47 protein-coding genes and 2 pseudogenes (1 of these 49 only partly in view) are annotated in these 57,156 nt (G+C 71.7%); 16 read left to right on the top strand and 33 right to left on the bottom strand.

Annotated elements, in window-relative coordinates:
• Positions 1-1,093: the end of a bifunctional [glutamine synthetase] adenylyltransferase/[glutamine synthetase]-adenylyl-L-tyrosine phosphorylase gene (locus ABZZ79_RS13385; RefSeq protein ID WP_356689056.1), read on the top strand. It extends 1,907 nt beyond the left edge of the window; only the last 1,093 of its 3,000 coding nucleotides appear in the window; its start codon lies beyond the left edge, outside the window; it ends in the stop codon at positions 1,091-1,093.
• Between the two features lie 44 nt (positions 1,094-1,137).
• On the opposite strand, the gene ABZZ79_RS13380 is transcribed toward ABZZ79_RS13385, so the two are convergent.
• Both ABZZ79_RS13380 and ABZZ79_RS13375 read right to left on the bottom strand, forming a co-directional pair.
• Entirely contained in the window at positions 1,138-1,995 is an 858-nt protein-coding gene (locus ABZZ79_RS13380) for a phosphatase PAP2 family protein (protein WP_356689055.1), read from the bottom strand.
• Positions 1,996-2,093: 98 nt separating this feature from the next.
• A complete protein-coding gene (locus ABZZ79_RS13375) occupies positions 2,094-3,128 on the bottom strand; it encodes a LacI family DNA-binding transcriptional regulator (RefSeq protein WP_356689054.1) in 1,035 nt (344 codons plus the stop codon).
• Between the two features lie 381 nt (positions 3,129-3,509).
• Between ABZZ79_RS13375 and ABZZ79_RS13370 the strand changes: the two genes are divergently transcribed.
• The 7 genes from ABZZ79_RS13370 to ABZZ79_RS13340 all read left to right on the top strand — a co-directional run bounded on the left by ABZZ79_RS13370 (position 3,510) and on the right by ABZZ79_RS13340 (position 16,250).
• Positions 3,510-4,781, top strand: a complete 1,272-nt coding sequence (locus ABZZ79_RS13370) for an extracellular solute-binding protein (protein ID WP_356689053.1) — start codon at positions 3,510-3,512, stop codon at positions 4,779-4,781.
• A 103-nt stretch (positions 4,782-4,884) separates the two neighbouring features.
• On the top strand, positions 4,885-5,889 hold the full coding sequence (locus ABZZ79_RS13365; RefSeq protein WP_356689052.1) for a sugar ABC transporter permease: 1,005 nt from the start codon (positions 4,885-4,887) through the stop codon (positions 5,887-5,889).
• Positions 5,890-5,902: 13 nt separating this feature from the next.
• Positions 5,903-6,814 (top strand): ABC transporter permease subunit, encoded by a 912-nt coding sequence (locus ABZZ79_RS13360; RefSeq protein ID WP_356689051.1) that lies wholly within the window; start codon positions 5,903-5,905, stop codon positions 6,812-6,814.
• A 202-nt stretch (positions 6,815-7,016) separates the two neighbouring features.
• Positions 7,017-8,750 carry a glycoside hydrolase family 13 protein gene (locus ABZZ79_RS13355; protein WP_356689050.1) on the top strand — a complete coding sequence of 578 codons (1,734 nt, stop codon included), beginning with the start codon at positions 7,017-7,019 and terminating at the stop codon, positions 8,748-8,750.
• A gap of 121 nt (positions 8,751-8,871) precedes the next feature.
• Complete coding sequence (locus ABZZ79_RS13350) at positions 8,872-10,245, top strand: alpha-amylase family protein (RefSeq protein WP_356689049.1); 1,374 nt, start codon at positions 8,872-8,874, stop codon at positions 10,243-10,245.
• Between the two features lie 133 nt (positions 10,246-10,378).
• Positions 10,379-15,796, top strand: coding sequence for a pullulanase-type alpha-1,6-glucosidase (gene pulA / locus ABZZ79_RS13345; RefSeq protein ID WP_356689048.1), 5,418 nt, complete (start codon positions 10,379-10,381; stop codon positions 15,794-15,796).
• 88 nt (positions 15,797-15,884) lie between these two features.
• Positions 15,885-16,250: an isomerase gene (locus tag ABZZ79_RS13340; RefSeq protein ID WP_356689047.1), complete on the top strand. Its 366-nt coding sequence runs from the start codon at positions 15,885-15,887 to the stop codon at positions 16,248-16,250.
• A 6-nt stretch (positions 16,251-16,256) separates the two neighbouring features.
• Here the strand turns inward: ABZZ79_RS13340 and ABZZ79_RS13335 are convergent, their stop codons facing one another.
• From ABZZ79_RS13335 to ABZZ79_RS13315, 5 genes and pseudogenes are all read right to left on the bottom strand, one after another.
• The gene (locus ABZZ79_RS13335) at positions 16,257-16,946 is read right to left on the bottom strand and encodes a TetR/AcrR family transcriptional regulator (protein ID WP_356689046.1); all 690 of its coding nucleotides are present in this window, start codon (positions 16,944-16,946) and stop codon (positions 16,257-16,259) included.
• A 67-nt stretch (positions 16,947-17,013) separates the two neighbouring features.
• A pseudogene (locus tag ABZZ79_RS13330) lies at positions 17,014-17,556 on the bottom strand (iron-sulfur cluster-binding domain-containing protein); the annotation flags it as partial.
• Positions 17,532-17,762: pseudogene (locus ABZZ79_RS13325) on the bottom strand (metal-dependent hydrolase); the annotation flags it as partial. The pseudogenes ABZZ79_RS13330 and ABZZ79_RS13325, both read right to left, overlap by 25 nt.
• 200 nt (positions 17,763-17,962) lie before the next feature.
• Positions 17,963-19,897, bottom strand: coding sequence for a hypothetical protein (locus ABZZ79_RS13320; RefSeq protein ID WP_356689045.1), 1,935 nt, complete (start codon positions 19,895-19,897; stop codon positions 17,963-17,965).
• Between the two features lie 49 nt (positions 19,898-19,946).
• A complete protein-coding gene (locus tag ABZZ79_RS13315; RefSeq protein ID WP_356689044.1) occupies positions 19,947-20,447 on the bottom strand; it encodes a tetratricopeptide repeat protein in 501 nt (166 codons plus the stop codon).
• 109 nt (positions 20,448-20,556) lie between these two features.
• Here ABZZ79_RS13315 and ABZZ79_RS13310 point away from each other — a divergent pair, with 109 nt between their 5' ends.
• On the top strand, positions 20,557-21,027 hold the full coding sequence (locus tag ABZZ79_RS13310) for a hypothetical protein (RefSeq protein ID WP_356689043.1): 471 nt from the start codon (positions 20,557-20,559) through the stop codon (positions 21,025-21,027).
• A gap of 77 nt (positions 21,028-21,104) precedes the next feature.
• On the opposite strand, the gene ABZZ79_RS13305 is transcribed toward ABZZ79_RS13310, so the two are convergent.
• The 6 genes from ABZZ79_RS13305 to ABZZ79_RS13280 form a co-directional block, all read right to left on the bottom strand.
• Positions 21,105-22,619, bottom strand: coding sequence for a DUF1996 domain-containing protein (locus ABZZ79_RS13305; RefSeq protein WP_356689042.1), 1,515 nt, complete (start codon positions 22,617-22,619; stop codon positions 21,105-21,107).
• 538 nt (positions 22,620-23,157) lie between these two features.
• On the bottom strand, positions 23,158-24,177 hold the full coding sequence (locus ABZZ79_RS13300) for an NAD-dependent epimerase/dehydratase family protein (RefSeq protein WP_356689041.1): 1,020 nt from the start codon (positions 24,175-24,177) through the stop codon (positions 23,158-23,160).
• A gap of 90 nt (positions 24,178-24,267) precedes the next feature.
• Positions 24,268-24,828: a winged helix-turn-helix domain-containing protein gene (locus tag ABZZ79_RS13295; protein WP_356689040.1), complete on the bottom strand. Its 561-nt coding sequence runs from the start codon at positions 24,826-24,828 to the stop codon at positions 24,268-24,270.
• 202 nt (positions 24,829-25,030) lie between these two features.
• The gene (locus ABZZ79_RS13290) at positions 25,031-26,080 is read right to left on the bottom strand and encodes a hypothetical protein (RefSeq protein WP_356689039.1); all 1,050 of its coding nucleotides are present in this window, start codon (positions 26,078-26,080) and stop codon (positions 25,031-25,033) included.
• 90 nt (positions 26,081-26,170) lie between these two features.
• On the bottom strand, positions 26,171-27,202 hold the full coding sequence (gene glnII, locus ABZZ79_RS13285; protein WP_356689038.1) for a glutamine synthetase: 1,032 nt from the start codon (positions 27,200-27,202) through the stop codon (positions 26,171-26,173).
• A 362-nt stretch (positions 27,203-27,564) separates the two neighbouring features.
• Positions 27,565-28,038 (bottom strand): helix-turn-helix domain-containing protein, encoded by a 474-nt coding sequence (locus tag ABZZ79_RS13280; protein WP_356689037.1) that lies wholly within the window; start codon positions 28,036-28,038, stop codon positions 27,565-27,567.
• Between the two features lie 73 nt (positions 28,039-28,111).
• On the opposite strand from ABZZ79_RS13280, the gene ABZZ79_RS13275 reads away from it, so the two are divergent.
• The gene (locus ABZZ79_RS13275) at positions 28,112-28,975 is read left to right on the top strand and encodes an alpha/beta hydrolase (protein WP_356689036.1); all 864 of its coding nucleotides are present in this window, start codon (positions 28,112-28,114) and stop codon (positions 28,973-28,975) included.
• A 3-nt stretch (positions 28,976-28,978) separates the two neighbouring features.
• On the opposite strand, the gene ABZZ79_RS13270 is transcribed toward ABZZ79_RS13275, so the two are convergent.
• From ABZZ79_RS13270 to ABZZ79_RS13260, 3 genes are all read right to left on the bottom strand, one after another.
• A complete protein-coding gene (locus ABZZ79_RS13270; RefSeq protein WP_356689035.1) occupies positions 28,979-29,698 on the bottom strand; it encodes a hypothetical protein in 720 nt (239 codons plus the stop codon).
• Positions 29,699-29,822: 124 nt separating this feature from the next.
• Entirely contained in the window at positions 29,823-30,956 is a 1,134-nt protein-coding gene (locus ABZZ79_RS13265; protein WP_356689034.1) for a hypothetical protein, read from the bottom strand.
• Between the two features lie 74 nt (positions 30,957-31,030).
• Positions 31,031-31,393, bottom strand: coding sequence for an arsenate reductase family protein (locus ABZZ79_RS13260; protein ID WP_356689033.1), 363 nt, complete (start codon positions 31,391-31,393; stop codon positions 31,031-31,033).
• Positions 31,394-31,545: 152 nt separating this feature from the next.
• Between ABZZ79_RS13260 and ABZZ79_RS13255 the strand changes: the two genes are divergently transcribed.
• Positions 31,546-31,860 (top strand): hypothetical protein, encoded by a 315-nt coding sequence (locus ABZZ79_RS13255; protein ID WP_356689032.1) that lies wholly within the window; start codon positions 31,546-31,548, stop codon positions 31,858-31,860.
• Between the two features lie 67 nt (positions 31,861-31,927).
• Here the strand turns inward: ABZZ79_RS13255 and ABZZ79_RS13250 are convergent, their stop codons facing one another.
• Positions 31,928-33,112, bottom strand: coding sequence for a winged helix DNA-binding domain-containing protein (locus ABZZ79_RS13250; protein ID WP_356689031.1), 1,185 nt, complete (start codon positions 33,110-33,112; stop codon positions 31,928-31,930).
• Between the two features lie 198 nt (positions 33,113-33,310).
• Between ABZZ79_RS13250 and ABZZ79_RS13245 the strand changes: the two genes are divergently transcribed.
• Entirely contained in the window at positions 33,311-34,651 is a 1,341-nt protein-coding gene (locus ABZZ79_RS13245) for a DUF2252 domain-containing protein (RefSeq protein WP_356689030.1), read from the top strand.
• A 31-nt stretch (positions 34,652-34,682) separates the two neighbouring features.
• On the opposite strand, the gene ABZZ79_RS13240 is transcribed toward ABZZ79_RS13245, so the two are convergent.
• The 5 genes from ABZZ79_RS13240 to glnA all read right to left on the bottom strand — a co-directional run bounded on the left by ABZZ79_RS13240 (position 34,683) and on the right by glnA (position 39,595).
• Complete coding sequence (locus ABZZ79_RS13240) at positions 34,683-35,261, bottom strand: hypothetical protein (RefSeq protein ID WP_356689029.1); 579 nt, start codon at positions 35,259-35,261, stop codon at positions 34,683-34,685.
• A 14-nt stretch (positions 35,262-35,275) separates the two neighbouring features.
• Entirely contained in the window at positions 35,276-36,190 is a 915-nt protein-coding gene (htpX, locus tag ABZZ79_RS13235) for a zinc metalloprotease HtpX (RefSeq protein WP_356689028.1), read from the bottom strand.
• Positions 36,191-36,270: 80 nt separating this feature from the next.
• Positions 36,271-37,692: a hypothetical protein gene (locus ABZZ79_RS13230; RefSeq protein ID WP_356689027.1), complete on the bottom strand. Its 1,422-nt coding sequence runs from the start codon at positions 37,690-37,692 to the stop codon at positions 36,271-36,273.
• Between the two features lie 92 nt (positions 37,693-37,784).
• The gene (locus ABZZ79_RS13225; protein ID WP_356689026.1) at positions 37,785-38,051 is read right to left on the bottom strand and encodes a hypothetical protein; all 267 of its coding nucleotides are present in this window, start codon (positions 38,049-38,051) and stop codon (positions 37,785-37,787) included.
• 134 nt (positions 38,052-38,185) lie between these two features.
• Positions 38,186-39,595 carry a type I glutamate--ammonia ligase gene (gene glnA / locus ABZZ79_RS13220; protein ID WP_356689025.1) on the bottom strand — a complete coding sequence of 470 codons (1,410 nt, stop codon included), beginning with the start codon at positions 39,593-39,595 and terminating at the stop codon, positions 38,186-38,188.
• A 209-nt stretch (positions 39,596-39,804) separates the two neighbouring features.
• Between glnA and ABZZ79_RS13215 the strand changes: the two genes are divergently transcribed.
• Positions 39,805-40,272, top strand: coding sequence for an RDD family protein (locus tag ABZZ79_RS13215; RefSeq protein ID WP_356689024.1), 468 nt, complete (start codon positions 39,805-39,807; stop codon positions 40,270-40,272).
• Positions 40,273-40,359: 87 nt separating this feature from the next.
• On the opposite strand, the gene ABZZ79_RS13210 is transcribed toward ABZZ79_RS13215, so the two are convergent.
• From ABZZ79_RS13210 to lipB, 4 genes are all read right to left on the bottom strand, one after another.
• Positions 40,360-41,061, bottom strand: a complete 702-nt coding sequence (locus tag ABZZ79_RS13210) for a DUF4191 domain-containing protein (RefSeq protein WP_356689023.1) — start codon at positions 41,059-41,061, stop codon at positions 40,360-40,362.
• A gap of 88 nt (positions 41,062-41,149) precedes the next feature.
• Positions 41,150-41,350 carry a hypothetical protein gene (locus ABZZ79_RS13205; protein WP_356689022.1) on the bottom strand — a complete coding sequence of 67 codons (201 nt, stop codon included), beginning with the start codon at positions 41,348-41,350 and terminating at the stop codon, positions 41,150-41,152.
• Between the two features lie 260 nt (positions 41,351-41,610).
• On the bottom strand, positions 41,611-42,576 hold the full coding sequence (lipA, locus tag ABZZ79_RS13200) for a lipoyl synthase (RefSeq protein ID WP_356689021.1): 966 nt from the start codon (positions 42,574-42,576) through the stop codon (positions 41,611-41,613).
• Between the two features lie 122 nt (positions 42,577-42,698).
• Positions 42,699-43,499, bottom strand: a complete 801-nt coding sequence (gene lipB / locus ABZZ79_RS13195; RefSeq protein WP_356689020.1) for a lipoyl(octanoyl) transferase LipB — start codon at positions 43,497-43,499, stop codon at positions 42,699-42,701.
• A 234-nt stretch (positions 43,500-43,733) separates the two neighbouring features.
• Between lipB and ABZZ79_RS13190 the strand changes: the two genes are divergently transcribed.
• Positions 43,734-45,170, top strand: a complete 1,437-nt coding sequence (locus tag ABZZ79_RS13190; protein WP_356689019.1) for a regulator — start codon at positions 43,734-43,736, stop codon at positions 45,168-45,170.
• A 150-nt stretch (positions 45,171-45,320) separates the two neighbouring features.
• On the opposite strand, the gene ABZZ79_RS13185 is transcribed toward ABZZ79_RS13190, so the two are convergent.
• Both ABZZ79_RS13185 and ABZZ79_RS13180 read right to left on the bottom strand, forming a co-directional pair.
• Entirely contained in the window at positions 45,321-46,658 is a 1,338-nt protein-coding gene (locus tag ABZZ79_RS13185) for an NAD(P)/FAD-dependent oxidoreductase (RefSeq protein WP_356689018.1), read from the bottom strand.
• A 223-nt stretch (positions 46,659-46,881) separates the two neighbouring features.
• Complete coding sequence (locus tag ABZZ79_RS13180) at positions 46,882-47,781, bottom strand: TIGR01777 family oxidoreductase (RefSeq protein WP_356689017.1); 900 nt, start codon at positions 47,779-47,781, stop codon at positions 46,882-46,884.
• 72 nt (positions 47,782-47,853) lie between these two features.
• Between ABZZ79_RS13180 and ABZZ79_RS13175 the strand changes: the two genes are divergently transcribed.
• Positions 47,854-48,348, top strand: coding sequence for a GNAT family N-acetyltransferase (locus ABZZ79_RS13175; RefSeq protein WP_356689016.1), 495 nt, complete (start codon positions 47,854-47,856; stop codon positions 48,346-48,348).
• A gap of 35 nt (positions 48,349-48,383) precedes the next feature.
• On the opposite strand, the gene ABZZ79_RS13170 is transcribed toward ABZZ79_RS13175, so the two are convergent.
• Entirely contained in the window at positions 48,384-49,568 is a 1,185-nt protein-coding gene (locus ABZZ79_RS13170; protein WP_356689015.1) for a MarP family serine protease, read from the bottom strand.
• A 162-nt stretch (positions 49,569-49,730) separates the two neighbouring features.
• On the opposite strand from ABZZ79_RS13170, the gene ABZZ79_RS13165 reads away from it, so the two are divergent.
• On the top strand, positions 49,731-50,549 hold the full coding sequence (locus tag ABZZ79_RS13165) for a peptidoglycan recognition protein (protein WP_356689014.1): 819 nt from the start codon (positions 49,731-49,733) through the stop codon (positions 50,547-50,549).
• 87 nt (positions 50,550-50,636) lie between these two features.
• Here ABZZ79_RS13165 and ABZZ79_RS13160 read toward each other — a convergent pair whose 3' ends face one another.
• From ABZZ79_RS13160 to ABZZ79_RS13145, 4 genes are all read right to left on the bottom strand, one after another.
• Entirely contained in the window at positions 50,637-51,155 is a 519-nt protein-coding gene (locus ABZZ79_RS13160) for a DUF4240 domain-containing protein (RefSeq protein ID WP_356689162.1), read from the bottom strand.
• A gap of 795 nt (positions 51,156-51,950) precedes the next feature.
• Complete coding sequence (locus ABZZ79_RS13155) at positions 51,951-52,928, bottom strand: WYL domain-containing protein (RefSeq protein ID WP_356689013.1); 978 nt, start codon at positions 52,926-52,928, stop codon at positions 51,951-51,953.
• 60 nt (positions 52,929-52,988) lie between these two features.
• On the bottom strand, positions 52,989-55,703 hold the full coding sequence (gene aceE, locus ABZZ79_RS13150; RefSeq protein WP_356689012.1) for a pyruvate dehydrogenase (acetyl-transferring), homodimeric type: 2,715 nt from the start codon (positions 55,701-55,703) through the stop codon (positions 52,989-52,991).
• Positions 55,704-56,023: 320 nt separating this feature from the next.
• Complete coding sequence (locus tag ABZZ79_RS13145) at positions 56,024-56,659, bottom strand: GntR family transcriptional regulator (RefSeq protein WP_356689011.1); 636 nt, start codon at positions 56,657-56,659, stop codon at positions 56,024-56,026.
• Positions 56,660-57,156 lie beyond the last annotated feature (497 nt).

Here is a 57,156-nt window from a genome sequence, read left to right as displayed (position 1 = left end):
CGACGCCGAGAGCGGGGTCAGGGCCGCGCGCGGAGTACGCCGCCGTGAGCTGTTCCGCACCTCCGCGGCGGACATCGTCAGCTCCTACGGCACCGAGGCCCAGCCCGCCGAGCCCGACCAGGGAGCGCTGGTGGACCGGGTTGGGGGCGCCGTCTCCGACCTCACCGCCGCCACCCTCGCGGGCACCCTGCGGGCGGTCGTCCGCGCCGGCTGGGGCGAGACCCTGCCCACCCGGTTCGCGATCATCGGCATGGGCCGCTTCGGCGGACACGAGCTGGGCTACGGCTCCGACGCCGATGTCGTCTTCGTGCACGAGCCGCGCGAGGGCGTCTCTGAGCAGGAGGCGGCCACGGCCGCCAACAAGGTCGTCTCCGAGATGCGCCGCCTACTGCAGATCCCCAGCGCCGACCCTCCTCTGCTGATCGACGCCGACCTGCGGCCCGAGGGCAAGTCCGGGCCCCTGGTGCGCACCCTGAAGTCATACGAGGCGTACTACCGCCGCTGGTCCCTCGGCTGGGAGTCGCAGGCACTGCTGCGGGCCGAGCCGGTCGCCGGGGACGAGGACCTGGGGCGGCGCTTCGTCGAGCTCATCGCCCCCCTGCGGTACCCCTCCGGAGGCCTGGACGACGACGCCGTACGGGAGATCCGGCGGCTGAAGGCCCGGATGGAGTCCGAGCGGATGCCGCGCGGCGCCGACCCCAAGCTGCACACCAAGCTGGGGCCCGGAGGCCTGTCGGACGTGGAGTGGACCGTGCAGCTGCTCCAGCTGCGGCACGGGGCGGAGCAGCCCGGACTGCGGACCACCCGCACCCGGGGGGCACTGACCGCGGCGCGGGAGGCGGAGCTGCTGTCCGAGGACCACGCGAGCACCCTCGACGAGGCATGGGTGCTGGCCACACGGGTGCGCAACGCCGTGATGCTGGTGCGCGGGCGGGCCGGGGACACCTTCCCCTCCGACGCCCGGGAGCTGGCCGCGGTGGGCCGCTACCTCGGGTACGGACCCGGGCACGTGGGGGACATGCTGGACGGCTACCGGCGGACCATGCGCCGGGCACGTTCGGTGGTGGACGAGCTGTTCTACGCGGACCGGTAGGACCGGTCATGCGCCCGGACAGGCCCTGAGGCCGCCCGGCCCCCTCAGGGTTTGGCCGGAATCAGCGGTTCGCCCCTGGGCGGCACCAGCCGCGGGAGGGAGTACGGCAGCGCGCCGTACCAGAGGCGGGCCACCGTGTAGCCGAAGGCCAGACACAGGATGCCGCCCACCGCGTCCAGCCAGAAGTGGTTGGCCGTGGCGACGATGACGATCAGGGTGACCGCCGGGTAGAGCAGGCCGAGCATCCTGGCCCAGGGGACCGTGGCCAGCGCGAAGATGGTCAGACCGCACCACAGCGACCAGCCGATGTGCATCGACGGCATCGCGGCGTACTGGTTCGACATGTTCTTCAGGTCGCCGGAGGCCATCGAGCCCCAGGTCTGGTGCACCAGCACGGTGTCGATGAAGCCGCCGCCGTTCATCAGCCGGGGCGGGGCGAGCGGATACAGGTAGTAACCGACCAGCGCCACACCGGTGGTGGAGAACAGCACCATCCGGGTCGCCGCGTAACGCCCCGGATGACTACGGTAGAGCCACACCAGAACACCCAGCGTGATCACGAAGTGCAGGGTGGCGTAGTAGTAGTTCATGCCGACGATGAGCCAAGTCACGCCGTTCACCGCGTGGTTCACGGACTGCTCGAAGGCGGTGCCGAGATGGTGCTCGGCCTGCCAGATCCAGTCGGCGTTGCGCAGCGCCTCGGCCTTCTGCTCCGGGACCGCGTTGCGGATCAGCGAGTACGTCCAGTAACTCACCGCGATCAGCAGGATCTCGAACCACAGCCGGGGCCTTCGCGGGGCGCGCAGCCGGTCCACGAACCCCTGCCCGGACCGGTCCGTGACTGGCTGCGGAACGGCCTCTTCCAGGCCTTCCTGCTGCGGCGTCACGGTCGTCTCACCCATGGGCACAGAGTCTGCCAGACAATAGTTACCCCATCGATCATCCCCTGGGCCGGTCCGGAGCGCACCTCATAAGCCCACCGGACAGGACCGTCTCCATCTTAGGGACGATTGCGGTCTCCGGGGGCGGAAGCGGTCGAACCGCGCACCACCAGCTCGGGCATGAACACGAACTCGCTGTGCGGAGCTGGCGTTCCGCCGATCTCCTCCAGCAGTGTGCGCACGGCGGCCTGGCCCATCGCCGGGACCGGCTTGCGCACGGTGGTCAGCGGCGGGTCGGTGAACGCGATCAGCGGGGAGTCGTCGAAGCCGACCACCGAGATGTCATGCGGCACGGACAGACCCCGCTGCCGGGCTGCCCTTATGGCGCCGAGCGCCATCATGTCGCTGGCGCACACCACGGCCGTGCAGTCACGGTCGATGAGCGCGGTCGCGGCCGCCTGGCCGCCCTCCAGCGTGTACAGGGAGTGCTGGACCAGCTCCGCCTCGATCGTGTCGGCCGGCAGCCCCAGCTGGTCCTGCATGGTGCGCACGAACCCCTCGATCTTGCGCTGCACCGGCACGAACCGCTTCGGTCCGAGGGCCAGGCCGATCCGGGTGTGGCCCAGCGAGGCCAGGTGCGTGACCGCCAGCTGCATCGCCGCGCGGTCGTCGGGGGAGATGAACGGCGCCTGCACCTTCGGCGAGAATCCGTCCACGAGCACGAAGGGCACGCCCTGCGCCCGCAGCTGCTCGTAGCGCTGCATGTCGGCGGTGGTGTCGGCGTGCAGTCCGGAGACATAGATGATCCCGGCGACCCCGCGGTCCACCAGCATCTCGGTCAGCTCGTCCTCGGTCGAGCCGCCCGGGGTCTGGGTGGCGAGCACGGGTGTGTAGCCCTGGCGGGTCAGCGCCTGGCCGATGACCTGCGCCAGGGCCGGGAATATCGGGTTCTCCAGCTCGGGCGTGATCAGTCCGACCAGGCCCGCGCTGCGCTGGCGCAGCCGGACGGGACGCTCGTAGCCGAGCACGTCGAGGGCGGCCAGCACGGACTGGCGGGTGGTGGCGGCGACGCCGGGCTTCCCGTTGAGGACGCGGCTGACGGTCGCTTCGCTCACCCCCGCCTGCGCAGCGATGTCCGCAAGCCGTGTGGTCACGGCAGTGGACTGTACCGGTCGTATGTCGCCTTGCACACCAACCGGACGCCGGGTGCGGGCGGTGGACCGGCGCACCGGTGGTTGCTGTGACATGGCGTCCCCTCGTGAAACGTACGGCAAGAGCTTGCAGAGTCTTGCACAAGTGTTCCTCCATGCGCTGATCACCTGCAATACCGGGTCTCGTGACAGTGGAGAACAGGTCACGCCGACGTAACGCCTGAGATCCCTTGCACTTTTTTGCTGCAAGGTCTTTCGCAGCGCTTACATGGCTGTTACGTTCCAGTCGCCCGGCGGCCGCAACGGCGCAGTCGGCAAGACGCAAGGGAGACGGGCGGGACCGTCACCCATGGCAACACGGGCTTTCACCCTCAAGGAGAACTCATGCGGCGTGGCATAGCGGCCAGCGCGCTGGTGGCGTCCCTCGCTCTCGCGGCGACGGCCTGCGGCGGCGGAAGTGACAGCGGCGACAAGGCCGACGGTCCGGTCACCATCACCTGGTGGGACACCTCCAACGCGACCAACGAGGCACCGACGTACAAGGCCCTGGCCAAGGAGTTCGAGGCCGCCAACAAGGGCATCAAGGTCAAGTACGTCAACGTCCCCTTCGACCAGGCGCAGAACAAGTTCGACACCGCCGCCGGTTCCAAGGGTGCCCCGGACGTGCTGCGCTCGGAGGTCGGCTGGACCCCCGCCTTCGCCAAGAAGGGCTTCCTCCTGCCGCTCGACGGCACGGACGCCCTCGCGGACCAGGGCAAGTTCAAGACCAACCTGATCGAGCAGGCCAAGTACGAGGGCAAGACCTACGGCGTTCCGTTCGTCACGGACACCCTCGCCCTGGTCTACAACAAGGCCCTGTTCGAGAAGGCCGGCGTCGAGGCCCCGCAGACGTGGGACGAGCTGAAGCAGGCCGCCGCCACGATCAAGGCGAAGACCGGTGTCGACGGCTACTGGGGCTCCACCCAGGCCTACTACGCCCAGTCCTTCCTCTACGGCGAGGGCACCGACACCGTCGACGCCGCCGCCAAGAAGATCACGGTCAGCTCGCCCGAGGCGAAGAAGGGCTACGGCACCTGGCTGAGCCTCTTCGACGGCAAGGGCCTGCACAAGGCCGACACCACCGCCGACGCCTACGCGCACATCCAGGACGCGTTCGTCAACGGCAAGGTCGCCGCGATCGTCCAGGGTCCGTGGGAGATCACCAACTTCTACAAGGGCTCCGCGTTCAAGGACAGGAACAACCTCGGCATCGTCACCGTGCCGGCCGGTTCCTCCGGCAAGGCGGGCGCCCCGACCGGCGGTCACAACCTCTCCGTGTACGCCGGCTCCGACGAGGCCCACCAGCAGGCCTCGCTGAAGTTCGTGAACTTCATGACCTCGGCCCACGCCCAGGAGACCATCGCACTGAAGAACTCCACGCTTCCCACGCGCGACGACGCCTACACGCCGAAGGTCAAGGCCGACCCGGGCATCGCCGGCTACCAGTCGGTCCTGGCCGCCGCCCAGCCGCGCCCGGCCCTGCCCGAGTACAGCTCCCTGTGGGGCCCGCTGGACAGCGAGCTGCCCGCCATCGCCGGTGGCAAGAAGTCCCTGGACGAGGGGCTGAGCAGCGCCGAGACGTCCATCGCCAAGCTGGTGCCGGACTTCAGCAAGTGACCGCCCGTGGCCGCCGGGACGCCCCGATCATGGTGGGGGAGCGTCCCGGCGGCCGCCGGCCTGTGCGCCGTACTCCCCTTGATCTTTCAGAAGGTGTCGAACCATGACAGTCGCCATCGATCGAGCGACCGGCAAGCGCCGCGGTGATCGCGGGCCCCGGCCCGGCCTCGGGCAGCGCCTGAAGCACGCCTACCAGAAGCACTGGTACGCCTACGCCATGATCACCCCGGTGGCGATCGTGCTCGGCATCCTTGTGCTCTATCCCCTGGCGTACGGCTTCTATCTCACGCTCACGGACGCCAACAGCCTCAACACGGCGCGCACCATCGGCGTCAACGAGATCGAGGCGACCTACAAGTTCATCGGGCTCGACAACTACGCCGACATCCTGTGGGGTCCTACGGCGTACGACCGGTTCTGGTCGCACTTCATCTGGACGATCGTGTGGACGGCCGTCTGTGTCGCCCTGCACTACGGGGTCGGCCTGGGCCTCGCCCTGCTGCTCAACCAGAAGCTGCGCGGCCGTACCTTCTACCGGCTGATCCTGATCCTGCCCTGGGCCGTGCCGACCTTCGTCACCGTCTTCGGCTGGCGGTTCATGCTCGCCGACGGCGGTGTCATCAACTCGGCCCTGGAGGCGCTGCACCTGCCGGCACCGCTGTGGCTGGAGGACACCTTCTGGCAGCGGTTCGCCGCGATCATGGTCAACACCTGGTGCGGTGTGCCGTTCATGATGGTCTCGCTGCTCGGCGGACTCCAGTCCATCGACGCCTCGCTGTACGAGGCGGCCGAGATGGACGGTGCCAGCGCCTGGCAGCGCTTCCGCTACGTGACCCTGCCGGGCCTGCGCTCGGTCAGCTCCACCGTCGTCCTGCTCGGCGTGATCTGGACGTTCAACCAGTTCGCCGTGATCTTCCTGCTTTTTGGGGACACCGCCCCGGATGCCCAGATCCTCGTGACCTGGGCCTACTACCTGGGCTTCGGACAGCAGCCGCGCGACTTCGCGCAGTCCGCGGCCTACGGCATCCTGCTGCTGGCCATCCTGATCGTCTTCACCTCCTTCTACCGCCGCTGGCTCAACCGCAACGATCAGCAGCTCGCGATCTGAGGCAGGAGCTCACATGAGTACGACCACAGTCGAGACCTCCGCCCAGGAGACCCGGACCGGCCGCACGGCCGATCCGAAGGGCGGCATCCGTCGCCGTGGCGACAACAGCCTGCTGGGCTCCCTCGCCTCCCACGGCATCCTCATCGTGGGCAGCCTGATCGCGCTGTTCCCGATCGCCTGGCTGATCTTCCTGTCGCTGGGCCCGGACAAGGACGACTATCTGCACCCCGGTGACATCTGGGGGAAGATGACGTTCGACAACTACTCGTTCGTCCTGACGGAGACCAACTTCTTCGACTGGCTGAAGAGTTCGCTCATCGTCTCGCTCGGCACCACGGTCATCGGCGTGATGATCGCGGCGACCACCGGGTACGCGGTGTCGCGGATGCGCTTCCCCGGCTACAGGAAGTTCATGTGGGTGCTTCTGGTCACCCAGATGTTCCCGATCGCCGTGCTGATCGTGCCGATGTACCAGATCCTGTCGGAGTTCCAGCTGATCGACACCTACCTCGGTCTGATCCTGGTCTACTGTTCGACAGCCGTGCCCTACTGCGCCTGGTTGCTGAAGGGCTACTTCGACACCATTCCGTTCGAGATCGACGAAGCCGGCCGGGTCGACGGGCTCTCCCCGTTCGGCACCTTCTTCCGGCTGATCCTGCCGCTGGCCAAGCCCGGCCTCGCGGTCGCCGCCTTCTACAGCTTCATCACCGCGTTCGGTGAGGTCGCCTTCGCCTCGACGTTCATGCTGAGCGACACGAAGTACACCTTCGCGGTCGGTCTGCAGAGTTTCGTCAGCGAGCACGACGCCCAGCGCAACCTGATGGCCGCCACCGCGGTCCTGGTCGCGATACCCGTCTCCGCGTTCTTCTACCTCGTGCAGAAGAACCTCGTGACCGGCCTGACCGCGGGCGGCACAAAGGGGTAGGCGCCGAGAGGGGGACTGATCGCCGTCGATCGTGCGCGGCTCTCGTCGTGGCAGGTCGCGCAGGTTCCCCGCGCCCCTCAAGGGCGTCACCCCCCGGGACCCGAGGCGGCCGCGGTGACCATCCGACCCCGCTGTCACCGCGACCGCCTCGTCACCCGCACCCGAAACCCACATGACATCCACTCAGTTACCCAAGGACGCCATGAGCCAGCATTCCGCCGACCCGGCACCGAACTCCGCCGTCGCCACCGTCGCCAAGCGCCGCGACTGGTGGCGGGACGCGGTGATCTACCAGGTCTATCCGCGCAGCTTCGCCGACAGCAACGGCGACGGCATGGGCGACCTGGAAGGCGTACGCTCCCGTCTCCCGTACCTGCGCGATCTCGGCGTGGACGCCGTGTGGCTGAGCCCCTTCTACGCCTCCCCACAGGCCGACGCCGGCTACGACGTGGCCGACTACCGCGCCGTCGACCCGATGTTCGGCAACCTCCTGGACGCCGACGCGCTGATCCGCGACGCCCACGCGCTGGGCCTGCGCATCATCGTCGACCTGGTGCCCAACCACTCCTCCGACCACCACGAGTGGTTCAAGCGCGCGATCGCGGAGGGCCCCGGCTCCCCGCTGCGCGAGCGCTACCACTTCCGCCCCGGCAAGGGCGAGAACGGCGAACTGCCCCCCAACGACTGGGAGTCCATCTTCGGCGGCCCGGCCTGGACCCGGGTCACCGAGCCCGACGGCACCCCGGGCGAGTGGTACCTGCACCTCTTCGCCCCCGAGCAGCCCGACTTCAACTGGGAGCACCCGGCCGTCGGCGACGAGTTCCGCTCGATCCTGCGCTTCTGGCTCGACATGGGCGTGGACGGCTTCCGTATCGACGTCGCCCACGGCATGGTCAAGGCCGCCGGTCTGCCCGACCTCGGCGCCCACGATCAGCTCAAGCTGCTGGGCAACGATGTCATGCCGTTCTTCGACCAGGACGGCGTCCACGACATCTACCGGCAGTGGCGTCTGATCCTCGACGAGTACTCCGACGCACTGGGGCCCGAAGGGCCTTCCGCGGAAGGGCGGGGCCGCGAGACGGGCGGGCGCATCTTCGTCGCGGAGGCGTGGACGCCCACCGTCGAGCGCACCGCCAACTACGTGCGCCCCGACGAGCTGCACCAGGCCTTCAACTTCCAGTACCTGGGCACCGAATGGGACGCCGAGGAACTGCGCACGGTCGTCGACCGCACCCTGGAGGCCATGCGCCCGGTGGGCGCCCCCGCGACCTGGGTGCTGTCCAACCACGACGTCACCCGGCACGCCACCCGCTTCGCCAACCCGCCCGGTCTCGGCACCCAGATCCGCGAGGCCGGCGACCGCGAACTGGGTCTGCGCCGCGCCCGCGCGGCCTCCCTGCTGATGCTGGCGCTGCCCGGCTCGGCCTACGTCTACCAGGGCGAGGAGCTCGGCCTGCCGGACGTCGTCGACCTGCCCGACGAGGTGCGCCAGGACCCGGCGTACTTCCGCGGCGCGGGCCAGGACGGCTTCCGCGACGGCTGCCGGGTGCCGATCCCGTGGACCCGCACCGGTGCCTCCTACGGCTTCGGCGGCGGCGGCAGCTGGCTGCCCCAGCCGGCCGCGTGGGGCGAGCTGAGCGTCGAGGCCCAGACCGGCGAGGCCGGCTCCACCCTGGAGCTGTACCGCGCGGCCCTCGCGGTGCGCCGGGAGCACGCGGACCTCGGCGCGGGCGACTCGGTGGAGTGGCTGCGCGCGCCCGAGGGCGTCCTGGCGCTGCGCCGCGGCGAGTTCGTGTGTGTCGCCAACACCACCGGCGAGTCGGTGACCACCCCCGCCTACGGCCGTGTCCTGCTGGCCAGCGGCGAGGTCGCTCAGACCGACGGCGAGACCAAGGTGCCCGCCGACACGACCGTGTGGTTCAGCACGGCCGAGTAACTTCTTGCAGCAACTTCCTCCGGCCCGCTGCCCTTTTGGGCGGCGGGCCTTTAACATCTGGCCACCGCAAGGTTTCTGAAAGATTTCAGCAAACCCCTTCAACGATGAAGGAACTCCCCACATGGCCAGCAGAATCGTTTCGGGCGCGCTCGCGCTCGCCGGGGCGGCCGCGGTGCTGATACCCGGCACCGCCCAGGCCTCCCCGCCCGGGACCAAGGACGTCACCGCCGTCCTCTTCGAGTGGAAGTACACCTCGGTCGCGGCCGAGTGCACCAACCGCCTCGGCCCCGCCGGATACGGCTACGTGCAGGTCTCCCCGCCTGCCGAGCACATCCAGGGCTCCCAGTGGTGGACGTCGTACCAGCCCGTCAGCTACAAGATCGCCGGCCGGCTCGGCGACACCACCGCCTTCCGCAACATGATCGGCACGTGTCACGCGGCCGGGGTGAAGGTCGTCGTCGACACCGTCATCAACCACATGGCGGCCGGCAACGGCACCGGCACCGGCGGCTCGTCGTACACGAAGTACAACTACCCCGGTCTGTACTCGTCCAACGACTTCGACAACTGCACCGCGTCGATCACCAACTACCAGGACCGCTGGCACGTCCAGAACTGCGAACTGGTCGGCCTCGCGGACCTCGACACCGGTGAGGACTACGTCCGCTCCGCCATCGCCGGCTACCTGAACACCCTGCTGTCCCACGGCGTGGACGGCTTCCGCGTGGACGCGGCCAAGCACATCCCGGCCGCCGACCTCGCGAACATCAAGTCCCGGCTGAGCAACCCGTCGGTCTACTGGAAGCAGGAGGCCATCTACGGCGCCGGGGAGGCCGTCCAGCCGTCCGAGTACACCGGCAACGGCGATGTGCAGGAGTTCCGCTACGCCTACGACCTCAAGCGGGTCTTCAACAACGAGCGGCTCGCCTACCTGAAGAACTTCGGGGAGGGCTGGGGCTACATGAGCAGCGGGGTCTCCGGCGTCTTCGTCGACAACCACGACACCGAGCGCAACGGCTCCACCCTGAACTACAAGGACAACGCCAACTACACGATGGCCAACGTCTTCATGCTGGCCTGGCCGTACGGCGCCCCGGACATCAACTCCGGCTACGAGTTCTCCGACATCGACGCCGGCCCGCCGAACGGCGGTCAGGTCAACGCCTGCTGGCAGGACGGCTGGAAGTGCCAGCACGCCTGGCCTGAGATCCAGCGCATGGTCGCCTTCCGCAACGCCACCCGCGGCCAGGCCGTCACCGACTGGTGGGACAACGGCTACCAGGCGATCGGCTTCGGCCGCGGCGGCAAGGGCTATGTGGCCATCAACCACGAGTCCTCCTCGCTGTCCCGCACGTACCAGACCTCGCTGCCCGCGGGCACCTACTGCAACGTGCAGAACAACACCTCGGTGACGGTCAACTCCAGCGGCCAGTTCACCGCCACGCTGAGCCCGAACACGGCCCTGGCCATCTACGCGGGCAAGTCCTCCTGTTGAGCCGCTGAACCCGCAAGGGTCGTGAAATTCCTTTCCGTTACTTTCACGACCCTTGCTGCAAGTGTTGCGCCGACGGTACGGTCGCGCGCGGGGTCGGACCCGAATGAGCCGTAATCGCAAGGAGTTCACACCTGTGATACCGAGATGGCCGGCGCCAGGGACGCGCCGCACCGTGCAGGGCGGACAGGGCAGAAGGACCGCGGCGGTCGCCGTCACCGCGCTCGCCGCGGCGCTGGTCCAGCCGCTCGCGGCCCAGGCCGCCACCCCGCCGCCTCCGCCCTCGGACGCGGCCCTCGCCAAGGCGGCCGCGCGCCACGACCTCACCCGTGAGCAGTTCTACTTCGTGCTCCCGGACCGCTTCGCCAACGGCGACACCGCCAACGACCGCGGCGGGCTCACCGGTTCCCGCCTCACCACCGGCTACGACCCCACCGACAAGGGCTTCTACCAGGGCGGCGACCTCAAGGGACTGACCAAGCGCCTCGACTACATCAAGGGCCTGGGCACCACGTCCATCTGGATGGCGCCCATCTTCCGGAACCAGCCCGTGCAGGGCACCGGCGCCAACGCCTCGGCGGGCTACCACGGCTACTGGATCACCGACTTCACCCAGGTCGACCCGCACTTCGGTACCAACGCCGACCTCGAGAACCTCATCGACAAGGCGCACGCCAAGGGGATGAAGGTCTTCTTCGACGTCATCACCAACCACACCGCCGACGTCGTCGACTACGAGGAGAAGTCCTACGGCTACCTCTCCAAGGGCGCCTTCCCGTACCTGACCAAGGACGGCCGGCCCTTCGACGACGCCGACTACGCGGCGGGCGGCACCCGCTTCCCGCGCGTCGACAAGGACTCCTTCCCGCGCACCCCCAGCGTCCCGGCGGCCAAGAAGAACCTCAAGGTCCCGTCCTGGCTCAACGACACGCGGATGTACCACAACCGCGGCGACTCGACCTTCGCCGGGGAGAACTCCACCTACGGCGACTTCTTCGGCCTGGACGACCTGTGGACCGAGCGCCCCGAGGTCGTCACCGGCATGGAGCGCATCTACCAGCGCTGGGTGCGCGACTTCGACATCGACGGCTTCCGCATCGACACGGTCAAGCACGTCAACCTGGAGTTCTGGACCCAGTGGGCCACGGCGCTGGACGCCTACGCCAAGGCCCGGGGCCGCGACGACTTCTTCATGTTCGGCGAGGTCTACTCCGCCGACACCTCCATCACCTCGCCGTACGTCACCCAGGGCCGCCTCGACGCGACCCTCGACTTCCCCTTCCAGGAGGCGGCACGGCAGTACGCCTCCCAGGGCGGCAGCGCCAAGAAGCTCGCCGGGGTCTTCGGTGACGACTACAAGTACACGACCGACAAGGCCAACGCCTACGAGCAGGTCAGCTTCCTCGGCAACCACGACATGGGCCGCATCGGGACGTTCCTGAAGCAGGACAACCCCAGTGCCTCCGACGCCGAGCTGCTGAAGAAGGACCGGCTCGCCAACGAGCTGATGTTCCTCAGCCGCGGCAACCCGGTCGTCTACTACGGCGACGAGCAGGGCTTCACCGGTGCCGGCGGCGACAAGGACGCCCGCCAGAGCATGTTCGCCTCCCGTACCGCCGACTACCTCGACGACGACCAGCTCGGCACGGACCGTACGCACGCGAGCGACGCGTACGACACCGGAGCACCGCTCTACCAGCAGATCAGTGCTCTCGCGGGGCTCCGCAAGGCCAACCCGGCCCTCGCCGACGGCATCCAGACCGAGCGCTACGCCGCGGACGGCGCGGGCGTCTACGCCTTCTCCCGCACCGACGCCAAGACCGGCACCGAGTACGTCGTCGCCTTCAACAACGCGGGCGAGGCGAAGTCGGCGACCTTCGCCACGGGCTCCGCTGCCCTGCGCTTCGACGGGATCTACGGCACCTCGGGCGCGCTGACCTCGGACGCCGACCGCAAGGTCACCGTCACCGTCCCGGCCGGCTCCGCCGTCGTCTACAAGGCCGCAGGCCGGCCCGCCGCTCCCGCCACCAGGCCGACGCTCACCCTCAAGGCCCCCGCGGCCGGTGCCACCGGCACCGTCGAGCTGACCGCCGACGTCGAGGGCGGGCAGCTCAACCGTGTCGTCTTCGCCGCCCAGACCGGCACCGGCGCCTGGCGCGTCCTCGGCTCCGCCGACCACGCCCCGTACAAGGTGACGCAGGTCGTCGGCAAGGACGTACCGGCCGGTACCGCCCTGCGCTACAAGGCCGTCGTGATCGACTCGGCCGGCCGCACCGCCGGCGCCACCGCCGCCTCCACCACCGGCACCCCGCCCGCCGAGGAGATCCCCGCCGCGTCCTCGCGGGACTACGCGGTCGTCCACTACAAGCGCGCCGACGGGAACTACGCCGACTGGGGCCTGTACACCTGGGGCGACATCGCCGACGGCGAGGCCACGAACTGGCCCGACAGCCACCCCTTCGCCGGCCGGGACGCCTACGGCGCCTTCGCCTACGTCAAGCTCAAGCCGGGCGCCTCGAACGTCGGCTTCCTGGTGATCGACAAGCAGGGCAACAAGGACGTCTCCGCCGACCGCTCGATCGACGTCACCAAGACCGGTGAGATCTGGATCGAGCAGGGCAAGGAGACCGTGCTCACCGAGCGCCCGGCCGCCGAGTACCCGGCCCCGGACAAGACCAAGGCCGTCCTGCACCACCACCGCGCCGACGGCGACTACGAAGGCTGGGGCCTGCACACCTGGACCGGCGCCGCGAACCCCACCGAGTGGTCGAACCCCCTGAAACCGGTGAAGACTGATGCCTATGGCGCGGTTTTCGAGGTGCCGCTCACCGAGGGTGCCACCAGCCTCAGCTACATCCTGCACAAGGGCGACGAGAAGGACCTGCCCACCGACCAGTCCCTGGACCTCACGGCGAACGGCCACGAGGTGTGGCTGTTGAGCGGCCAGGAGAAGTACCTGCTCCCGCAGCCCGAGGGCTCCGCGGCCGCGCTCGACCTGACCACCGCCAAGGCGGTCTGGATCGACCGGAACACGATCGCCTGGAACGGCTCCGAGGCCGCCGCCTCCACCCAGCTGCTGTACTCCCGCACCGGCTCCATCGAGGTCGAGGACGGGACGCTGACCAGCACCGACGAGCGCTGGCTGCGGCTGGACAGGACGGACCTCACCGACGCCCAGAAGGCAAAGTTCCCGCACCTGCGGAACTACACCGCCTACTCCGTCGACCCCCGTGACCGCGACCGGGTCCGCCAGGCACTGAGCGGGCAGCTCGTCGCCTCCCAGCGCGCCGCCAACGGCGCCGTGCTCACTGCGACCGGCGTGCAGATCGCGGGCGTCCTCGACGACCTGTACGACGCGACCGGAGCCGACCTCGGCCCGGTGTTCCGAGGCGACCGGCCCACCCTGTCGGTGTGGGCGCCGACCGCGCAGAGCGTCGCCCTGGAGCTGGACGGCACGACGGTGGCCATGCGGCGCGACGCCGCGACCGGCGTCTGGTCCGTCACCGGCCCCAGCACCTGGAAGAACAAGCCGTACCGGTACGTCGTGAAGGTGTGGGCGCCCAGCGTCCGCAAGGTCGTCACCAACAACGTCACCGACCCCTACGCGCTCGCCCTCACCACCGACTCCGAGCACAGCCTCGTCGTCGACCTCGCCGACAAGGCACTCACGCCGACCGGCTGGACGAGCTACACCAAGCCCGAGGCAGTCCCGCTGAAGGACGCGCAGATCCAGGAACTCCACGTCCGGGACTTCTCCGTCGAGGACAGGACCGCCAAGAACCCCGGCACCTACCTGGCCTTCACGGACAAGGACAGCGACGGCTCCAGGCACCTGCGTGAGCTGGCCGCGGCCGGCACCTCGTACGTGCACCTGCTGCCCGTGTTCGACATCGCCACGATCCCCGAGAAGAAGGCCGACCAGACCACCCCCGACTGCGACCTGGCCTCCTTCGCCGCCGACTCCGAGCAGCAGCAGGAGTGCGTGGCGAAGGCCGCCGCCAAGGACGCCTACAACTGGGGCTACGACCCGTACCACTACACGGTCCCGGAGGGCTCCTACGCCACCGACCCGAACGGCACCGGCCGCACGGTCGAGTTCCGCAAGATGGTCAAGGCGCTGAACGAGGACGGCCTGCGCGTCGTCATGGACGTCGTCTACAACCACACCGCCGCGAGCGGCCAGGCCAGGACGTCCGTCCTGGACCGGATCGTGCCCGGCTACTACCAGCGCCTGCTGGCCGACGGCTCGGTCGCCAACAGCACCTGCTGCGCCAACACCGCCACCGAGAACGCCATGATGGGCAAGCTCGTCGTCGACTCGGTGGTCACCTGGGCCAGGCAGTACAAGGTCGACGGCTTCCGCTTCGACCTGATGGGCCACCACCCCAAGGCCAACATCCTGGCCGTGCGCAAGGCCCTCGACGCGCTCACCCTCGAAGAGGACGGCGTCGACGGCAAGAAGATCATCCTGTACGGCGAGGGCTGGAACTTCGGCGAGGTCGCCGACGACGCCCGCTTCGTCCAGGCCACGCAGCGGAACATGGCCGGCACCGGCATCGCCACCTTCTCCGACCGGGCCCGGGACGCGGTGCGCGGCGGCGGTCCCTTCGACTCCGACCCCGGCGTCCAGGGCTTCGCCTCCGGCCTCTACACCGAGCCCAACTCCTCCTCGGCGAACGGCACCGAGGCCGAGCAGAAGGCCCGCCTCCTGCACTACCAGGACCTGATCAAGGTCGGCCTGTCCGGCAACCTCGCCGGTTACCGCTTCACCGACACCGGCGGCAGGGAGGTCAAGGGCTCCGAGGTCGACTACAACGGCGCCCCGGCCGGTTACGCGGCGGCTCCCGGCGACGCCCTCGCCTACGCCGACGCGCACGACAACGAGTCGCTGTTCGACGCCCTCGCGTTCAAGCTGCCCGACACCGTCGGCGCGGACGAGCGGGCCCGGATGCAGGTCCTGGCGATGGCGACCGCCACCCTCTCGCAGGGCCCGGCGCTCTCCCAGGCCGGCTCCGACCTGCTGCGCTCGAAGTCGCTGGACCGCAACTCCTTCGACAGCGGCGACTGGTTCAACGCCATCCACTGGGACTGCGCCGACGGCAACGGCTTCGGCCGCGGGCTGCCCCCGGCGGCGGACAACGCCTCCAAGTGGCCCTTCGCCAAGCCCCTGCTGGGCAAGCTGAAGGTCGGCTGCGAGCAGATCCGGGGCGCCTCGGCGGCCTACCAGGACCTGCTGAAGATCCGTTCGACGGAGGGTGCATTCTCCCTCGGCACCGCCGAGCAGGTGCAGGCGAAGCTCTCCTTCCCGCTCTCCGGCACCGAGGAGACGCCGGGCGTGATCACCATGCGCCTCGGTGACCTGGTCGTCGTCTTCAAAGCCACCCCGCAGGAGCAGCACCAGCGGGTCGCGGACCTCGCCGGGACCGGCTACCGGCTGCACCCGGTGCAGGCCGCGGGCTCGGACGCCGTCGTGAAGAACGCGGCCTACACCGCGGACTCGGGCACCTTCACGGTCCCGGCCCGCACCGTGGCCGTGTTCACCCGGGCCGGCTGACCCGGGGCCGCCGTGCCAGGGCCTGTCCGGGGGACTCCGCCGGACAGGCCCTAAGGTGCCTTCTGTCCCCCGAACAACAGGAGCACCCATGCCGCAGATCACCGTCGACTACTCGAACCCGGTGGAGGACGCCTTCGACATCGACGGCTTCACCCGGGCGCTGCACGAGGCCGTCGTCACCGTCGCCGCGGCCAAGCCCGACTCCTGCAAGACCCTGATCAGGTACGACTGCCTCTCGGCCTACGGGTACGACGACCCCGAGGACGCCGGGCACGCCCTGGTGCACGTCACCATCGGGCTCCTGGCCGGCCGCTCCGAGGAGACGAAGGCGCGGCTGACGGAGGCCACGCTGGAACTGCTGGGCCGGTACATCGAGCCGGAGGACGGCATCACGCTGCACGCCTCCGCCGAGGTGCGCGAGCTGGACGCCTCCTACCGGAAGTTCGACCGGTAGCGAGGCTCAGGAAGCGAGCTTGACGAGCCGGGTGACCAGGTCCGCGAACGGGCCGTCGCCCGGCTCCTGCCTGAGCAGCGGGCGCAGCAGCGCGGCCATCTCCTCGTCGTGCCCGGCGCTCACCGCGAGCAGCGCGCCGAGGTCCTGCACCAGCTGCGACTCCAGTTCCTCGCGCGGGATGCGCCGACCGTCCAGCCAGATCAGCGCGGTCGACTCGGCGAGCGAGATCCAGGAGCGCACGACCAGTTCGAGCCGGGCCGGCGGCTCGGTGACGCCGAGGTGGGACAGGATCTGCTCGTAGGCGGCCTGGTGCACGGAGTCGACGAGGGCGTTGGTGGTGGAGGAGCCCACGGCCGGACCACCGCGCATCAGCGCGGAGAAGCCGGGGCCGTGCTCGTCCACGAACTCGAAGAACCGGCGCATCACCCGCAGCAGCCGGGCCCCCAGCGGGCCCTCGTGCGGCTCGGTGAACCGGCTCGCCAGATCCTCCGAGGCACGCTTCAACGCGGCCTCGTACAGGCTGAGTTTGCCGGGGAAGTAGTGATACACCAGCGGGCGCGAGATGCCGGCGGCGGAGGCTATCTCGTCGATGGAGACCTCGTCGGGGGAGCGGCGGCTGAACAGTTCGAGAGCGACCCCGATCAACTGCTGCCGGCGCTCCTCGACTCCCATCCTGCGGCGTACCCCGGTAGTCATGCGAACACCTTACCGATCGGATCCGGCCCCGAACGGACCGGACCGACCACGATGTTCCCCGGTTTCCTCACATGTCGAGCACGAGACGGTCACCGCGGGCGCGGGACACACAGATCAGCATCGAGTCGCCCCGCTCGCCGTCCGTGAGCAACTCGTCCCGGTGGTCCACCTCGCCCTCCAGCACCCGCTGCCGGCAGGTCCCGCAGAAGCCCTGCTCGCAGGAGTGGAGGGTGTCCGGCAGCTCCGCCCGCACCGCCGCCAGCACGGTGGTGTCCGCGCCGACGGTCAGCGTCCCCCCGCTGCGGGCCAGCTCGACCTCGAACGCACGGTTGCCGTCGCCGGCGGCGCGGGGCGAGAACCGCTCCAGACGGACGTCCGGCACACGCTCCCGCACGGCCGCCATCAGCCCCTCGGGCCCGCAGCAGTACACCGCGGCCCCCTCGGGGGCGCCCGCGAGGAAGCCTTCCAGGTCGGGCAGACCGGCCTCGTCCTCGGCGACGACGGTCACCTCCCCCCAGGCCCGGCTTCGCCCGCCCGGGGGAACCCCCGTGCCACCGAGCTTGACCACGTCCTCCAGGAACGGCATCGCAGCTCCTCGTCCCGGATGTACGGGAGCACCTGCTTGTAGACGTGCACGAACCACCGCTCGCCCGCCGGCAGCAGCAGGTGCAGCACGTTGATGGTGTGCGTGGTGAAGGGATCGCCGGGCACCCAGTGCAGCGGGGTGTCCTCCCAGGCGAAGGACACCTTCCGCGCCTTGAGCGCGATCCGCTCGGCTTCGGCCGGCCGGGGAAGACGGCCCTGCTTGTTAGACATGCCGTCAATGTACTGACGGGTAAGGGTGAGTGGAACCCTCGTGCGCCCACTTCGCCGACACCGCTTACCGGGACTCGTGCGGTCGCACCCCCGAAGGGGCGCGGGGCCGTGTCCGTTGTGCGGCTCCGCCGCGCGGGCGCGACAGCCGAAGACGAGGGCCGGTCGGCGGACAGCGGCAACCACCCGCCCCCGGCGGCCGCTCAACGCAAGCCGCTGATCACCCGCCCGTCCGCCAGGACACCCCGCAACCCGGCCTGAACCCCCTGCTCCGCCTCCACGGCCAGCAGATTCGCCTCCGCGGGCCCCTCGACCCCACCGGTCGTCCGGACGGACACCACGTCCCGGCTCCCCGCCGCCAGCAGGTACCAGGAACCCGCCGTCGACTTCCACAGCACCCCGGCCAGCACATGCGGATCCCTCGCCCCGCACGCGGCCGTGTTCTCCGCCTTCGCCACCACCGCCCCGTACGCCCCGCCCGGCGTGCGGAACTGCGCCAGTACCCGCGGCCCGCCTCCCCGCCAGGTCTCCGCCCGCGTGCACATCCACTCGGCGCTCCCGCCCGCCTCCGGAAGCGACTGGGTGGCGTAGCTCCAGGCGTTGACCGTCCGCACACCGTGCCCCCGCATGTCCACCAGGGAGCAGGCGTACGGCGCCCAGGTGCGCAGCGCCTGCGCGCCGCTCGCGTCATGGTCCGAGCCCGGCCGCCCGGTGGTCAGCCGGGCCGGCACCAGCTCGCCGAGGTCGGTGGCCACCCGGATGCCCTCCCGGCCGGACAGCTCCAGCACGTTCCAGGACGTACAGGCACCGCTCCTGGTGGCCGGGCTGGCCAGCGGCGAGGTGATCCCGTCGGTGACGGTGAGCTCCGTGGCGCCCGACCCCGGCTTCATCAGGTCCCGCTCGGCCGCCTTCGTCACCCAGGGCGCGGTCAGATAGCGCACGTTGCCGTCGGCCCGGTCCAGCACGACCGCGCTCGCCTCCGCGTGGCTCGCGCCGTCGACCCGTGCGAAGTCGATCGCGGCCCCCGCCGTGCCGTCCTTCGGCTCGGCGTACCGGGCGATGCGCAGCCCGTCGTAGAGGATCACCACCCGCGCGTTGGCCAGGTCTCCCGCGTACAACAGTTGGGGTGGTCCAGGTGGCCCGCCCGAGGGTGTGCCGGGGGTCACCGAGACATGGACCCGCTCGCTCGGGCGGGCCCACACCGCGAGCGCCCGGCGCAGCAGGGCCCGGTCGCCGGTGAGTTCGCCGCGGGCCGGCCACACCGAGAAGTCGGTGCGCGTGGAGCTCTGCCAGGCCGCGGGCGCCACCTTGAGCAGCTTGCCCGGGTCCAGGGCCGCCTCGGCCGAGGGGTTGCGCGCGTACGGCGGGGCGGCGGCCCCGTCACGGCCCCAGCCGTCGCCGGGCAGCCCCAGCAGCGCTCCGCACACCGCCACGGCCGCGGTCGCGGCGAGCGCGGCCTTGAGGTGCTGGCGCCGCCGCATCAGATCGGTCGGCCGCGCCTGGAGCGAACACGCGTCGAACTCGGGGGACTCCAGCAGCGCGTACCGGGCGGGCACCTCGTCCGCCTCGGCCAGCGCGTCCTGCGGGTCGTCGACCCCGGCTGCCTCCAGCACCCGCAGCACATCCGGGTCGGCCAGCCGCTCCAGGCCGCGCAGCACATACGCGGCACGGGCCGGGGCCGACAGCGCCGACAGCCGCTGGTCCAGGGCGAGTTCGTCGGCGCCGCCCGAGCGCGGGAACAGCTTCAGGCCCCACACCTGCGGCAGCGGCGCGGGCAGTTGGGCGCGCCTTGGCCAGGCCCGGAAGGTCAGCGGCAGGCCCGCCTCCAGGGCCGTGCACAGCACCCGCAGCCGGACGAAGGCGTAGCCCGGGTCGCCGGTGCCAGCGCCGCCGTCGGTCTGGACCTGTGCCGGGATCGCGGGGGCGGCGGTGCGGCCGCGCGGCAGGGCGCGCTGGGCGAGGGCGTGCGCGGTCAGGGCTCTGCGGCCCCGGCCGAGGCCGGGCGGCAGCACCAGATAGGCCAGCCGGACCAGCCGCGGATAGTGCTCGACGAGCGCGGCCTCGGCCTGCTCGACGTCGACCACCGGTTCGGCGGGGGAGGAAGATGCGGGGCGCGGGGCGACATCCTGTGACTGCACGTTCAGCAGAACGAGCGAATCGTGCGTCGGTCACCGCCGGGCGGGTCACTCAGGTCCCGGGCTCGACCAGCGCCCGCGCGTAGTCGGCCATCGACCGCTGGTAGCGCGGCAGATGAGGGGCGAGCGCGCCCAGCACGAGGGACAGGCCCTCACGGTCACGGCCCAGACCGGACAGGCACAGTGCCAGCGTCGCCCGTACGGCGTCGTCCAACTCGTCGGAGGGGCCGTTCAGTTCGGGGGTGAGCAGCCGCACGCCCTCCTCCGGCCGCCCCACGTTGCGCAGCGAGCTGGACAGCTGGATCCTCGCCCGCCGCCCCTTGTACCCGGCGAGCCCGCGTGCCAGCGCCTCCCGGTACAGCGGGACCGCCTTGCCGGAGTGGCCCGTGGAGTCCCAGGCGCAGGCCTGCTCGAAGGGGCCGTCCGCGCTGCCCTCGGGCAGTTCCGCGACCAGCGCGTCGATCACCGCCCGGAACGCGGCGGCCTCCTCCTCGGGGTAGTCGTCGAAGGTCGCCCAGGCGGCGGTCACGCGGTCTTCCCAGTCCTTGTCCATCGGCCTACCCTCGCACGCGTGTGCCCGCCGGGGCGGGGAATTTGAGCGGGCCGGGCGCGAGAGCCGTATCGACATGAGGCACCTGCCCCACGCCCGCCCGGAGGACCAGATGAGGCTGTCCCGACCCATGACGTCCGCGCTGCTCGGCGCCACGCTGCTGGCCCTGGCCGGCTGCGGCTCGGAGGAGGGCGCCGAGTCCGTCCCGCCGACCGCGACCGGAAGCCTGGAGCACCTGGCCGCCGAGGCGGACTGCCGGCCCGACGTGCAGACCGACGCCGACGAGATCCGCCAGGCGATCTGCGAGACGGGCGACGGCAAGTACATCCTCGCCACGTTCGCGACCGATCGCGGCCAGCGCGAGTGGATCAACGAGGCCAAGGACTACGGCGGCCACTACCTGGTCGGCCGCAAATGGGTCGCGGTCGGCGAGACCGAGGTCGTCACCGCCCTGCGCGGCACGCTCGGCGGCACGATCGAGGAGGGCAAGTCCCACGGCGCCGGCCACTCGGGCGCTTCCGGCGGCGCCGGCCACTCGGGCGCTTCCCACGGGACCGACGGCTCGGGCGGCGGCCACCACTGAGACACACACGAGCGGGCGGTGGGATCTCCCACCGCCCGCTCTCCCGTGGGGAGCCTCAGCGCGTCACGGGCAGCGCGTCACCGGCAGCGCGAGCCGGAGTTGATGCACCGGACCATCTTGTTCATCAGGTTCTCGTCGAAGACGTTGATGAAGTCGTCATGGTCGGTGCTCGGCTTGTGCAGCTGCTCCGGGAACCCGTCGACCGCGAACGGGTTCTGCACCTGCCCGTTCTCGATCACCGGCGCGTCCACGTCGTAGACGAGCCGCATGACGAGCTGCGGGATGGCCCGGAAGCCGTTCTGGCAGCGGCCGCTCGCGTCGGCGAAGGCCACATGGGTGCGGTGGTTGGCGCTGTCGATGTTCTGGCCGTCCCAGCAGCTCTGGAACTTGAAGGTGCGCACCACGTCGCTGCCGTCGGGGCAGAGCGGGTACTGCTCCTTCAGCTGCCGGTTCTCGAACCCGGTGCAGCTCCAGGAGGCGTTGGCGTTGGCCAGTCCGTTGGTGGTGGTCTTGGCGTCGCCGGTGATGATCCGCAGGAACTTCGGCATCGCCACGACCTTGGACTTCGGGCTGCCGACGAACTTGATCTGCGCCTGCTTGGCCTGCAGGATCCGGCCGACGTTGCCCTCCTTGCCACCGCCGTCGTTGTTCTGGTCGAAGTCCTGCGTGCCGTCCTGCACGCGCAGCACCGGCCAGTAGTACGAGGACTTGTCGCCCTGGTTGGCGCAGGTGGTCCCGGCGGCCGCGAACGTGTCGTTGTTCGCGAAGGCGTCGTTGGCCTGGTTGCCCACGTAGTCGTGCAGGTGGTGGGCGCCGTTGGTGACACCGGGGGCGACGATCACGTTGTCGGTGTTGAACTTCTTGTTCCCGTTCGTCCCGCAACTGCTGGTGAACGTACCGGTGGAGGCGTTGCGGCCGCGGCGCGGCGACTGCACGTTCGGCTGGACGGTGGTGATGTCCACGAAGTCCCCGGCGACGGGGCCGTTGCCGGCCTGACCACCGTTGCCCGGCTGCTGACCGCCGTCGCCGTTCTGACCGTCACCGTTCTGGCCGTCGTCCTGCTGACCGCCGTCCTGCTGCTGGCCGTCGCCGGCCTCGCCCTCGTTGGTCTGGGGCTGCTCCGAGGGGGCGGCGGAACAGTCGGCCAGACCGTCCAGGCTCTCGGGGGCGCTGCCCCCGACCCGGGTGATCTCCAGCTGGATGCGGTCGATGATCGCCTTCCGGCGGTCCTTCAGCGGCTGGAGGATGGTGTTCTGGACGAAGTCGGCGTCCCGGGCCTGGGCGTCCCGGGTGGTCGCCAGCCGCTGGTAGGCCTCGGTGATCTGCTGGTCCAGTGTGGCCAGCTCGCCGTCGACCTCGCCGCGGGCCTGGTTCGGCACGTCGGTGAGCTGCTGGCCCACGTCCGGGCAGTCGATCGTGGCGACCTGCGCCGCGGCCGACTTCGTCCGGTCCGTCCAGCTGTTGTTCTTCTCGTGCGCCGAAGCGTAGAAGTTCGCCCAGATCAGCCCGCCCCCACCGAGCGCTAGGGCCGCCGATGCGGCTATGGCCTTGGTGGCCAGCGGCGTACGGCGTTTTCGTGTGTTGCGTCCCATGGAACTCCTCTGACTTCCTTGCGGGGCAGCATCGAGGCGCCCGACAGGAGTGAAGCGGCTCCTCTCCATACGGGCGTGGTCCCACTGGTGTTCAACCGTCCCGGAAATTGCCGTAGGACTCCTACACGCCAACGACCTTGTGCGGACGCGGTGTTGATGACCGGCAGCCCTCGGTGACGGACGGCGGCCCCGAGGGCCCGCCGCAGGGCCGGACCAGGGGCTTTCGTCGGACGGGTGCCCTCAGTGGTCCCGGTCCAGGAAGGCAGGTACACCCCCGGCCTGCCTGGCGCGTCCCGGGCGTCTCGTCAGGCCGTCGTGGCGGTCTCAGCCCGGGCCTGCCTTGCGCGTCCCGGGCGTCTCGTCAGGCCGTCGTGGCGGTCTCAGCCCGGGCCTGCCTGGCGCGTCTGGGGCGTCTCGTCAGGCCGTCGTGGCGGTCTCACCCCGGGCCTGCCTGGCGCGTCCCGGGCGTCTCGTCAGGCCGTCGTCGCGGACTCAGCCCAGGCATGCTTGAGGCGTCCCGGGCGTCCCGGGCTTCTCGTCAGGCCGTCGTGGCGGACTCACCCCCGGCCGCCTCCAGCACCTTCGCCTCCACCGCCGGGTCCAGCCCGACCGTCGGGCGGTCCGGACGCGTGGGCGCGAGGCCGCCGATGCCGCGCAGCCAGGCCCAGGTGTCGGCGACCGTCTCGGCGACCGGCCGGCAGTCGAGGCCCGTCCGGACGGCACGCGAGACGTCCACACCGTGCAGGGCGTCGTGCAGCTCGCTGTCCGGCGGCACCCACACCGGCAGCTGGGTCCACGGTTCGATGCCCGCGCCGAGGACGACGTCCGGGTCGGTCCAGCGCAGCTCGGCCGCGCCCCCGGTGGCCTCGACGCATGCATCGAGAAGCCCGCCCATCGTCGCGTGCCCGCGCGGGCTCACCAGGTTGTACGGCCCGCTCGCCCCCTGCTCCACCGCGCCCAGCGTCCATGCGGCGAGGTCGCGGGTGTCCACGAACTGGACCGGCAGGTCGCGAGGGCCCGGCGCCAGCACCGGCCCGCCCCGGGCGATCCGGGTCAGCCACCACGGCAGCCGGCCGATGTTCTCGTACGGGCCGAGGATCAGCCCGGCCCGCACCAGCAGCGAGTCGTCCGCGCCGAAGGCCTCCACGGCGGCGAGTTCACCGCCTCGCTTGTTGCGCGCGTAGTCGGTCTGCCCGGCGTCCGCCGCGGCGCCCTCGACCAGCGGCGCGTCCTCGGCGTACCCGGCGGGCGGGGCCCACGCGTACACCGAGCAGCTCGACACGTACACATACCGGCCGGCCCGCCCGCGCAGCAGCCGGGCCGCGTCCAGCACCGCGCTCGGCGCGCCCGACCAGGTGTCCACGACGGCGTCCCACTCGCCCTCGGCCAGCGCGTCCAGCCCACCGGAGGCCGTCCGGTCCCCGACGAGCGCCCGCACACCGGGGACGGGCGCCTGCCGCCCCCGGTTGAACACCGTCACCTCCCAGCCCCGCCCGAGCGCCGCCTCCACGACGCTGCGCCCGACGAAGTGCGAACCACCCAGCACCAGAAGTCTCATGCGGACGACTGTGCCCCGCCGGGGGCGGGTTGGGGAAGCGGACTTAGCCGTGGGCAGAGCGGAACCGGTGAGCCCGGTCCGGTGCCCGGCTCAACGCGCCTGCGGAGGCGTGTACTTGTAGCCGACCCGGCGGACGGTCTGGATCGCCCGGCGGTGCTCCTCGCCCAGCTTGCGGCGCAGCCGGGCGATGTGGACGTCGACCGTGCGGCCGTCGCCGACATGGCCGTAGCCCCAGACCGTGGTGACGAGCTGGTCGCGGGTGTGCACCCGGTGCGGGTTGGCGACGAGATGGGCCAGCAGCTCGAACTCCAGGTAGGTCAGGTCGAGTCGGCGGCCGTCCACCTCGGCCGTGCGCTGGAAGGTGTCGATGCGGACCAGGGACAGGTCGTCGTCCACGGTCAGCTCCGCGACGGCCGGCTCCGGCGGCAGCGGTGCGTGCTGGTCGGCCGGGACGAGGACCAGGTAGCCGACCATCGGCGGCCGGCCCGGCAGGGCGGGCACGGTGTGCTGCGGCGCGGGCAGCCAGGTGGCGCCCGGGGGGAGGAGGTCGGCGAGGGCCGGGACCTCGTCCGGGCCGACGGCACGCAGCCGGTGCCGGGCGGGGTTCTGGGGCGTGGCGGGGAGAGTGGTCAGAGAAGGAGAGGTCGCCATGAGAGGTCAGCTCTTTCGCGCGAGAGGTCGTCGGGTAGTCCGGCGGCCGCCAGATCGTGGTCGGGCTCGCCGAGAGACGTACGTCGTTGCGCGCTGGGCCGAAGGCCGGGGTGTGCGGCTTTAGAGGGCCCGCGCGTTCATCGCGCGGCAACACACCCGGTCGAAGTCGTGGTGCTGACGGGACGGCCAGAAGGGCTGGAGGTCATGGCGACCCGTCGCGGTGATCTTCTGGAAGCTGGCCATGTGCCCATTGAAGCAGACACCCCGACGGAGCGGACCCCCCTCTCACTGTCCGGACACCGGCCCGGCCGGGAACCAACCCCCATTTCCCATATCCCACCAGGCGTTTGAGCCAGTTCAGGGGTTCCACCGAGATGGCCTTGCCCGGGTTGCCGTCCCAGTCCGTGGACAGCCCGGCGGCGGTCAGCGCGGCCACGACCTCCCGGCCCACCGCGGTCGTCGTGGCCTCCGAGCCGTCGAACCCGCCGTAGTGCAGGACCAGTCCGTGGCCCTCGGCCGCGTGCTCGGTGACCTGCTGGTGGAAGAAGACGAACCCGCGCGCGTCCTCGCGCTCCGCGCCGATCTCCGCCATGCCGCAGCTCCGGCAGCAGGTGAAGTTCTCCCGGGCGGTGATGCCGCCGCCCTCCAGCGCCGCGAAGGACCGGGTGATCCGCTCCGGGTCCGTGACGCCCCGCCAGGTCGCCATCTCGGCCACCCGCTCCAGCCACAGCCGGTCCACGAGCCGGCGCGCCTGCGCACCGGACACCGGCCGTTCGTCACCGTCGACGAGGAAGTCCTCGGCCGTCTCGGCGAGACCGCTCCGGGTGGCGTAGCCGCAGGCCAGCCGCAGCCGCACGTGCTCCTCCAGCTGTTCGCGCACCGCGTCCGGCAGTTCGGGCACGTCCTCGTCCGGCCCCATGTCGATCGGCGCCCACGCGGGGCCCGCGTCCCAGCCCTCGGTCTGCCGGGCCCAGCCGATGAGCAGGGAGGCCACCTGCTCGACGTCCGTGAGGTTCGTGCCGTGGAAGTCGTCCGCGCCCGCGCGGTGCTCCAGGCGGTAGTCCCCGCCGTCCTCGTGCCAGACCTGGGCGAACACGTCGGGCAGGTCCGGGACCCGCTGGACGACGATCCAGCGGTCGCCGGGCTCCCCGATCCGCCGCACCAGCTCCCCGAGCCGGTCCTCGGCGGGCCGCAGGTACGTCTCTCCGTGCTCCGTCCAGGCCTTGACGGCCGGACCCCCCTTGATGTCCATGGCGTCACCCTGCCATGCCCCACCGACAACGCGACGGGGGGCGCCCACCTCCATGGTGGACGCCCCCCGTCGGGAAGCCTTGCGGCCGGATCAGACCTGGCCGACCTTCTCCAGGGCGGAGCAGCAGGTGTCGACGATCAGACGCGTCACCACGTACGGGTCGACGTTGGCGTTCGGGCGGCGGTCCTCGATGTAACCCTTGCCGTCCTTCTCGACCTGCCACGGGATGCGGACCGAGGCGCCGCGGTCGGAGACGCCGTAGGAGTACTTGTCCCACGGGGCGGTCTCGTGCAGACCGGTCAGGCGGTCGTCGATGCCGGCGCCGTAGTTCTTGACGTGGTCGAGCGGCTTGGAGCCCTCACCGAGCGACTCGGCGGCGGTGATGATCGCGTCGTAGCCCTCGCGCATCGCCTTGGTGGAGAAGTTGGTGTGCGCGCCGGCGCCGTTCCAGTCGCCCTTGACCGGCTTGGGGTCGAGGGTGGCGGAGATGCCGAAGTCCTCGGAGGTGCGGTAGAGCAGCCAGCGGGCCACCCACAGCTGGTCGGAGACCTCCAGCGGAGACAGCGGGCCGACCTGGAACTCCCACTGGCCGGGCATGACCTCGGCGTTGATGCCGGAGATGCCCAGGCCCGCCTTGAGGCAGTTGTCCAGGTGCTTCTCGACGATGTCGCGGCCGAAGATCTCGTCGGCGCCGACACCGCAGTAGTAGCCGCCCTGCGGGGCGGGGAAGCCGCCCTCGGGGAAGCCGAGCGGGCGGGAGCCGTCGAAGAAGGTGTACTCCTGCTCGATGCCGAAGATCGACTCCTGGGCGGCGAACCGCTCGGCGACCTCGGCGAGCGCGGCACGGGTGTTGGACTCGTGCGGCGTCATGTCGATGTTCAGGACCTCACACAGCACGAGGATGTCGTCGCCGCCGCGGATCGGGTCCGGGCAGGTGAAGACCGGCTTGAGGACGCGGTCCGAGGCGTGGCCCTCGGCCTGGTTCGTGGAGGACCCGTCAAAGCCCCAGATCGGCAGCGCGTCCAGACCGACGGGCCCGCCCGTGATGATCTTGGTCTTGGAGCGGAGCTTGGCGGTCGGCTGGGTGCCGTCGATCCAGATGTACTCAGCCTTGAAGGTCACGGGCCACTTCCTTCGGGGGTGGGTCTTCACACGCTTGCGGGTTCTGCGGCGCTGCGGCACCGGAGCGCCGCCGTCGATGTCGGGCAGCCTGTCAACGGGCGATTTCCCTGTCATTGCTCGAATGTGAACCCCGTGTTACCTGGTGTTGGTGTGCCCCATCTCACGTCGTGAGTCCACGCCGAGTGCGCGGCCCCGCCGGCACGCGCCGTTCGCAGTCGCAGAGGGGTGGGTGGCGGGAGTTCGTATGCGAGGGGATTGCGGCCGCGCCGCCCCCTGGCTCGCCCTCTGCCGCGCGGTCGGCGGCCAGGACCCGTCCGGCGGATCCCCGCCTGCCGCGCGACGCCCGGCGCGCGGGCCAGGCCCTACTCCCGCTCCGCCGCCGGCCCCTGTTCCTGCTCCGCCGCCGCGTCCCGCACGCCGCTCAGAAAGCGGCGGATGGCCGCCCGCTCCCGCTCGTCGCACTCCCTCAGCAGCTCCGCCGCCCGGCCGATGAGCGGCCCGAAGAAGGACCAGCCCAGTTCCACGGCGCGCTCCTCGACCTGTACGACGACCTGGCGCCGGTCCCGCGCCCCGCGCACCCGGCGGACGAGCCCGGCCCTCTCCAGCCGGTCGACCAGGGCCGTGGTGCCCGCCGAGTTCAGCCCGAGCGCGGCGCCGAGCCGCCCGGCGGTCAGCTCCTCGTCCGCGCGCGAGGCGTCCATGAGCGCGATCAGGGCGCGCACGTCCGTGGGGTGCATGCCGTTGCGGTTCGCGAACCGCGCGCTGTGCAGACCGAGTTCGACGGTCGTCGCCCGCAGCAGATGGACGATCTCCAGCTCCGGACCCTGCTCCCGCATCCCGCGCCCCTTCCGACTATCATCTCGCTCCACAACAATCTCGCTCAACGAGATAATAGAGGTGGTGTGGCCCATGAGCACGCACGGAACGTTCGACCCGGACGGCTTTCGCGCCGCGTACGACAAGGTCATGGCGAAGTGGCCGGCCGAACGGGAGACGGTCCGGGTCCCCACGCCGTACGGCACGACCTTCGTGAACATCTGCGGCCCCCACGACGGCCCCCCGCTCCTGCTGCTGCCCGGCGGCGGGGGAGCGACCTCCGCCTCCTGGTACGCGCAGGCCGGTGAGCAGGCCCGGACCCACCGGGTGTACGCCGTCGACCTGGTCGGCGCGCCCGGCCTCAGCGACCGGGCCGGCGACCGACCTCTGCGGACGGCCGCCGACCTCGCGGCGTGGCTGGACGCGCTGCTCGACGGGCTGGGCGTCGACGCGGCTGCCCTGGGCGGGCACTCCTACGGTGCCTGGATCGCCCTGCACTACGCGCTGCACGCACCGCGGCGGGTGCGCCGCCTGTTCCTCCTGGACCCGACAGGCTGTTTCGCCGGGTTCAAGGCGGCGTACCTGCTGCGTGCCCTGCCGATGCTGCTGCGGCCCTCGCCGCGCCGCGTCCGGGCGTTCCTGGAGTGGGAGACCGGGGGTTCCCCCCTGGACCCCGACTGGCTCCACCTCCAGGAGATGGCCGCCGGCTTCCCTTCCACGAGACCGGTGGCCGGACCGCGCCCGGCGCCCGAGGCGCTGCGCGGTCTGCACGTGCCGGTCCTGCTGCTCGTGGCCGCGAACAGCAGGACCCATAACACGTATGCGGTGGCGGACAGGGCGCATGCTCTGCTGCCGCGGGTGGAGGCCGACGTCCTGCCGGACGTCTCCCATCACGCGCTGCCGCAGTCGGCGCCCGACGACGTGGCCCGCCGCCTCAGCGATTTCCTGTCCGGCTGAGCCTCACCCCACCTTCTCGATCACGGCCCGGCGGATCAGGAACTTGCCGGGCTCACGGACCTGCTCGAAGGCGGCGTTGTTCAGCAGGACGCAGCTGCCGGAGACCGAGGTGACCTCGACGGTCGTGGACTTGTTGTTGTCGAGGTTGGTGACCTTCAGCTTCGTGCCGGCCGGGAACTGGCTGCTGGACGCGGCCGGGGCGCCGCCCTCTCCGGAGAGCGTGACGGTGGAGCCGTTGCAGACCTGCTGGCCCGATGCGGCCGGGGGCTGAGCGGCCTGACCGCCGCCCGCCTGCTGGCCACCGCCTGCCTGTTGACCGCCGCCCGCCTGTTGACCGCCGCCTGCCTGCTGGCCACCGCCTGCCTGTTGACCGCCACCCGCCTGCTGGCCCTGCTGGCCCTTCCCTGCCGCCTGGGAGCCCTGAGCCGACTCCCCAACGACGCATCCGGCCGCTTGCTGCTGCACCTTGATCTGTGCGATGACGGCCTCGCGGTTGGCGATCCGCGCCGCCGACTGGGCGTCGGGCCTGGCCCGCTGGTCCGCGATGAACCGCTCGTTGTTGCCGAGCGCGGTGGCGAGCCCCTGGCAGACGGTCGAGTCCTTCGCCGACTGCGCGGCGTTGGAGGTGCTCGCCATGATGAAGGCACCTCCTCCCGCCACCGTAGCGGCGCTCACGAGCAGCGCCACCTTCTTCTTCGCACTGAGAGTCCTCCTACGCGACATGCGCGCCTCCTGGGAGTCGGGAAGAGTACGCCGCTATGTACGAGGACCCGGACGAAGTTACTCAGCGGTCACGCCGGAGGATTCAAGTAACCTACGTCACACCGGAGTTGAGCAACGCTCACGTCTACGGTCCGGCCTGCTCGTACGCCAGCACGTCGTCGTTGACGTACTGGAGCAGGCCCTGCGTCTGCCGGGTCAGCTCCGCCTCGCCGGTCTCGGCGCCGTCGCCCCACTGTCCGTTGGCGAAGACCACGGACCGTACGGTCATCAGCCGCTCGAACAGTCCGGGCGCCCCGGGCGGCACGGTCGGCAGCCCCGCCTCCGGCGCCGGGTCCAGCGAGACGACCTGGTAGGTCACCGGGTCCAGGGAGGCCATCGCGAACACCCGCGAGGCGTCCTCGGGGCGCCGGAAGCTCAGCACGGACACCGTCACCTGTGAGCGCCGGTCCGCGTCCGTGAACAGCGCGGCGGTCATCCGGGCGCACGGCTCGCCCTGTCCGATCAGTTCGGCCAGCTCCGCCGACATCCCGCGCTCGCAGTCGGTGGTGGTCGCCATGTCGACGCGCTCGTAGGCCGAGCCGTCCTCCAGTGTCACCGTCTCCTTCGGGAACGCCTGCTCCGGGCCGATGATCGGGCGGGCCAGGACCGAGGGCAGCGCGCTCGGGGCGTTGGAGGGCTCGCCGATGTCCACGCGGGGAACCGCGGGGGAGCCGGAGGGCTTCGACGTGGTGCTCGGCGTCGGGCCGGAAGCCGCCGCCGGGTCCTCGTCGTCGCCGCCGGTGAACAGCAGGGCACCGGCGACGACGGCCGTCGCCAGCACCCCGCCCGTCACCGCGACCGCCACCCGCCGCCCGCGCCCCCGGCGCATCCGCTCCCGCTCGGCGGTCCGGGCGGCCTGCGGCTCGGGCCCGCCGTAGGGCGCGCCGGGGTGGCCGTAGGTGGGTGCGGGCTGGTGGCCGTACGGGGCCGTGGGCTGGTGGCCGTAGGGGGCCGTGGGCTGGTGGCCGTACGGAGGTGCGGGCTGGTGGCCGTACGGGGCCGTGGGCCGGTGGTCGTACGCAGGTGCGGGCTGGTCGTCGTGTGCGGGCTCGGTTCGGTGGCCGTACACGGGCTCGGCTCGGTGGCCGTACGGCGCCGCCCCGGGCTGTCCCTGAGGCGTTCCCGGCTGCCCGTGGGGCTGGTGCGGCGGCTGTCCGGGCGAGGGCTGGCCGGGCTGTGCGTCGTGGCCGTCGGGCGTTCCATGATCACCGAAAGTCATGGCCGCGGAGGGTAACAGCCCGCCCGACCTCCGCTCACCCCGAGCGACAAACCCTCAACAACCGTATGGAGGCGTCACTTTCGGGACAGCGCGTCCCGCACCGCCTCTTCCGTGCGGCCCACCACCGCCGTGCCGTCCTCCGCGGTGATGATCGGCCGCTGGATCAGCTTGGGGTGCGCGGCCAGCGCCGCGATCCACCGCTCGCGGGAGGCTTCGTCGCGGGCCCACTCCTTGAGACCCAGCTCCTTCGCGACGGCCTCCTGCGTGCGGGTGATGTCCCACGGCTCCAGCCCGAGCCGCTCCAGCACCTCCCTGATCTCGGCCCCGCTGGGCACCTCCTCCAGATAGCGCCGGACGGTGTACTCGGCGCCCTCCGCGTCGAGCAGGCTGATGGCGCTGCGGCACTTGGAACAGGCGGGGTTGATCCAGATCTCCATGGGGTTCACGCTACCTGGTGAGACGCTCGAAAGCCCTTGTGGCCAGGGGCTTTTGTCAGTGGGGGGCGCTAGAATAGAAGCAGTGTTCGAGGGTGTCGCCGAGGTCACCGAAAGGCCTCGGAGGGCACCCTGACCGCGACAGGAGGATGCCCGTGCCCGCTGCCGCACTGAAGCAGAAGCCGCTGCCGACCCAGTCCACCGCGAAGCGACCCGTCCTGCTCGACCTGCCCTACGCGCCCGTGGAGAAGCGGACGTTGCCGCCGGGCCGGCCGCGCGAGTGGTACATCACGCACAACCGCCGCCTGAAGGCGATGCGTCTCGCCATCGCCCTGCTCGACTCCGGCGTCTACGTCCCCAACCAGGCCCGCAACGAGACCATACGCAGCACCGCCGAGCAGATCGGCGTCCACCCGCCGTCGGACACGACCTGCCACATGGTCCGCGCGCTCCTGCGTTACAGCCGGTGACGTCCGCGCCGGGTGCCCGCCGGGCACCCGGCGTTCCCCTTCGCCCCGGCCCTCGCCCGGGGTCCCCTCAGGCCGTCAACTCCCGCTCCAGCGGCGTCCGGAAGCGCGGGGTGAGACGGGTCGCGCCCACCCAGCCGCGCAGCCGTCGCGCCTGCTCCGCGATCGCCGCCTCGGCCTCCCGGCCCACTTCCTCGGAGCCGAGGATCCGCCAGACGATCTCCCCGTCGGCCCGCTGCGCCCAGCCGCCCACGACACGGCCGTTCCACCACACGGTGGGGCCGACGTTGCCGCTGCGGTCGAACAGGGCCGGGCGCAGGTCCGGGGCCAGGTACCAGTCCCGCTGCTGCCAGGCCATCGCCGTCGGGTCCAGGGCGGGCAGCAGCGCCGCCCACGGCTCGGCCGGAGCCGCCGGCGGCTCGCTGTCGCCCGCCGCCACGAACCCCGTGCCCTCGTCCAGCGCGACCTCCTCGGCCCCGGCCGCGGCCAGCGCCCGCCGTACGTCGGTGACCTTCCAGCCCGTCCACCACTTCAGGTCCGCCTCCGTGGCCGGCCCGCAGCACACCAGCCAGCGCCCCAGCAGCGACGCCTGCGCGGCGGCCTCGTCCAGCTCGGGATGCGGGGGAGCGGGCGCCCAGCGGAACCGGCCCGACGTCCAGGAGCCCAGCGGGCGCCCGCGCACCACCTTGCCCTCCGTGCCCAGCACCCTCAGCAGTCGCGACGACACCGTGTGGACGCCCTCGTAACTCTTCCCGGCCGCGTACGCGAACTGCTCGCGCAGTCTCGGCTCGTCCTCGGACAGCTCGGCCGCCGTCGCCTGGCCCCGCCGCTCCAGCGCGGCCAGCGTCGCCCGCTCCACCTCGGCCAGCCAGACCTCGTCGGGCGCCCCGGCCTTCGCCATCGCCGTCACCAGCGCGGCCCGTTCGCGCGCGGCGACCGTCAGCCCCGTCGAGGCATGCACGACCGCCGTCAGCTCCGCCGGGAACACGAACACCGTGCGCCGCATGCCGTGCATCCGGACCAGGGAACGGTCCTCGTACAGCGCGCGCTCGGTCTCCGCCACCGTCCTGGCGGGCTCCGCGAGGCGCGCGCCCACCGAGAGGAACACCGTCGCCGGGTCCGTGCCGTGCAGCGCCACCAGCGCCCCGGTCACCTCCTCCGGGTCCGCCGCCCCCGCCCCGCCCGCCAGCCGGTGCCGCACCCCCAGCCGCGCACGCCGCTCGGCCCCGTCGACATACCGCCGCGCCCGACCCATCTCCGGCCTCCCCGTCGCCGCACCCGTCGCACCCGTCACCGACCTTGTCCCGAAGCCCATCCTGACGGACACCACTGACAAGCGGACCCTCATGCGCCGCGCCCCGCCTCACCCGTTCGCCGCAGCCCGCGTGCGCACGCCCCGCCCGGCGGCTTTCACTGCGATCAGGACAGTGCGCGAGAGGGGAGGTGTGCCGGCATGACCACGCCCGCCGAACGCACTGAGCAGGGCAGGGCGGCACGCAAACGCGTGCCCCGGACCTCGCACGCCGAGTGGCTCGCGCCGGTCGACCGGCCGGACCCCGTCGGCGTACTGGAACGGCAGGGCCGCGACCGGCTGACGGAGCTGCTGCCCGTGCGGTACGGGCGGATGGCCGCCTCACCGTTCGCCTTCCTGCGCGGCGGGGCCGCGGTGATGGCCGGCGACCTCGCGACACGGCCCCACAGCGGACTGACCGTGCAACTGTGCGGGGACGCCCACCTGCTGAACTTCGGCGTGTTCGCCTCCCCGGAGCGCGCCCTGCTGTTCGACCTCAACGACTTCGACGAGACCTTCCCCGGACCCTTCGAGTGGGACGTCAAACGGCTCGCCGCCAGCGTCGCCGTGGCCGCGCGCGAGAACGGCCACAGCGACGACAAGGCCCGCCGCGCCGCCCTGGAGTCGGTCGCCGCCTACCGCACCGCCATCCGGCGGCTGTCCCGGCTCGGCGAACTCGACGTCTGGTACGAGCGCATCGACGCCGACAGCCTGCTGCCCCTGCTGCGCTCGTCCCGCCGCCGCACCCGCGCCGAGGCCAGCCTCACCCGGGCCCGCCGCCGCACCAGCCTCCACGCCCTCGGCAAGCTGACCGAGGTCGTCGACGGGCGGCGCCGCATCATCCAGGACCCGCCGCTCATCGAACCGGCCGGAGTGTCCGACACGGCGGCCATCCGCAAGATCTTCAGCGACTACCGGTCCACCCTCTCCGAGGAACGCCGTCTGCTCCTGGACCGCTACCGCTTCGTCGACGCCGCCCGCAAGGTCGTCGGCGTCGGCAGCGTCGGCATGCGCTGCTTCATCGTGCTGCTCTCCGCACGGGACGGCGACGACCCGCTGTTCCTCCAGATCAAGGAGGCCCGCAAGTCGGTCCTGGAGGAGTTCCTGCCGAGCGGCCCCTACCTCCACCCCGGTCACCGCGTGGTCGCCGGGCAGCGGCTGATGCAGGCCGCCGGCGACATCTTCCTCGGCTGGATGACCGGACCGCAGGGCCGCGCCTTCTACTGGCGCCAGCTGCGCGACATGAAGGGCTCCGCGGACGTGGCCGGGATGGGCCCCTCCGACCTCGTCCTGTACGCCCGGCTGTGCGGGACCGCGCTGGCCCGCGCCCACGCCCGCTCCGGCGACCGCGTCGCCATCGCCGGCTACCTCGGCGGCGCCGACACCTTCGAACGCGCCGTCGCCGACTTCGCCCTGCGCTACGCCGACCAGACCCTGACCGACCACGCGTCCCTCGGCGCGGCGATCGCGGCGGGGGTGGTGGGGGCGACGCCGGACGCGTGACGGGGCCTGGGAAGGGAACGGCTCCCGGGCGTCACATCCCGGGTGCCCCCCACACCGGGAACCACCGCCCCAGGTCCTCCTCGACGCGCAGGTCGCCCGCGAGCGCCGCGCGCACCTCCAGCTCCAGCGCGTTGTCCCGGCGCTCGCCGGGGAGCGGGGCGAAAGGATAGAAGGTGCCGCGCTTGTACAGGTAGACGAGGGCCAGTCCGCGCCCGCTCTCGTCGCGGAAGCCCGCCAGGGAGCAGAGCAGTTGCGGCCCGAAGCCGTTGGCCTCCATGGAACTGTTCACCGCGTGCAGGTCGTTGACCAGCTGGGGCAGCTCGTCGGGGGAGCGGCGGGAGATCAGCCAGGAGTAGCCGTAGCCGTCCTCCGTCAGCTCCACGGGTGGACCGTCCCGCTCCGCGTCCGCGTCCAGCAGGGCCCGTACCTCGCGGTGCGTCTGCTCGAAGGCGGCGCCCTCCACCGTCGCGAAGCACACCGCGCCCTGGCCGGTCGGGACGAACCCGGCCGCGGCCTCCAGCGTGACGGCGGCCGCGGGCAGCGCGAACAGCCGGTCCAGATCGGGCACGGCCGGCTTGGACCGGCCCAGCAGAATGTCCAGCAGCCTCATCCCGGCGCCCCGTCTCAGCCGGACTTCCCCGGCGCCGCCGCCTCACCCAGCTCGCCCGAGATCCGCCCCAGCTGCTCCAGCCGCTGCTCCAGTGTCGGGTGGGTGGAGAACAGCCGGGAGAGCCCGGAGCCCAGCGCCGGGGTGAAGTAGAAGGCGTTGAAGGCCTGCGCGGTCCGCAGGTCCTTCGTCGGGATCCGCGCGATGTCCCCGGTCACCTTCGTCAGGGCCGAGGCCAGCGCCGAGGGCCGCCCGGTGAGCAGCGCCGCGGCCCGGTCGGCGGCCAGCTCCCGGTAGCGGGACAGGGCCCGGATGAGCAGGAAACTGATCGCGTACACGGCGGCGGACACGGCCATCACGAGGACGAACACGACCGCGGTGTTCTGGTCCCGCCGCCCGCCGCCGAACAGCTGCGAGTAGAAGGCGAACCGCACGATCAGCCCCGCGATCACCCCTAGGAACGACGCGACCGTGATCACCGCGACGTCCTTGTGCGCCACGTGCGACAGCTCGTGCGCGAGCACCCCCTCCAGCTCGCCCGGCCCCAGCCTGCGCAGCAGTCCGGTCGTCACGCACACCACCGCGTTGTCGGGATTGCGCCCGGTCGCGAACGCGTTCGGCATGTCCATCGCCGACACCGCCACCACCGGCTTCGGCATGTCCGCCAGCGCGCACAGCCGGTCCACCACGGCGTGCAGCTCGGGATACTCCTCCCGCTCCACGACCCGCCCGCGCATCGCGTACAGCGCGATGCGGTCCGAGAACCAGTACTGCGCCCCCAGCAGCCCGGCCGCGACCAGCACGACCAGCACCCAGGACTTCAGCAGCACGATCAACGCGGCCACGAACGCCACGTAGAGCAGCCCGAGCAGGAACAGCGTGACCGTCATCCGCACGGTCAGCCGCCGATCGTTCCTAAAGCGGCTGTGCATGATGCACCACCCTGCACTCAAACACTCGTCCCACTGCCCAGTGTGCACCCGTGGGCCCCGCTCGACCGGCCGTCGCCTGCTCAGGCCGGCAGCCCCGCCTCCCGCTTGCGCCGGACCAGCACGTAGTCGCTGAACAGATACCCGGCCCGGTCCAGCAACGCCCCGACCTCCGGGTCGCACAACGGCACCCGCGGGCCCGCGTGCCAGCCCTGCACGGACGACTCGGCCCAGGCGCGCATCTTGGGGTCACAGTCGTCCAGCAGCGCCACCGCCGCCCGCAGCCGCGTCAGTCCGTCGCAGGCGTGAAGCAGCCGGAACGCGGCCAGGCGCACCTGCCGGGGCCGGTCGGGCGCGGCCCGCTCGCTCAGCCAGTCCTGCGGCAGGCTCCGCGCGGACGGCAGCAGTGCGAGGGTGGTCTCCCGTACGACCGAGGGCGCCGGGTCGTCGAGCAGCGGCAGCAGCCGCCCGGCGTCCACGGAGTCCAGCAGCCGCAGCCCGGCCACCGCCCGCGCCCGCACTGCGGGCGTCGGGTGGTCGATCAGCGTCCACAGCAGCGCCGCGTCCGCCCGGTCCCCGCACTCGGCGAGCCCGATGACCGCGCCGGGCACGGCCTCCACGGCACACCGCTCGCGATACCAGGTCACCGGATCGCCTTCGCCCTGCCGCACGACGTACCGTGCGCAGGCCCGCACCAGCGCCGACCGGTCGGCGAGAAACGGCTCCGCCTGCGCGTACCGCCCCGCCGTCCGCAGCGCGGTGACCCCGGCGGCCCGCGGCCGCGGACCCCGTGCCCCGAGCAGGGCAGGCAGGACGTCGTCGTACGCCCCGCTCTCCCGTACGGCGGCCAGAGCCGTGTCGGCGCACAGGTCCTGGAGGGTGACGTCGCTGTCGCGTGCGGCGGTGCGGGCCAGTTCGGCGGGGGAGAAGTACCCGAGCCGCACCGCGAGCCGCACGGCGAAGCGGCGTACGGCCCGGTCCTCGGCGCCGCACAGCGGACGCAGCAGCTCGGGCGGGGCCAGGCGCAGAACCTCGCCGAGCAGCTCCACGGCGTGGGTACCACGCTCCCTGCGGCCCACCCGCAGGATCAGCGGCGCGAGGGCCGCCGCGCGGGGCACGTCCAGACGCTCGGCCAGCAGCGCCCGCGCCCGCTCCCGCACGGGCGCGACCCAGTCCGCGCTGCGGATGACGAGGAGGGGCAGCAGGTCGGGACGGTCCGCGGCCCTGTCCAGGGCGGCCTCACGGACGCGGCCGTCGTGGTGGCACAGGGCGAGCGCCAGCTCGGGCTCGGTGAGGTCCTTGACGCGCAGGAGACGGGAGCGCAGCCGTCCGGGCCGCACGCGCTCCGCCGAGGGCAGCAGCGCGGGCGGGCAGTGGTCACGCACGCCCAGATCGAACGCCGTCCACTTGGCCGGGTCCGTCACATACAGCGCGGTCCGCAGCGGGATGCCCTCGGCCAGCAGCATCGCACCCACCCCGCCGACCCAGATCTCCTCGCTCACCATCGCCCCCTTCCGGCCGGACGATCGTAGAGCGAGGCACGGCGACCGGTCGCGCGAAATACGCGCACCTCACCGCGGGCGGGAGGCTCGCGGGGTCAGTACGGCGAGCGCGTGTTCAGGTAGCCGATCAGGACGATCACCCCGGCCACGACGCCGAGGACCACGACGGTGGAGACCCAGGAGGATCGGCGGGGGCGGGAGGGGCCCGGTTCGGGGCGGAAGGGGACCGGGCCGGGCGGGTTGTGCTTCCAGCGGGCCGCGAGCATCCGGGCGCGGGCCGAGGGCTCCTTGCGCTCGGCGGAGTCCGCCCAGCGCAGGTCGTACTCCCGGCCCCGGTCGTCGTCCTGCTCGTGCGTCGGCATGTACGGCCCCCCGTGTCGCCTCGGACGCGTTCGAAAACTCCTCCGTGCAAAACATACGCCCGTGCCCCGCCGTCGGTACAAACGGCGGGGCACGGGCGTATCACGCGGGGATCAGCGCCTGGTCGGCGCGTCGATCACACGTCGAAGTAGAGCTCGAACTCGTGCGGGTGCGGACGCAGCTGCAGCGGGGCGATCTCGTTGGTGCGCTTGAAGTCGATCCAGGTCTCGATCAGGTCGGACGTGAACACGTCGCCCTGGAGGAGGAACTCGTGGTCGGACTCCAGGGCGTCGAGGACGGCGCCGAGGGAGGTGGGGACCTGGGCGACGCCCGCGTGCTCCTCGGGAGCCAGCTCGTAGAGGTCCTTGTCGATCGGCTCGGCCGGCTCGATCTTGTTCTTGATGCCGTCCAGGCCCGCGAGCAGCAGGGCCGAGAAGGCCAGGTACGGGTTGCCGGAGGAGTCGGGCGCGCGGAACTCCACACGCTTGGCCTTCGGGTTGGAGCCCGTGATCGGGATACGCATGGCCGCGGAGCGGTTGCGCTGCGAGTACACCAGGTTGATCGGCGCCTCGAAGCCCGGCACCAGACGGTGGTAGGAGTTCACCGTCGGGTTGGTGAAGGCCAGCAGCGACGGGGCGTGCTTGAGGATGCCGCCGATGTAGTAGCGGGCCATGTCCGACAGGCCCGCGTAGCCGGCCTCGTCGTAGAACAGCGGGTCGCCGTTGGTCCACAGCGACTGGTGCACGTGCATGCCCGAGCCGTTGTCACCGAAGATCGGCTTCGGCATGAAGGTCGCGGTCTTGCCGTTGCGCCAGGCCACGTTCTTCACGATGTACTTGAAGAGCTGGAGGTCGTCGGCCGCGGCGAGCAGCGTGTTGAACTTGTAGTTGATCTCGGCCTGGCCGGCGGTGCCCACCTCGTGGTGCTGGCGCTCGACCTTCAGGCCCTGCTTGTCCAGCTCCAGGGAGATCTCGGCGCGCAGGTCGGCGAAGTGGTCGACCGGCGGGACCGGGAAGTAGCCGCCCTTGTAGCGGACCTTGTAACCACGGTTGTTCTCCAGGGCGCCGGTGTTCCAGGCACCCGCCTCGGAGTCGATGTGGTAGAAGGACTCGTTCGCGCCGGTAGCGAAGCGGACCGAGTCGAAGACGTAGAACTCGGCCTCGGGACCGAAGTACGCGGTGTCCGCGATACCGGTCGACGCCAGGTACGCCTCCGCCTTCTTCGCCACGTTGCGCGGGTCACGGGAGTACTGCTCGCCCGTGATCGGGTCGTGGATGAAGAAGTTGACGTTGAGCGTCTTGTCGCGGCGGAACGGGTCGACACGGGCCGTCGACAGGTCCGCACGCAGCGCCATGTCGGACTCGTGGATGGCCTGGAAGCCGCGGATCGACGAACCGTCGAAGGCGAGCTCCTCGTCCGGGTCGAACGCCTCGACGGGCACGGTGAAGTGCTGCATGACGCCCGGCAGGTCGCAGAAGCGGACGTCGACGAACTTGACGTCCTCGTCCGCGATGAACTTCTTGGCCTCGTCGGCGTTCTGGAACATCCAGCTCCTCCTACTCCCGACCGCCATGCCGGGGTGGTAGATCGTTGGTGCGGCCAGTGCGGTGGCACACGCTCGTCCCGACCCTAGGTACGGGTGATTTCTCAGGCGTGACCCATTTGTTTCGCAGAAGTTAACCGGCCCACTGTCCACAGTAGCTCCGACACACCCCGCCGTGCCTCGGTCGAAATAGGGCGCAGTACCGTGTACGGGTGGACAAGAGGCAAGCAATCGGATCATGGCTCTCCGGCCCCCGCGCGGCCATGGAGGAAGCGGGTGCCGACCTCGGACACCCCGGTGAGCAACTCGGTCTGCCGCGCCAGGGGCCCGGCTCGGTCGCCCGTCCCGGCAGGCGCCTCGGCGCCCTCGCCGTCGACTGGGCGGTGTGCCTGCTCATCGCATACGGCTTGATCACCGACGGCTACGGCCAGTCGACCGGCAACTGGGCCCTGCTGATCTTCTTCGTGCTGAGCGCCCTGACCGTCGGCACGATCGGCTCCACGCCCGGCAAGCGAGTCTTCGGCCTCCGGGTGATCACCGTCGACACCAAGACCGTCAGCCCGGTGCGGAGCCTGATCCGCACGGTGCTGCTGTGCCTGGCGATCCCCGCGCTCATCTGGGACCGCGACGGCCGCGGCCTGCACGACCGGCTGGCCCGCACGGTCGAGGTCCGCATCTGACCCGGAGCGCACGGCGCGCTGCGACACACGGCGAAGGGGCGCCCGGTGACGATCACCGGGCGCCCCTTCGCCATGTTCACGGGATGGTCAGCGGCCCTTCTGGCCGCCCTTCGGCAGCTTCATGCCCTTCGGCATCGGACCCTTCGGCAGCGGCATGTTGCTCATCAGGTCGCCGAGCGCGCGCAGCCGGTCGTTGGTCGCGGTGACCTGCGGGCCGGTCAGGACGCGCGGCAGCTTCAGCATGGTCGTGCGCAGCTTCTTCAGCTCCACCTGGCCCTCGCCCGCGCCCACCATGACGTCGGTCACCGGCACGTCCGCCACGATGCGGTTCATCTTCTTCTTCTCGGCGGCCAGCAGGGTCTTGACCCGGTTCGGGTTGCCCTCGGCGACCAGGACGATGCCGGCCTTGCCGACAGCCCGGTGCACCACGTCCTGGTTGCGGTTCATCGCCACCGCGGGGGTGGTCGTCCAGCCCCGGCCGATGTTGTCCAGCACGGCCGCGGCAGCGCCCGGCTGGCCCTCCATCTGACCGAAAGCGGCCCGCTCCGCCCGGCGCCCGAACACGATCGCCGTCGCGAGGAAGGCGAGCAGCACGCCCAGGATGCCGAGATAGATGGGGTGCCCGATCAAGAAGCCGATCGCGAGGAAGACACCGAAGGTGACGATTCCGACAGCCGCGAGTACAAGACCGATCTTCTTGTCGGCCCTGCGGGTCATCTTGTAGGTCAGAGCGATCTGCTTCAGTCGCCCGGGGTTGGCGGCCTCCGCCGCGTTTTCCTGCCTCGCCATGGCACGAAGTCTACGTGGCCCCGGGAGCGCGGACGACGCCCAGTGCCGTCGGGCGGACAGGGAGGGGGCAGCCGTGGGCCAGGACCGGTCAGGAACGGCCGGAGGCGGCCTGCTCCAGGAACCGCTGCGCCTCGACGCGGTCCTTGGCGCGGGCACGGTCCTCCAGGACGGAGGTCCAGGCGTTGCGGCGGGCCGTGCGCTGGCCACTGCTCATCAGCAGCGACTCGACGGTGCGCAGGGCGTCGGTGAAGGACGGGATGGCGGTGGCACGTACCGGTGCTGCCTGCATCGCGAAGGGCCCCCTCGGTCTGTCTACGTGGAGTGAGTCAAGCGTCACTGTTTGGTGTTACCAGGACGTGACCGAGGGGTCAAACAGCAATGAAACCTTTTCGCGGAGCCTGCCGGGTGCTCGCGAACACGAGCACGGCCCCCGCGCGCGCCCCCATCTGCGGGGACGGCCGGGGCCGTGCTCAACTCCCCTTTACCAGCGGGTAGTTGCTTGTGCCTGAATTCACACGGGCCTTGGCGCCCGGTGAGCGGCGCCGGGACTCACACCGCCTGGACGGCCTGGAAATCGCCGCGCTTCTCGACGGCCATCTGATACAACCGGCCGGCGCGGTAGGAGGAGCGGACCAGCGGGCCGGACATGACGCCGGAGAAGCCGATCTGCTCGGCCTCCTCCTTGAGCTCCACGAACTCGTGGGGCTTGACCCAGCGCTCGACGGGGTGGTGGCGCAGGGAGGGGCGCAGGTACTGGGTGATGGTGACGAGCTCGCAGCCGGCGTCGTGGAGCTGCTGGAGGGCCTCGCTGACCTCTTCGCGGGTCTCGCCCATGCCGAGGATCAGGTTCGACTTGGTGACCAGGCCGAAGTCGCGGGCCTCGGTGATGACCTTCAGGGAGCGCTCGTAGCGGAAGCCGGGGCGGATGCGCTTGAAGATCCTCGGGACGGTCTCGATGTTGTGGGCGAAGACCTCGGGGCGGGAGGCGAAGACCTCGGCCAGCAGCTCGGGGACCGCGTTGAAGTCGGGGGCGAGGAGCTCGACCTTGGTGCGGCCGGCCTCGCGGGAGGCGGTCTGCCCGTGGATCTGGCGGACGGTCTCGGCGTAGAGCCAGGCGCCGCCGTCCTCCAGGTCGTCACGGGCGACGCCGGTGATGGTGGCGTAGTTGAGGTCCATGGTGACCACGGACTCGCCGACGCGGCGGGGTTCGTCGCGGTCGAGGGCCTCGGGCTTGCCGGTGTCGATCTGGCAGAAGTCGCAGCGGCGGGTGCACTGGTCGCCGCCGATGAGGAAGGTGGCCTCGCGGTCCTCCCAGCATTCGTAGATGTTGGGGCAGCCGGCTTCCTGGCAGACCGTGTGCAGGCCCTCGCCCTTCACCAGGTTCTGCATCTTGGTGTACTCGGGACCCATTTTCGCCCGCGTCTTGATCCACTCGGGCTTGCGCTCGATGGGGGTCTGGCTGTTGCGGACCTCCAGGCGCAGCATCTTGCGTCCGTCGGGTGCGACTGCGGACACGACAGGCTCCCTGCTGACTACTGAGACCGTAGTCTTCGATTCTTCGGCGTACACCAGGGTACGCCCGTGCTCACCGGGCCCTTCCCGTGAGGCCAACCTCAGGGCTCGGGGGTCCATTCCCTCTAGGCGGCGGGTGTCTTCTCGATCACACGGGGCCTGAGGTCCGCGTTCTCCAGCACGTCCCGCAGATGCCGCTCCGCGACCGGCAGGATCTCGGCGATCGTGATGTCGCGGCCCAGTTCGTTGGCAAGGGAGGTGACCCCCGCGTCACGGATGCCGCAGGGGATGATCCGGTCGAACCAGACGTTGTCCGGGTTCACGTTCAGGGCGAAGCCGTGCATGGTCACGCCCTTGGCCACGCGGATGCCGATCGCGGCGATCTTACGGTCCTCGCGGCGCTGGCCGGCGTTGGACGGGGCGTACTCCGGGCCGTTCAGCCGCGGGTCGAACTCCTCGTCGTGCAGCCGGGGGTCGAAGTCCAGGGAGAGGCCGCCGAGCGACGGGCGCCGCTCCACCGGGTCGCCGAGCACCCACACCCCGCTGCGGCCCTCGACCCGGGTGGTCTCCAGCCCGAACTCCGCGCACACGCGGATCAGGGCCTCCTCCAGCCGCCGGACGTGCGCGACCACGTCCACCGGGCGGGGCAGCTTCTGGATCGGGTAGCCGACGAGCTGGCCCGGCCCGTGCCAGGTGATCTTGCCGCCGCGGTCCACGTCCACGACCGGCGTGCCGTCCAGCGGGCGCTCGTCGTCGGAGGTGCGCCGGCCGGCCGTGTAGACGGGCGGGTGCTCCAGGAGCAGCACGGTGTCCGGGACCTCGTCGGCGAACCGCGCCGCGTGCACCCGGCGCTGCTCGTCCCACGCCTGGTTGTACTCGACGGCCTCGGCACCGAACCCCATACGCACGAACCGCAGCTCACTCACGGCAAGCGCCTCCTAGAAGTCGTAAGGCACGAACCGCGCCCACGCCACTGTACGACTCCCCGTCGCACGTCAGCTCTGAGGCCAATCCTCACACGATCGGATGAATGGGTGCCGAAGTGTGCGACGGCCTGCTTACGCTCCGCTACATTCGCGCCGTTCATAAGGCCATAAGGGCTGCTCACAGGCAATTCCAGGCACTTCGGATGGCCCGGAAGGCAGGAGATCGCACCGCAAATGACGGAACGACCCGCGCAACGCACTCCCAACCGTCAGCTCGCCGCGCTCATCGCAGAAGCGGGGTTCTCCAACGCGGGTCTCGCCCGTCGAGTGGATCAGCTCGGTCTGGAGCACGGGCTCGATCTCAGATACGACAAGACATCGGTCACCCGCTGGCTGCGCGGCCAGCAGCCACGGGGCACCACTCCCGCGCTGATCGCCGAGGTCTTCACCCGGCGCCTCGGCCGCCGGCTCACCGCCCAGGACCTCGGCCTGGACGCCTGCGCCCCGGTCTACGCCGGGCTGGAGTTCGCGGGCGGCCCCGAGGAGGCCGTCGACATCGTCAGCGGCCTGTGGCGCAAGGACTCCGGCAGCCATGCCGAGCTGCGCAAGATCGCGTTCACCCCGGCCGGGCTCGTGGTGCCCAGCCGGGACTGGCTGATCGGCCGGGCCGACGAGAAGGTCGGCCGCGGCGACCAGCCGGCCCGGGTGCCCGCGCAGGGCCGTCCCGCCGTGCCCCGCCAGCGCGGCCAGGCCGAGCGCGGTCCCGGCCAGCGGGTCACCGGCGGCGACATCTCGGCGCTGCGCTCGGTGGGCGACCTGTTCCGCACCCTGGACGACATGTACGGCGGCGGCCACGCCCGCCAGGCCCTGGTGCGCTACCTGGAGCACGAGTGCGAGCCGATGCTGCGGGGCTCCTACGGCGAGCACACCGGGCGCCGGCTGTTCGCCGCGGCCGCTGATCTGACCCGGCTGGCCGGCTGGACCTCGTACGACATCGCCGCGCACGGGCTCGCCCAGCGGTACTTCGTGCAGGCGCTCCGGCTCGCCCAGGCCGCGGCGGACCGGTCCTACGGCTCCTATGTGCTGGTCACCATGAGCCGGCAGGCCGTCTACCTCGGCCACGGGCGGGAGGCCGTGCAGCTGGCCCGGGTCGCCCAGCAGGGCGTCGGGGGCTCTGCGCCGCCCGTCGTGCAGGCACTGCTGCACGCCGCCGAGGCGCGCGGGCACGGGGTGCTGGGGGAGGTGCGGGCCTGCACCGCGTCCCTCGTCCGGGCCGAGCGCGCGCTGGAGGCGGCCCGGCCCGGTGACGAGGTGCCGCACTGGGCCCGGTTCTACGACGAGGCGCAGCTCGCCGACGAACTCGGGCACTGCCATCGGGATCTCCAGCAGTTCCGCGCGGCCGCGCAGCACGCGGAGCGGTCCCTGCAACTGCGGGCACCGGGGTTCGCCCGCAGCAGGCTGTTCTGCCGCGTGGTGCTGGCCACCGCGCGGCTGGGGCTGGGCGAACTGGACCAGGCCTGTGCGCTGGGTGCCGAGGCGGCCGGACAGGCCGTGGAGATGCGGTCGGTGCGGGCGGTGGAGTACATCAGGGACTTCGAGCGGAGGCTGGAGCCGTACCGGGACGCGGCACCCGTGCGGGGATATCGCGACAAGGTCGCCGCGCTGGGGTAGCGGTCCGTCTCCCCGGTTCCGTCCGCCGGCGTGCACGCGTGGTGCCGCCGCGGGCCCGACCGGGCTCCGCGCGGTCGGCCCCGCAGACCGGTCGCGCACCCGGCGGGGCGGGGCCGCAAGCCGTTGCGGCCCAGCCCCGCCCGGGTGACGTCAGGCGGCCCGGGTCGAGGGCAGGGGCGCCGCGCCGCGCAGGTCGCCCGCCGCTCCCAGGTCGGTCAGGATCGCCGTGGAGGCGCGGTGGCCCGAGTGCAGTGCGCCCTGGACCGAGCTGGTGTCCCGGTGGTCGCCGCAGACGTACAGGCCCGCCAGCAGGCGTACCGGGCGCAGGAGGTCGTGGGGCGGGCGCATGGCGGGCACCGCCTCGGCGGTGTGGTGGACGGCGAGGGTCTCCCAGCGGGCGGTCGAGGTGCCGTACAGGCGCGCGAGGTGTGTGCGCACGGCCGTGTCGACATCCTCCGGCGGGGTGCCGAGGACCGTCGAGCTGATCAGCGCCCTGCCCGCGGGCGCCCTGGTCGGGTCCACCTCGCTGATCACCGCGGTGTGGGCGACCGGGCCGCCCCGGTCGGCGTCCAGCAGCAGTGAGGCGCCGGTCCGCGGCGGCATGTCGGTGGTGTGGTGCAGCACCGTCACCGGGTGGAAGTCCGGCACCCGCAGGCCGGGGAGCAGGTCGGCGGCGGTACGGGCGTCCGTGGCCAGCAGGACCGCCCGGCACCGGAACTCGCCGTGCTCGGCCGTCGTCACCGAGGTGGTGGACACCGAGGTGACGCGGACGCCGGTATGGACCGTGCCCGGCGGCAGGGTGCGGGCCAGGAGCTCCGGCAGCACCTCGGCGCCGCCCTCCGGCACGCACAGCCGTCCGGCCGCGAAGGCCCGCAGGGCGAGGTCGGCGCACCGGCTGGACGTGGTCAGCTCGGGGTCGCACAGCAGCGCGGCGAGGAGCGGACGCAGAAAGCCGTCGACCGTGCGGGCGGGCAGACCGCGGGCGGCGAGAGCCCGGCCCGCGGGCGCCTCCGGCCGGGCCAGCAGCCGCTCGACCGGTACGGCGGCGATGCGGGACAGCGCCGCACCCAGCCGGGCCTGGTCGACGGCGGTACCGACCGGGTTGCCGGGCTGCTGGGGACGGGGGGCGCTCGCGAAGGCGCGCACAGCATGCAGTGCGCCCCTCGCGCTTCCTCGCTGCACGGGGGCGCCGACGCGGTGCCGGCGTCCGTCACCGTGCAGCAGGACGCCCGGATCGAACCGGCGCAGGACGAGTGCGCCGAGGCCGGGTGTCAAGGCGAGCTCCGGATACGCCGTGGACAGCAGCTGCCCGATCCGGTCGAGCCGGAACCCGTCGACCTTCTCGGTCGACATGCGGCCGCCCGGGCAGGGGGCGGCTTCCAGAACGGCTGTACTGACCCCTGCGCTGGTCAGTCTCTGTGCTGCGGAGAGTCCGGCGACCCCGGCTCCCACCACGACGACGTCCGCCTGAAACGCGGGCTGTAGCACGTGCCCCTCCTCGAGGTTGCGCGGCCGGTGGAGACGTCATGCCCCCAATAGGCTCCGGGGATACCCGAGTCCGCGTCGAGGTTAGGACCGCGAGCGATCGGCGGCAGTCGCGCATGGGCAGGGCACGGTCGCACGGCGGTCGCACATGGTCGCCGACTCCCCTTTTCCGGAAGGTTCTTCCCGAGGGTTCCGCGGAGTCCTTTCCCGCCGGCACGCCGGACGTTCAGTCGAGCGCCGCGCGGACGGCCTCCTCGATCCCGGGCAGCGCGAACACGAACCCCGACTCCAACAGCCGTCTCGGCAGCACCCGTTGGCTGATCAGCACCTCGCCCGCCATGTCGCCCAGCGCCAGCTTCAGCACCGGCGCGGGTGCCGAGAGCACGGCGGGCCGGTTCAGCACCCGCCCCATCACCGCGGTGATCTCACGGTTCGTCAGCGGCTTCGGCGCGGTCACGTTGAACGGCCCCGACAGGTCGTCGCGGTCGATCAGATGCCGGATCGCGGCCACCTCGTCGCGCAGCGCGACATAGGACCAGTACTGCCGGCCGTCCCCGAAGCGCGTCCCCAACCCGGCCTTGAACAGCGGGAACAGCTTCCCCCACGCCCCGCCGCCGCGCGCCACCACAAGTCCCGTGCGGACGAACACCGTCCGCACCCCCGCCTCCTGCGCGGGCGCGGCCGCCGCCTCCCACTCCACGCACACCGAGGGCAGGAAGCCCTGCCCGGCGGGCGCGTCCTCGTCGACCGCGCGCTGCCCGGTGTCCCCGTACCAGCCGATCGCGCTGCCGCCCACGAAGACCCGCGGGCGTCTCTCCAGCGCGGCGACGGCCCGCGCCAGCGTGCGGGTGCCCAGCACCCGGCTGGCGCGGATCTCCTCCCTGTACCCCTTGGTCCAGGGCCGGTTGCCCACCCCGGCGCCCGCCAGGTTCACCACCGCGTCGCATCCGGACAGCGCGGATGCGTCCACGTGCCCGCCCCGCGGGTCCCATCGCGCCTCGTCCGCCGCACTCGGCTGCCGGCGCACCAGCCGCACCACCTCATGCCCGTCCGCCGTCAAGGACTCCACCAGTGCCCTGCCGATGAGCCCGGAAGCCCCGGCCACCACGATTCGCGCACGCTCCATGCCCCCTATCCTGCCGGGCGCGGGGGAAAATCCGGGGACCGACCCCGCCCAGGCCGCCGTACAGTGACCGCCATGCCGGATCCGCAGATACGCGTACGCCCCGCCTCCCCAGACGACGAGAGCGCTCTGAGCCGCCTCGACCATGTCACCTGGTCCTCGCTGCACGCGGTCACCCCGCGGCCGGGACCGCAGGAGCCGTTCTTCCGGGAGCACGCCGGACCGGGCGACCATCTCGTCGCCGAACTCGACGGACGGCTGGTGGGATACGTACGGCTCGGCTTCCCGACCCCGCTCGCGTCGAACGCGCACGTCCGCCAGATCCGCGGCCTCGCCGTGGACGGCGCCGCGCGCGGCAAGGGCGTCGGACGCGCGCTGGTGCGGGCGGCCGTCCTGGAGGCACGGGCACGTGGAGCGCGCCGGATCACCCTGCGCGTGCTCGGGTACAACACGACCGCGCGCTGGCTCTACGAGGCGGAGGGCTTCGTCGTGGAGGGCGTGCAGCCGGAGGAGTTCTTCCTGGACGGGCGGTACGTGGACGATGTGACCATGGGACAGCGGCTGATCTGACGCGACCCGAGGGCCCGGCGGCGCCCGGCCGTGTCCTACGACGTGACCAGCTCGCCCGTGTCCACCGGCGCGGTCGCGTCAGCCGCGCGTGCCGCCTCGGGGGCGACCTCGGCCGCCGTCAGGACGTACCCCGTCTCGGCGTCCGAGGTGGAGCGGGCGAAGACCACGCCGTACACCCGGCCGTCGGTGGTCAGCAGCGGGCCGCCGGAGTTGCCGGGCCGGACCGTGGAGCGGATCGAGTAGATCTCGCGGGTGACCGCCTCGTCGCTGTAGATGTTCTGCCCGCGCGCCTGGAGCCGGCTCGCGACGGTGGCCGCCCGGAGGTCGAGGCCGCCGTCCTCCGGGTAGCCGGCGACCACGGCCGCGTCCCCGCGCCCGGCCGTGGCGTCGAAGGGCAGGACGGGCGCCCGCAGCCCCGGCACGTACAGCACGGCCACGTCCTTGTCCGGGTCGAAGAGCACCACCCGGGCCTCGTACGAGCGCCCGGCCCCGCCGGTCCGCACGCCCGGCTCGTCGATGCCGGCCACCACATGGGCGTTGGTCATCACATGCTCCGGCGCGTACACGAACCCGCTGCCCTCGCGGCCCTGGGTGCCGGAGGAGCCCTCGATCTTGACCGTGCCGCGCTGGGCGGCCCGGGTCGCGGCGGGCGTGACGTTGTCCCCGGAGGGCCGGGCCACCTCGGCGGTCGACTCGCTCTCGAACGGGTTGAACACCTGCGGGAAGCCCGCCTCCGTCAGCGCGGACGTGGCCCGGGAGAACCATGCCGGGGTGGTGTCCGGCATGACCTGCTGAACCGTCCCCAGCAGCCGGGAGTCGCGGATCGCCGTCGTCAGCAGCGGCGAGGAGGACGCGGCCAGCACACTCGCCGCCACCCAGGCCACGATGAGCACGGCCACCGAGTTCGCCACCGCCCCGCCGACGCCGTCCGCCACTCTCAGCGGCCCCCGGTCCAGCTCCCGCCGCACCCGCAGCGCGAGGCGGCCGGCCAGCTCATGGCCCAGCACCGCCGGGAGCAGCACCACGCACAGCGCGGTCGCCGTGGTCGCCGTGGTGCCCGCGGAGACCGGCTCCATCACCCACGGCAGCACCCACACCCCGACCACCGCACCGCCCACGAACCCGGCGAGCGAGACACAGCCGGCCACCAGGCCGCGCCGGTATCCGGAAGCGGCGTAGACCAGGATCACCAGCAGCAGAAGGATGTCGACCAGGTCCACGGAGCCGCCTCTCTTCTCTGACCCCATTGGTACGTGGGGGACGGGCCCGGTGATCAGCCACGTTTGCCTGCACTGAGGAAAACGTCGCAGACCGGGACGATGGTTCCACCGGGTGGCAGAGCACACATCGCGGGCGTAACGGAACCGTCGGACAGTGGGTCCATGCGTGCCTTTCGAGCGGCGTTCCGAAGAACCACGGTGGCGCGTCGCCGTCGTCGCGTACGGATACCGGGCTGGGCGCCGGTCGTGCTGGGCCCTCTGCCCGGTGTGGCCGCGGTGGTCGTGCTGGCGCTGTGCGCGAGCGGCGTCGAGCGGGCACCCACGGACCGGCCGTCCGAGGCCCGGCCCACCACGGTCGCGCACACCGCGCCCCGGCCGGTGATCGTGCCCCGCTCGGCCTGGCTCACCGAGGAGGCCACTCCCGGCCGTCCGCCGCCGCCGCGCTACGACGACCGGGTCATGGCCGTCTTCGTGCACCACACCGACTCGCCCAACGCCTACGACTGCGCCGAGACGCCCCGCATCATCCGCTACCTGTACGCCGGCCAGACCGGCGCCCGCGACTGGGACGACATCGGCTACAACTTCCTCGTCGACCGTTGCGGGATCATCTACGAGGGCCGCGCGGGCGGCATCACCCGGGCCGTCACCGGCGCCCACACGCAGGGCTTCAACCACCGCACCGCCGGGATCGCCGCGATCGGCACCTTCACCGCGGGTGTACGGGTGCCGCGGGTGATGACCGACGCCATCGCCGCGCTCGCCGCGTGGAAGCTGGGCCTGTCGGACACCGACCCGCGCGCCACCGTGCGGCTCGTCTCCAGCAACAGCCGCAGCCGGTTCAGCGCGGGCACCTCCGCCGTGCTGCCCGCCCTCGCCGGGCACACCGACGCGTTCATGACCAGCTGCCCCGGAGCCTCCCTGGCGGCCCTGCTGCCGGAGATCAGACAGCTCGCGGCCCGCCTCCAGGGGCGGGCCTGAGACCGGGCGGACGCCAGGGCCCGTCCGGCGCGATCCCGCCGTTCGCCCGCGGGGCGGGCCGCGCGGCGGCGTCGCGTACGGCCGCCTCTAGTCCCTGAACCGCTCCCACAGCCGGGGATGGCGCGCGGCCAGTTCCTGGTCGTTCTCGAAGTCCAGCGGCGTGCCCTCCGGCTCCGAGGGCGCGGGCGGGATGCCGAGATCGGGGGCGACGGTGCCGGTGAGCTGCTCGTAGGCCTCGTCGGCGGCGTAGCCCAGCTCCTCGCCGTCGCCGTCGATCTCCTCGTCGAAGTCCCCCAGCAGCTCGGCCAGCGCGTCCGGATCGTGCAGCGCGCCCTCGAACACGTCCCGGCCCTGGCCGATCAGCCAGCACCGGAAGAAGTCGAAGGCGTCGTCGCTGGCCCCGTCGAGCAGCACCCAGGCGGCACCCCACAGGTCCCAGCTGTAGGCACGGTTGTAGCGGGACTCGAAGTGCCGGGCGAAATCGAGCACGGACTCCGGGTCCAGCCCGGTGAGCCGCTCCACCAGCAGGTCGGCCTGGTCCTCGGGATCACCCTCGGCGGCCTCGCGGGCGGTGTCGATCAGCGCCCAGAACTCCGTCTCGTCCATCACTGGTCCAGCATCGGGCCTACGCTCCGGCGACGCACGTGGAAAGGCGCCGCTTTCCCGCCCGGCTGACACGGCTTCACCGCACCGCCCTCCCGCGCGTCGACACGGCCCGCGCCGCACCGCCCTCCCGCCCGGCCGACACGGCTTCACCGCACGAGTTTCCCCCGCGCCCGCCCGGCCCCGCCTCAGCCCCTTCCGCCCGGCTGACACGGCTTCGCGCCGCACGGGTTTCCCCCGCGCCCGCCTCACGCTCCCGCCCGGCTGACACGGCTTCGCCGCGCGGATTCCCCGCGCGCCCGCCGGACCCCGCCTCAGCCGTGCTGGGCTCTTTCCGCTCGGCTGACACGGCTTCGCGCCGCACGGATTCCCCCCGCGCCCGCCTCACCCGCTCCCGCGCGGCTGACGCGGCTTCGCCGCACGGGTTTCCCCCGCGCCCGCCCGGCCCCGCCTCAGCCGTGCTGGGCCCTTTCCGCGCGCTTTGCCGCACGGGTTTCCCCCGCGCCCGCCTCACCCGCTCCCGCGCGGCTGACGCGGCTTCGCGCCGCACGGGTTTCCCCCGCGCCCGCCGGGCCCCGCCTCAGCCGTGCTGGGCCCCTTCCGCCCGGCTGACACGGCTTCGCGCCGCACGGATTCCCCCCGCGCCCGCCTCACCCGCTCCCGCGCGGCTGACGCGGCTTCGCGCCGCACGGGTTTCCCCCGTGCCCGCCGGGCCCCGCCTCAGCCGTGCTGGGCCCCTTCCGCCCGGCTGACACGGCTTCACCGCACGGATTCCCCCCGCGCCCGCCCGGCCCCGCCTCACCCCCGCCCGTACAGCTCCGCCAGCCGCCGCGCGTCCTGGGCGAAGCGGGCGCGCAGCGAGGCCGGTGCCCGTACCTCCGCCTCCGGGCCGAGGGCGGTGAGCTGGGTGTGGGCGACCTCCTCCGACTCCACCCGCAGCGTCAGCTCGACGCGGCCGTCCGGGCCGGGCGCGCCCGCCGCGGCGAGGGCCTCCCGCGCGGCCGGCGGGTCGACGACGTGCGGCAGCATGCGCAGGCCCCGCGCGGTCAGCCGGACGACCACCTCGGCCCGCAGCAGCGATCGCGCGAACCGCTCGGCCTGCTGCGCCCAGAACCCGGGCAGATCGAAGTCCGCATCCCTGAGGAATCGTTCCTCCTCGGGCTCCACGCCGACGAACCGGTCGATCCGGTACGTCCGGAACACCCCGTCCCCGGACACCCGGGCACACAGGTACCAGCGCCCCGCCTTCAGCACGAGCCCGTAGGGCTCCAGGACGCGTACGACCTCGCCGTCCCCGCGCCGGTACCGCGCGGCGACCCGGCGGTCGTCCCACACCGCCTCGGCCACGGCGGGCAGCAGCTCGGGCGTCTCCGGCTCGCTGAACCACCCCGGGGCGTCCAGATGGAAGCGCTGTGCCGCCGTGCGCGAGGCGTCCCGCAGGGAGGGCAGCAAGGCCGCCGACACCTTCAGCCGGGCCGCCGAGGCCGTGTCCTCCAGCCCCATCTCCCGCAGCGCCCCCGGCACCCCGGACAGGAAGAGGGCCTCGGCCTCGTTGCGGGCCAGCCCGGTCAGCCGGGTCCGGTAGCCCCCGATCAGCCGGTACCCGCCGGTCCGCCCCCGGTCGGCGTACACGGGCACCCCCGCCTCCGACAGGGCCTGGGCGTCCCGGGCCACGGTCCGCTCCGACACCTCCAGCTCCCGCGCCAGCTCGGCGGCCGTCATGGAGGGCCGGCCCTGCAGCAGAAGCACCATCTTGATCAGCCTGGCCGCGCGCATGCGCCCATCATGCAGGAGGCCCCCCACATCATGTGGGGGGCCTCCGCGACAGCCGGATCCTTACAGGCCGTACCTCTCCCGGGCCTCCTTGACCGCGGTCGCCTTCACCTCGCCGCGCTTGACGAGCTGGGCGAGCGCCGCGACCACGATCGACTCGGCGTCGACGCCGAAGTGACGGCGGGCGGCCTCACGGGTGTCGGACAGGCCGAAGCCGTCGGCACCGAGGGAGGACCAGTCCTGCTCGACCCACTGCGCGATCTGGTCCGGGACCTGGCGCATGTAGTCCGACACGGCCAGCACCGGGCCCTCCGCGCCCTGGAGCGCCTGGCGGACGAACGGGACCCGCTCCTCGCCGCGCAGCAGGGCCGCGTCGGCCTCCAGCGCGTCGCGGCGCAGCTCCGTCCAGGACGTCGCGGACCACACGTCGGCGGCCACGCCCCACTCCTCCGCCAGCAGCCGCTGCGCCTTGAGCGCCCAGTGGATCGCCGTGCCCGAGCCCAGCAGCTGGATGCGCGGCGCGTTCGCCGCGGCCACGTTCAGGCCGGCCGACTCCACCGTGTTGAAGCGGTACAGACCCTTGACGATGCCCTCGTCGATACCGGCCGCGGACGGCTTGGCCGGCTGCGGCATCGGCTCGTTGTAGACGGTCAGGTAGTAGAAGACGTCCTGGTCCTCGCCCGGCGCGGCCTCGCCGTACATCCGGCGCAGACCCTCCTTGACGATCGCCGCGACCTCGTAGGCGAACGCCGGGTCGTACGTCAGCGCCGCCGGGTTCGTCGCCGCGATCACCGGCGAGTGGCCGTCGGCGTGCTGGAGGCCCTCACCGGTCAGTGTGGTGCGGCCGGCCGTGGCGCCGACGAGGAAGCCGCGGCCGAGCTGGTCGCCGAGCTGCCACATCTGGTCGGCCGTGCGCTGCCAGCCGAACATCGAGTAGAAGATGTAGAACGGGATCATCGCCTCGCCGTGCGTGGAGTACGCGGTGGAAGCGGCGATGAAGTCGGCCATCGAACCGGCCTCGGTGATCCCCTCGTTGAGGATCTGGCCGTTCTTGGCCTCCTTGTAGTACATCAGCTGGTCGCGGTCGACCGGCTCGTACGTCTGGCCCTTGGGGGAGTAGATCCCGAGCGACGGGAACAGCGACTCCATGCCGAAGGTGCGCGCCTCGTCGGGGACGATCGGCACCCAGCGCTTACCGGTCTCCTTGTCGCGGACCAGGTCCTTGATCAGACGGACGAAGGCCATCGTCGTGGCGACGTTCTGCGAGCCGGAGCCCTTGTCGAAGGAGGCGAAGGTCTTCTCGGCCGGGGCCGGCAGCGGGGCGAGGGCGTGCACCCGGCGCGCGGGGGCCGGGCCGCCGAGGGCCGCGCGGGTCTCCTGGAGGTAGCGGACCTCGGGGGAGTCGGCGCCGGGGTGGGCGTAGGGGACCTGGCCGTCGGCGAAGGCGCTGTCGGAGATCGGCAGCTCCAGCAGGTCGCGCATGGTCTTGAACTCGTCCACCGTCAGCTTCTTCATCTGGTGGTTGGCGTTCTTCGACGCGAAGCCCTCGCCGAGGGTGTGGCCCTTGACCGTCTGGGCCAGGATCACGGTCGGCGCGCCCTTGAACTCCAGGGCCGCCTTGTACGCGGCGAAGACCTTGCGGGCCTCGTGACCACCGCGCGAGAGGTGGAAACACTCAAGGATCTTGTCGTCGCTCAGCAGCTTCGCCATCTCCACGAGCGCGGGGTCGGCCCCGAAGAAGTTCTCGCGGATGTAGGCGGCGTCACGGGTCTGGTACGTCTGGATCTGCGCGTCCGGTACCTCGCGCAGCCGGCGTACCAGGGCGCCGGTGGTGTCGAGCGCGAACAGCTCGTCCCAGGCGGTGCCCCACATCGTCTTGACGACGTTCCAGCCGGCGCCGCGGAACTGGGCCTCCAGCTCCTGCACGATCTTGAAGTTGGCGCGGACCGGGCCGTCCAGGCGCTGGAGGTTGCAGTTGATGACGAAGGTGAGGTTGTCCAGTTCCTCACGCGCGGCGAGCGCCAGGGCCGCCGTCGACTCCGGCTCGTCCATCTCGCCGTCGCCGAGGAACGCCCACACGTGCGAGGACGAGACGTCCTTGATACCGCGGTTGGTGAGGTAGCGGTTGAAGCGGGCCTGGTAGATGGCCGACAGCGGGCCGAGGCCCATGGACACCGTAGGGAACTCCCACAGCCACGGCAGACGGCGCGGGTGCGGGTAGGAGGGCAGGCCGTCGCCGCCGGACTCCTGGCGGAAGTTGTCCAGGTGCGCCTCGGTCAGCCGTCCGTCGAGGAAGGCGCGGGCGTAGATGCCGGGGGAGGCGTGGCCCTGGATGTAGAGCTGGTCGCCGGAGCCGGCCGCCGCGCCGGACTCCTTGCCCTGGAAGAAGTGGTTGAAGCCGGTCTCGTAGAGCCAGGCCGCGGAGGCGAAGGTGGCGATGTGGCCGCCGACGCCGTATTTCGAGCCGCGGGTCACCATCGCCGCCGCGTTCCAGCGGTTCCACGCGGTGATACGGGCCTCCAGCGCCGGGTCACCGGGCATATCCGGCTCGGCGGCGGTGGGGATGGTGTTGACGTAGTCCGTCTCGAGGAGCTTCGGCAGCGCGATGCCGCCCGCCTCGGCGCGCTCCAGGGTGCGGCGCATCAGGTACGCGGCACGGTGCGGGCCGGCAGCGTGGGCGACGGCGTCCAGGGAGGCCTGCCATTCGGCGGTCTCCTCCGGGTCGCGGTCGTGGAGCTGGTCCAGCTCGCTGGTCTGGATGGCGTTGGGGTCGGTCATGTCGCCGCCTTCCTCAGTCGAAGGGGGTTCCCTCATCGGTTAAGGGTCGGGGGGTGCCCTTGGTCTTTGGCAGGACAGGGCTGGAGCCTCGGTAGCGGTGCCGTTATGCGGCTCCGCGCGCGGCCCGTCGGCGACTGTAACTCCCTGATCGATGATCGATCAAAGGGTTGAGGGCGAAAACCTCTTGATCACGAGAAAGTAGGCACGGGGTGCCTCCGTCGGTGGCACCGGGTGACGCTCACACCAGAGGTTTTCGCAGGTGAGGCGGCGTATGAGCGCGAGGCCGCTCGGGTGTCGGTCCGCGCCCGTGTCAGCTTCTGTCAGCGCTCGCCCTCATGACGGGGCGCGCAGCCCAGCACATGGGCCTTCACAAGCTCCGCGATCCGCGGGTCCCGGCGGCGGAACGCCTCGACCAGTTCCTGGTGCTCCTCGGCGTACGACTGCTGCACCGTGCCCAGCCAGCGGATGGACAGGGCGGTGAACACCTCGATCCCGAGGCCCTCCCAGGTGTGCAGCAGCACGGAGTTTCCGGCCGCGCGGACCATCTCGCGATGGAAGCCGACCGTGTGCCGCACCTGCGCCGTGCCGTCCGCCTTGGCATCGGCCTCGTACAGCGCGGCGACGTGCGGCTCCAGCGCCGAGCAGTCCACGGCCAGGCGCTCGGCCGCCAGCTCGGCCGCGATGGCCTCGAGACCGGCCCGGACGGGGTAGCTCTCCTCCAGGTCGGCCGCGGTCAGGTTGCGCACCCGGACGCCCTTGTTGGGGGCCGACTCGATCAGGCGGAGGGACTCCAGCTCGCGCAGCGCCTCGCGGACGGGCGTCTGGCTGACCTCCAGCTCCGTGGCGATGCGGCGCTCCACGATCCGCTCGCCCGGCTGCCAGCGACCGCTGATGATCCCCTCCAGGATGTGCTCGCGGATCTGTTCGCGCAGCGAGTGGATGACGGGGGCGGTCATGAGAGCTCCTTAGGGCGCGGCTGACGTTTAGACAATAAGGCCGGGGCGCTCCGCGGGTGAGGCTCACGAGGGGGCTTTGGTGCAGGTGAGACGAGACTTACACGCGTGTCGGTCTCGCTGGGCGCCTACGGCGTGGGTTCTGGCTCTGATCGTGCGGCTGCGGGTGCTCCATGGCTTGTCGCGCAGTTCCCCGCGCCCCTTGGGCGGGTCGGTGGTGTTGTCTGCTGGGTGGGGCTGGTCGCGTTCGCGTGGCGGAGCCGCGTGTTGATACGGCCCCGCGCCCCTTGGGCGGGCCGGCGGTGCTGTCTGCTGGGTAGGGCTGGTCGCGTTCGCGTGGCGGAGCCGCGTGTTGATACGGCCTCGCGCCTCTTGGGCGGGTCGGTGGTGTTGTCTGCTGGGTGGGGCTGGTCGCGTTCGCGTGGCGGAGCCGCGTGTTGATACGGCCTCGCGCCCCTTGGGCGGGTCGGTGGTGCTGTCTGCTGGGTGGGGCTGGTCGC

The organism is Streptomyces sp. NPDC006458, assembly GCF_040612135.1.
Lineage (GTDB): Bacteria > Actinomycetota > Actinomycetes > Streptomycetales > Streptomycetaceae > Streptomyces.
Note: the sequence above shows the minus strand (reverse complement) of the source record. Positions and strands in the feature narration are given on the sequence as shown.

Bases quoted from the DNA above. Each gene is read 5' to 3' on its own strand.
- ABZZ79_RS13190 (WP_356689019.1), top strand. From the start codon at position 43,734: ATGACGGAACGACCCGCGCAACGCACTCCCAACCGTCAGCTCGCCGCG.
- ABZZ79_RS13270 (WP_356689035.1), bottom strand. From the start codon at position 29,698: ATGTCGCGTAGGAGGACTCTCAGTGCGAAGAAGAAGGTGGCGCTGCTC.
- ABZZ79_RS13160 (WP_356689162.1), bottom strand. From the start codon at position 51,155: ATGGACGAGACGGAGTTCTGGGCGCTGATCGACACCGCCCGCGAGGCC.
- ABZZ79_RS13155 (WP_356689013.1), bottom strand. From the start codon at position 52,928: ATGCGCGCGGCCAGGCTGATCAAGATGGTGCTTCTGCTGCAGGGCCGG.
- ABZZ79_RS13280 (WP_356689037.1), bottom strand. From the start codon at position 28,038: ATGCGGGAGCAGGGTCCGGAGCTGGAGATCGTCCATCTGCTGCGGGCG.
- ABZZ79_RS13265 (WP_356689034.1), bottom strand. From the start codon at position 30,956: ATGACTTTCGGTGATCATGGAACGCCCGACGGCCACGACGCACAGCCC.
- ABZZ79_RS13180 (WP_356689017.1), bottom strand. From the start codon at position 47,781: ATGGAGCGTGCGCGAATCGTGGTGGCCGGGGCTTCCGGGCTCATCGGC.
- ABZZ79_RS13380 (WP_356689055.1), bottom strand. From the start codon at position 1,995: ATGGGTGAGACGACCGTGACGCCGCAGCAGGAAGGCCTGGAAGAGGCC.
- ABZZ79_RS13340 (WP_356689047.1), top strand. From the start codon at position 15,885: ATGCCGCAGATCACCGTCGACTACTCGAACCCGGTGGAGGACGCCTTC.
- ABZZ79_RS13175 (WP_356689016.1), top strand. From the start codon at position 47,854: ATGCCGGATCCGCAGATACGCGTACGCCCCGCCTCCCCAGACGACGAG.
- ABZZ79_RS13310 (WP_356689043.1), top strand. From the start codon at position 20,557: ATGAGGCTGTCCCGACCCATGACGTCCGCGCTGCTCGGCGCCACGCTG.
- ABZZ79_RS13315 (WP_356689044.1), bottom strand. From the start codon at position 20,447: ATGGACAAGGACTGGGAAGACCGCGTGACCGCCGCCTGGGCGACCTTC.
- ABZZ79_RS13300 (WP_356689041.1), bottom strand. From the start codon at position 24,177: ATGAGACTTCTGGTGCTGGGTGGTTCGCACTTCGTCGGGCGCAGCGTC.
- ABZZ79_RS13335 (WP_356689046.1), bottom strand. From the start codon at position 16,946: ATGACTACCGGGGTACGCCGCAGGATGGGAGTCGAGGAGCGCCGGCAG.
- ABZZ79_RS13225 (WP_356689026.1), bottom strand. From the start codon at position 38,051: ATGCCGACGCACGAGCAGGACGACGACCGGGGCCGGGAGTACGACCTG.
- ABZZ79_RS13210 (WP_356689023.1), bottom strand. From the start codon at position 41,061: ATGGCGAGGCAGGAAAACGCGGCGGAGGCCGCCAACCCCGGGCGACTG.
- htpX (WP_356689028.1), bottom strand. From the start codon at position 36,190: ATGCACAGCCGCTTTAGGAACGATCGGCGGCTGACCGTGCGGATGACG.
- ABZZ79_RS13290 (WP_356689039.1), bottom strand. From the start codon at position 26,080: ATGGACATCAAGGGGGGTCCGGCCGTCAAGGCCTGGACGGAGCACGGA.
- ABZZ79_RS13370 (WP_356689053.1), top strand. From the start codon at position 3,510: ATGCGGCGTGGCATAGCGGCCAGCGCGCTGGTGGCGTCCCTCGCTCTC.
- ABZZ79_RS13355 (WP_356689050.1), top strand. From the start codon at position 7,017: ATGAGCCAGCATTCCGCCGACCCGGCACCGAACTCCGCCGTCGCCACC.
- ABZZ79_RS13295 (WP_356689040.1), bottom strand. From the start codon at position 24,828: ATGGCGACCTCTCCTTCTCTGACCACTCTCCCCGCCACGCCCCAGAAC.
- ABZZ79_RS13350 (WP_356689049.1), top strand. From the start codon at position 8,872: ATGGCCAGCAGAATCGTTTCGGGCGCGCTCGCGCTCGCCGGGGCGGCC.
- ABZZ79_RS13245 (WP_356689030.1), top strand. From the start codon at position 33,311: ATGACCACGCCCGCCGAACGCACTGAGCAGGGCAGGGCGGCACGCAAA.
- ABZZ79_RS13365 (WP_356689052.1), top strand. From the start codon at position 4,885: ATGACAGTCGCCATCGATCGAGCGACCGGCAAGCGCCGCGGTGATCGC.
- aceE (WP_356689012.1), bottom strand. From the start codon at position 55,703: ATGACCGACCCCAACGCCATCCAGACCAGCGAGCTGGACCAGCTCCAC.
- ABZZ79_RS13230 (WP_356689027.1), bottom strand. From the start codon at position 37,692: ATGGTGAGCGAGGAGATCTGGGTCGGCGGGGTGGGTGCGATGCTGCTG.
- ABZZ79_RS13360 (WP_356689051.1), top strand. From the start codon at position 5,903: ATGAGTACGACCACAGTCGAGACCTCCGCCCAGGAGACCCGGACCGGC.
- ABZZ79_RS13165 (WP_356689014.1), top strand. From the start codon at position 49,731: ATGCGTGCCTTTCGAGCGGCGTTCCGAAGAACCACGGTGGCGCGTCGC.
- ABZZ79_RS13250 (WP_356689031.1), bottom strand. From the start codon at position 33,112: ATGGGTCGGGCGCGGCGGTATGTCGACGGGGCCGAGCGGCGTGCGCGG.
- ABZZ79_RS13145 (WP_356689011.1), bottom strand. From the start codon at position 56,659: ATGACCGCCCCCGTCATCCACTCGCTGCGCGAACAGATCCGCGAGCAC.
- glnA (WP_356689025.1), bottom strand. From the start codon at position 39,595: ATGTTCCAGAACGCCGACGAGGCCAAGAAGTTCATCGCGGACGAGGAC.
- ABZZ79_RS13260 (WP_356689033.1), bottom strand. From the start codon at position 31,393: ATGGAGATCTGGATCAACCCCGCCTGTTCCAAGTGCCGCAGCGCCATC.
- ABZZ79_RS13240 (WP_356689029.1), bottom strand. From the start codon at position 35,261: ATGAGGCTGCTGGACATTCTGCTGGGCCGGTCCAAGCCGGCCGTGCCC.
- ABZZ79_RS13205 (WP_356689022.1), bottom strand. From the start codon at position 41,350: ATGCAGGCAGCACCGGTACGTGCCACCGCCATCCCGTCCTTCACCGAC.
- ABZZ79_RS13305 (WP_356689042.1), bottom strand. From the start codon at position 22,619: ATGGGACGCAACACACGAAAACGCCGTACGCCGCTGGCCACCAAGGCC.
- ABZZ79_RS13275 (WP_356689036.1), top strand. From the start codon at position 28,112: ATGAGCACGCACGGAACGTTCGACCCGGACGGCTTTCGCGCCGCGTAC.